Annotated in this window: 30 protein-coding genes (1 of these 30 running past the window's edge); 11 read left to right on the forward strand and 19 right to left on the reverse strand. The window is 59.4% G+C overall.

Translation table 11 applies throughout. The features are described from left to right. The first annotated feature begins 63 nt into the window (after nucleotides 1-63). Both ACFQY0_RS11085 and ACFQY0_RS11090 read left to right on the forward strand, forming a co-directional pair. Nucleotides 64-768 carry an RHS repeat-associated core domain-containing protein gene (locus ACFQY0_RS11085; protein ID WP_379712288.1) on the forward strand — a complete coding sequence of 235 codons (705 nt, stop codon included), beginning with the start codon at nucleotides 64-66 and terminating at the stop codon, nucleotides 766-768. Beyond that, the gene (locus ACFQY0_RS11090) at nucleotides 758-1093 is read left to right on the forward strand and encodes an ankyrin repeat domain-containing protein (protein WP_379712290.1); all 336 of its coding nucleotides are present in this window, start codon (nucleotides 758-760) and stop codon (nucleotides 1091-1093) included. Before ACFQY0_RS11085 ends, ACFQY0_RS11090 begins: the two co-directional genes overlap by 11 nt. Before the next feature lie 440 nt (nucleotides 1094-1533). On the opposite strand, the gene ACFQY0_RS11095 is transcribed toward ACFQY0_RS11090, so the two are convergent. From ACFQY0_RS11095 to ACFQY0_RS11130, 8 genes are all read right to left on the reverse strand, one after another. Beyond that, nucleotides 1534-2574: a transposase gene (locus ACFQY0_RS11095; protein ID WP_379712292.1), complete on the reverse strand. Its 1041-nt coding sequence runs from the start codon at nucleotides 2572-2574 to the stop codon at nucleotides 1534-1536. After that, nucleotides 2552-2914: a transposase gene (locus tag ACFQY0_RS11100; protein WP_379712294.1), complete on the reverse strand. Its 363-nt coding sequence runs from the start codon at nucleotides 2912-2914 to the stop codon at nucleotides 2552-2554. The genes ACFQY0_RS11095 and ACFQY0_RS11100 overlap by 23 nt, the downstream gene beginning before the upstream one ends. Before the next feature lie 42 nt (nucleotides 2915-2956). Further along, on the reverse strand, nucleotides 2957-3352 hold the full coding sequence (locus ACFQY0_RS11105) for a transposase (protein WP_379712296.1): 396 nt from the start codon (nucleotides 3350-3352) through the stop codon (nucleotides 2957-2959). Nucleotides 3353-3553: 201 nt separating this feature from the next. Then, on the reverse strand, nucleotides 3554-4435 hold the full coding sequence (locus ACFQY0_RS11110) for a hypothetical protein (RefSeq protein WP_379712298.1): 882 nt from the start codon (nucleotides 4433-4435) through the stop codon (nucleotides 3554-3556). Between the two features lie 902 nt (nucleotides 4436-5337). After that, nucleotides 5338-8517, reverse strand: coding sequence for an efflux RND transporter permease subunit (locus tag ACFQY0_RS11115; RefSeq protein ID WP_379712300.1), 3180 nt, complete (start codon nucleotides 8515-8517; stop codon nucleotides 5338-5340). Continuing rightward, complete coding sequence (locus tag ACFQY0_RS11120; protein WP_379712302.1) at nucleotides 8514-9701, reverse strand: efflux RND transporter periplasmic adaptor subunit; 1188 nt, start codon at nucleotides 9699-9701, stop codon at nucleotides 8514-8516. Before ACFQY0_RS11120 ends, ACFQY0_RS11115 begins: the two co-directional genes overlap by 4 nt. 12 nt (nucleotides 9702-9713) lie before the next feature. Further along, nucleotides 9714-11063: an efflux transporter outer membrane subunit gene (locus ACFQY0_RS11125; protein ID WP_379712304.1), complete on the reverse strand. Its 1350-nt coding sequence runs from the start codon at nucleotides 11061-11063 to the stop codon at nucleotides 9714-9716. After that, entirely contained in the window at nucleotides 11060-11683 is a 624-nt protein-coding gene (locus ACFQY0_RS11130) for a TetR/AcrR family transcriptional regulator (RefSeq protein ID WP_379712306.1), read from the reverse strand. Before ACFQY0_RS11130 ends, ACFQY0_RS11125 begins: the two co-directional genes overlap by 4 nt. Before the next feature lie 119 nt (nucleotides 11684-11802). Between ACFQY0_RS11130 and ACFQY0_RS11135 the strand changes: the two genes are divergently transcribed. From ACFQY0_RS11135 to ACFQY0_RS11145, 3 genes are all read left to right on the forward strand, one after another. Continuing rightward, nucleotides 11803-12357 (forward strand): hypothetical protein, encoded by a 555-nt coding sequence (locus tag ACFQY0_RS11135; RefSeq protein ID WP_379712308.1) that lies wholly within the window; start codon nucleotides 11803-11805, stop codon nucleotides 12355-12357. Between the two features lie 32 nt (nucleotides 12358-12389). Further along, the gene (locus ACFQY0_RS11140) at nucleotides 12390-13253 is read left to right on the forward strand and encodes a CvfB family protein (RefSeq protein WP_379712310.1); all 864 of its coding nucleotides are present in this window, start codon (nucleotides 12390-12392) and stop codon (nucleotides 13251-13253) included. 140 nt (nucleotides 13254-13393) lie between these two features. Next, nucleotides 13394-17872 (forward strand): Calx-beta domain-containing protein, encoded by a 4479-nt coding sequence (locus tag ACFQY0_RS11145; protein ID WP_379712312.1) that lies wholly within the window; start codon nucleotides 13394-13396, stop codon nucleotides 17870-17872. Between the two features lie 27 nt (nucleotides 17873-17899). Here ACFQY0_RS11145 and ACFQY0_RS11150 read toward each other — a convergent pair whose 3' ends face one another. From ACFQY0_RS11150 to ACFQY0_RS11170, 5 genes are all read right to left on the reverse strand, one after another. Further along, nucleotides 17900-22105 carry a Calx-beta domain-containing protein gene (locus ACFQY0_RS11150; protein WP_379712314.1) on the reverse strand — a complete coding sequence of 1402 codons (4206 nt, stop codon included), beginning with the start codon at nucleotides 22103-22105 and terminating at the stop codon, nucleotides 17900-17902. A gap of 428 nt (nucleotides 22106-22533) precedes the next feature. Next, complete coding sequence (gene lysS / locus ACFQY0_RS11155; RefSeq protein ID WP_379712316.1) at nucleotides 22534-24018, reverse strand: lysine--tRNA ligase; 1485 nt, start codon at nucleotides 24016-24018, stop codon at nucleotides 22534-22536. A gap of 54 nt (nucleotides 24019-24072) precedes the next feature. Further along, nucleotides 24073-26595 carry a protein kinase domain-containing protein gene (locus ACFQY0_RS11160; RefSeq protein ID WP_379712318.1) on the reverse strand — a complete coding sequence of 841 codons (2523 nt, stop codon included), beginning with the start codon at nucleotides 26593-26595 and terminating at the stop codon, nucleotides 24073-24075. 98 nt (nucleotides 26596-26693) lie between these two features. Next, nucleotides 26694-27305: an acyloxyacyl hydrolase gene (locus ACFQY0_RS11165; protein WP_379712320.1), complete on the reverse strand. Its 612-nt coding sequence runs from the start codon at nucleotides 27303-27305 to the stop codon at nucleotides 26694-26696. A 131-nt stretch (nucleotides 27306-27436) separates the two neighbouring features. Next, nucleotides 27437-28519: a LacI family DNA-binding transcriptional regulator gene (locus ACFQY0_RS11170; protein WP_379712322.1), complete on the reverse strand. Its 1083-nt coding sequence runs from the start codon at nucleotides 28517-28519 to the stop codon at nucleotides 27437-27439. A 158-nt stretch (nucleotides 28520-28677) separates the two neighbouring features. Here ACFQY0_RS11170 and ACFQY0_RS11175 point away from each other — a divergent pair, with 158 nt between their 5' ends. From ACFQY0_RS11175 to ACFQY0_RS11195, 5 genes are all read left to right on the forward strand, one after another. After that, complete coding sequence (locus ACFQY0_RS11175) at nucleotides 28678-29340, forward strand: SGNH/GDSL hydrolase family protein (RefSeq protein WP_379712324.1); 663 nt, start codon at nucleotides 28678-28680, stop codon at nucleotides 29338-29340. A 35-nt stretch (nucleotides 29341-29375) separates the two neighbouring features. Next, entirely contained in the window at nucleotides 29376-30776 is a 1401-nt protein-coding gene (locus ACFQY0_RS11180) for a sulfatase-like hydrolase/transferase (protein WP_379712326.1), read from the forward strand. A 220-nt stretch (nucleotides 30777-30996) separates the two neighbouring features. Then, nucleotides 30997-35643 (forward strand): lamin tail domain-containing protein, encoded by a 4647-nt coding sequence (locus ACFQY0_RS11185; RefSeq protein WP_379712328.1) that lies wholly within the window; start codon nucleotides 30997-30999, stop codon nucleotides 35641-35643. Between the two features lie 285 nt (nucleotides 35644-35928). After that, nucleotides 35929-40440, forward strand: coding sequence for a hypothetical protein (locus tag ACFQY0_RS11190; RefSeq protein WP_379712330.1), 4512 nt, complete (start codon nucleotides 35929-35931; stop codon nucleotides 40438-40440). A 143-nt stretch (nucleotides 40441-40583) separates the two neighbouring features. Continuing rightward, nucleotides 40584-41768 (forward strand): AraC family transcriptional regulator, encoded by a 1185-nt coding sequence (locus ACFQY0_RS11195; RefSeq protein ID WP_379712332.1) that lies wholly within the window; start codon nucleotides 40584-40586, stop codon nucleotides 41766-41768. 103 nt (nucleotides 41769-41871) lie between these two features. Here the strand turns inward: ACFQY0_RS11195 and ACFQY0_RS11200 are convergent, their stop codons facing one another. Beyond that, complete coding sequence (locus ACFQY0_RS11200) at nucleotides 41872-43686, reverse strand: L-fucose isomerase (protein WP_379712334.1); 1815 nt, start codon at nucleotides 43684-43686, stop codon at nucleotides 41872-41874. Nucleotides 43687-43977: 291 nt separating this feature from the next. On the opposite strand from ACFQY0_RS11200, the gene ACFQY0_RS11205 reads away from it, so the two are divergent. Then, complete coding sequence (locus tag ACFQY0_RS11205; RefSeq protein ID WP_379712336.1) at nucleotides 43978-50124, forward strand: lamin tail domain-containing protein; 6147 nt, start codon at nucleotides 43978-43980, stop codon at nucleotides 50122-50124. Nucleotides 50125-50177: 53 nt separating this feature from the next. Here the strand turns inward: ACFQY0_RS11205 and ACFQY0_RS11210 are convergent, their stop codons facing one another. The 5 genes from ACFQY0_RS11210 to ACFQY0_RS11230 form a co-directional block, all read right to left on the reverse strand. Continuing rightward, nucleotides 50178-50849: a response regulator gene (locus ACFQY0_RS11210; protein WP_379712338.1), complete on the reverse strand. Its 672-nt coding sequence runs from the start codon at nucleotides 50847-50849 to the stop codon at nucleotides 50178-50180. Nucleotides 50850-50975: 126 nt separating this feature from the next. Next, on the reverse strand, nucleotides 50976-52937 hold the full coding sequence (locus tag ACFQY0_RS11215; protein WP_379712340.1) for a sensor histidine kinase: 1962 nt from the start codon (nucleotides 52935-52937) through the stop codon (nucleotides 50976-50978). A 128-nt stretch (nucleotides 52938-53065) separates the two neighbouring features. Continuing rightward, nucleotides 53066-54913: a sulfatase gene (locus ACFQY0_RS11220; protein ID WP_379712342.1), complete on the reverse strand. Its 1848-nt coding sequence runs from the start codon at nucleotides 54911-54913 to the stop codon at nucleotides 53066-53068. A 14-nt stretch (nucleotides 54914-54927) separates the two neighbouring features. Then, nucleotides 54928-56127 (reverse strand): acetylxylan esterase, encoded by a 1200-nt coding sequence (locus ACFQY0_RS11225; protein WP_379712344.1) that lies wholly within the window; start codon nucleotides 56125-56127, stop codon nucleotides 54928-54930. Between the two features lie 13 nt (nucleotides 56128-56140). After that, nucleotides 56141-57671 carry the 3' portion of an alpha-L-fucosidase gene (locus ACFQY0_RS11230; protein WP_379712346.1) on the reverse strand. Its footprint extends 245 nt past the window's final position, so the window shows 1531 of its 1776 coding nt (coding positions 246-1776); its start codon lies beyond the right edge, outside the window; its stop codon occupies nucleotides 56141-56143.

A 57671-nucleotide genomic window follows, 5' to 3' on the forward strand; every position in this document is an offset into this window, starting at 1 on the left:
CAGAAACGCCCAGATTAAGAGAACCTAGTCGGGAATCCCTAGCTTCGGTGTAACCATCTGCTTATGTATTACTTACGGAATATTTCGGAAACTTCCAGGATAACCAAATACGGCTTTCGGTACTACGATCCGGTGACGGGGAGGTGGCCAAGTAGGGATCCGATCGGGGAGAGGGGCGGGGTGAACCTGTATGGGTTTGTTGGAAATGATGGGCTGAATGACTGGGATAATCTTGGTCTCTTTTCACCCGGGCCAAGCGGTGTCCTTGAAAAGGCGCTTTCTGAGGCGGCGAAGAGCGCGGCAAAAGCCGCACCAGCTGCAGCGGCAGATGGTCCGCTTCCTGTTGGTGATGCCGTTGTTGCGGCTGCCGCCGCATTTGCCGCTAGTTGGCAAGTTGGTGAAGCTATTGCAGATGTTGTGGATGGAGGATATGAAGAATATCCTCCGAGCCCTGAAGCTGAGAAAGCACTCAAGAAAGCAAGACGAGCACAGGAGAAGGCAGTTCGTGAATTAACAAGAAAAATCAGAACACGCCAATATGAGCCTGATCCCTATAAAAACGACGAAGACCCATGTAAGTCAATTTGCTGGAGACTTAAAAGAGCTGAAGACGTAAAATCTATGCGGGATGATAGGATGAAAAGGTATCCTATGGATAATGACCCGCAAGATCATGGAGGTCAGATTGATCAATGGAATTCTACCGTTGATAAATTAAAAGAAGACGTTAAAAATAATAAATGTTGTTGCGACAAATATGACTTTTAAATTATTAGATTTTTTAAATGATTGTCAGGACGCGTTTTCGCTTAAAAATTCAAACTTTAAAGATATTGACTTAAAAGTAGTTAGATCTGCTTCTGGAGATTCTCTTTTGCACGCAGCTGTTACGCGTGGTGACATTGAATTGGTCAAGGAATTATGCGAAAATGGACTTAATGTAAATGCTCAAGGAGACCTTGGATACACTCCTCTTCATTGTGCTGCTGATTATAAATTTACTTTAATATATAAATACCTCGTGTCTCAAGGGGGTAGTCAGGATGTACTGGATAATTTTGGTAAAACTCCTGCTGATCTATTTTATGGATGAACTATCTGAACTACATGTCAAAAGGCATGTCAAAAGGTGTCAGGTGAGAATGGCGCTGTTTTAAGCCGGACCTCGGGATAAAGAGTGGCCGAGAATCCGCTGGTCCTGTTAGATCCTGTGTGACCAAAAACCAACCGTTACTCAGCGGATTCCCGACGCAGCTTTGTGGCTCCGCCAAGCGCCGCCTGCAAGATATTATCGCCGCCACACGCCGTGCCCTGGCCGACTCCTCCATCGCGACTTACGCGATGCAGTTCTCCCATGTCCTGCCGGCCGACTTCCTTCACGGCCTGTCGGTTTCCCGGCGGATCAGGCAGTATTGCAACGTCACGGTCTTCTGGGCCTGGCTCGCCCAGATCCTCGAAGCCAACGCCTCGCTTTCCAAGGGAGTGAGCCTGATCCAGGCGTGGTGTGAGGACGCCGGACTACCAAAAAAGGTGTCAGGTGATAACTCTTGCAATCTCATCCTTGAGTTTCGCGGTCTTCTTGTCGCCTTTCTCCAGCTTTTCCCGAACTTCCCTCGCCATCCGACTGACGTACGGCGCGGTTCCCATCGTCAATTCCTCGGCGATCCACTTCAGCCTGACGCTGGTGCGTTCCATCAGAAGGTGGGCAAGAAGGGCTTTCCTCGGATCATTCTTCGGCAGTTCCGGCAATGCCTCCCTATCTACCTTCAGGATTCTGAGACCCTCTTTCACAATTCTCCCCGCGACCTTTAGATCGAGATCCTTCAGCTCCGCACTTGTATAGCGCTTCCGATCCTTCTTCACGGGCTTCTCTCCATCCATTCCCGCCATCTTGAGTAGTTTCTCCCGAAACGCCTGGCCTCCGAAATACCACCCTCGTCGCAAGGTCGACTGGAGGCTCTGGCCTTCCCACAGCACCCGTCCTGCCTGATTCGCTTCGCTCCAATCCACCAGCCGCTCAAGACGCTCGATGAACTTCCGCCGCCCCGCCGCCGTATCCTTCAGTTCGCTACATTCGAAGCCTTTTGCCGTCTCCATCCATTCGAAGCGCTTGCTTGGGGGCTTGCGATACTCCCGCAGACTCGTCCACTCCGCCCCGTCAAAGCCATCGCCCTTCTGGATCATGCCGGCCCGCACCGGATTCAAATGCACGTAGTCCAGCAACTGCTTGAAATAGTTGCCCCTCCCACCCTGCACCACGATCGACTTGTAGCGTCCGCCGAAAAGGTGGCCCCACTTGGCATTCTTCACGTTGAATCGTCGGGTATACGTCGTCTGGAACCATTGCATTCCCGCCACCAGATTCGCCTTCGGCGTTTCGAGAACGAGATGGTAGTGATTGTCCATCAAGGCATAGGCATGAATCCGAATCCCCGTCCTCTTCGCCATCTCTCCCAGCGTTCTTAGAAACATCCAGCGATCATCGTCGCCAAGGACAATGGCTTCCCTGCGATTCCCGCGTGCCAAGACGTGGTAGATCGCCCCGGGAAACTCAATTCGCGGCCCTCTCCCCATACTGAAAGCCGTAACCAGGGGCAAGGTGGAATGCAAGATTTATCACCTGACACCTTTTCTGCTTGGCATTCTTCACGTTGAATCGTCGGGTATACGTCGTCTGGAACCATTGCATTCCCGCCACCAGATTCGCCTTCGGCGTTTCGAGAACGAGATGGTAGTGATTGTCCATCAAGGCATAGGCATGAATCCGAATCCCCGTCCTCTTCGCCATCTCTCCCAGCGTTCTTAGAAACATCCAGCGATCATCGTCGCCAAGGACAATGGCTTCCCTGCGATTCCCGCGTGCCAAGACGTGGTAGATCGCCCCGGGAAACTCAATTCGCGGCCCTCTCCCCATACTGAAAGCCGTAACCAGGGGCAAGGTGGAATGCAAGATTTATCACCTGACACCTTTTCTGCGTGACACCTTTTCTGCGATTCCATCCTTCTTCTTCACGAGCCCGGCTCGCACCGGATTGAGGTGGATGTAGTGAACCAGTCGGCTGAAGTAGCCATCGCCAGCCGCCGGAATCGCCTTGTAGCGGCCTCCGAAAAGGTGTCCCCAGAGTCGGTGACGGGCATTGAATCGGCGCGTCCAGGTGTTCTGAAACCAGCGCATGCCATCCACGAGATTCGCCTCCGGAGTGCGGACTAGTAGGTGGTAGTGGTTGTCCATCAGCACCCACGCGTAGAGCCGCCAGCCGCTCCGGTCGACAAGCTCGGCGAGGGTTTTCACGAACCTCCTCCGATCTTCATCGTCCAACACGATGTCCTCTCGCCGATTGCCGCGAGCCATCACGTGATAGAGCGCACCGGGATACTCGATTCTCTTCTGTCGTGGCTCTCTTCAACGGAACACAGTGGGGGAGTGAATGTCAAAAAGTTTTGACTGACCCCATTTCCGTGTTGGTGGCGTGTTGGAACCGCCGTGCTACGGATCCGTATGGCCGGTGGTGTGGGGGGCGGGGGTTAGAATCCCCTGCCTACCCGATTGGGCTTATTCATTGTCGTATTCAAGGTCTGGTGCGAAGTTCTCAGGATCCACCAAACCAAAATAGTCCTCGGGTGTATATCGGCTAGTTCGAGTATGTCTGCCACCCATGCCTGTTACTTCTAGTTTCGCGTAGCCGCTCAGTTTCAGGCCACACGCGGAGCATTCAAACTCACGCGGACTGACGGGCTGCCTAACTACGACTTCTCCGTCATCATGAGAGACTTGCTCCTGACCGTACAATACGCCCGAAACACTAGCAGGGGAACCGCACGCTGGGCAAACCACTCTGTGGTGCCCCTGCCACGAGAGCTGCTTGGCCTGTTGATCCGCCGCAGCTCTGGCTGCAGCTTGATCTTCTGGAGTCTTCTCATCGAAAACCTTCTTGTGCGCAGCGATAGACGACTTGACCTGACCTTCGACTCCAGAACGCTCTTGTGTCAACAACTCTTCAGCGTTCGTGGCTTCTTCATCACCAAAGAGCTCAGCTAGATCTTTTCCCTGGCACTCACATAACGCCTTGCACGAATGGCAAAACCCACTGAGCCATTGCGAACTAGGATACTCGTCGAAAGCTGAACTGCCCGAATGCAACTCTTCATTTCTTCGGTTGATGATGGCCGTCGAAACTTTCTGATGTTCGTCGGTGAATTGGTCGAAAAGGTTTGAACACAATTGAAGCACTTGCGCCGAACCCAAGGATCTCTTTGGAACGCGCTCCGAACCTCTTCCAAGAGCGTGGAGCAGATGTTTGTGTTCGCGGTCAGGCTCAGCTAGGAGCGTTGGACTCACATGAGAGACTGCAGAACGAGCCAACAATTCTAGACCCAACGCCGCCCAGAGTCCAAACAATGGATCATCCTTGGACTCATTAAATGCTCTCTCCATGTATACTGAAGCTTTTGCCCAGAGTGAATCACGATCCCATGCCATAGTCAGTAAATGTAAATTCGTTGAATTAGTCGATCGAAGTCGTCGCAGTCAGAATCCCCGCGGGCGTGTAAATATCGCCAATTAGGGATGATCGCAACACGATTGGGCAGCCAATCTATCAATTCGCCCTTGATGTCGCAGCATCGTGCTCGAAGAAGCGCATCGACCTCTCTCGCGGCCCTATTCGCCGGAGCCATGCAATTCGGATCGTAACGTAACCCACGCTGCCCACCCTGCTCAAAATACATAGTCGTATACACCTTGCGTCGCCCGGTATCGCAAAGCCAAGCTCCCTGTCGCAGTCGTCCTGAAGAGAACTCGCCTACCATCGAGGCGAATGGGGCTAGCACTGTTGGCCGACTTAGATTACCGCTGACTGCTCTCAGTAATACTAGACGAGCGGGCCGGGGCCAGAATGCTGTGTCGGTATGAAAGGGGAAAGTGCCCGTTCCAAACCTTTCACTTAACGAGTTTGGTCTCGCCCTATCTGAAGAAGAGACACGAAGCTGCTTGATTGTGGAACCGTCAGGCAGCGGGATTGGTCTGCCAAGACTGTTCGCTAGGTCCAGAAACTCCGCCTCTGAGCATATGGAGTCGTGTAATTGAGGCTCTATTTCGTCAACGACTGCGCTCATGTGTTTCTTGCCCAACAATGTTTATTCGTATCACCTCGATCTTGATATTCGGGGTGTTGCCGTTGAAAGACTAGGGTGGCGATTCCTTGTGTTTCAAGGGATTATTCTGTTTTGTGTGGCGATGTCGGCGGTTTTTGAGAGAGGTGATTTGGCCGAGCTTTGTCTGGCTGCTATCAACGCTCTTCAGCTGATTCGTGGGGCATCACTTTCTCCGCGGCCAATCTACGAACTCCGCGATGGAAGGGCTTTCCAGGTGGCGATGGAGCGGCCGAAGCGGCTGCGGAAGTCGTGGGAGATGAGGATCAGCATGGGGAGCAGGATCAGGGTGATGACGGTGGCGAAGAGCACGCCGAAGGCGACGGAGACGGCCATCGGTTTGAGGAACTGAGCCTGCACGGCGGGTTCGGCGAGGAGCGGGACGAGGCCGACGAAGGTTGTTAGAGTGGTGAGCAGGATCGCGCGGAAGCGCTGGCCGGCGGCGTCGTGGAGAGCGTCGGGCAGGGCGAGGCCTTCGGCGCGGAGTTCATCGACGCGGTGGACGAAGACGAGCGAGTCGTTGACAACGATGCCGCTGAGCGCGAGCACACCGAAGACGGAGAGGATGCTGACGGGCAGGCCGAAGAGGAAGTGGCCGAGCAGGGCGCCGATGATGCCGAAGGGAATGACTGACATGATCGCGAGCGGCTTGGAGTAGGACTTCAGCGGAATCGCCAGCAGGATGTAGATCGAGAGCAGTGAGACGAGGAAGCCGACTTCGAGCGAGACGACGGATTTCTGCCGCTGCTCGGCGTCGCCCATGAGGGCGATGTCGACCTCGGGGTGCTGGGCGCGGAAGTCGGGGAAGTAGTCCTCGCTGAGGCGGGCGAGGATTTCTTCGCCGGAGGTGATGCTTTTATCGACGTTGGCCTGGACGTTGACGTTGCGGCTCGAGTCGGTGCGTTGGATGGAGGCGAGGCCGGAGCCGTATTCGGTGTCGGCGACGACGGAGAAGGGCACGGCGCTGCCGTCCTGGGCGCGGATGCGCATGTCGCGAAGGGTGGCGAGGGAGCTGCGCTCTTCGATGGGGTATCTCACCATGACTTTGACTTCGTCGCGGCCACGCTGCACGCGCTGGGCTTCGCGTCCGTAGAAGGCGTCGCGGACGTTGCTGGCGAGGTCGCGTCGGGTGAAGCCGGCGGCTTCGCCTTCGGGAGTGATGGCGATTTTGATTTCGGGTTTGCCAGAATCGAAGGTGTCCTTGACGTCGTTGACTCCGGGGAAGGTGGCGACTTTTTCCTTGAGCACGTCGGCGGCGGCCTTGAGGGCGTCGAGGTCGGTGCTTTCGAGCTGGATATCGAGGTCCGCGCGATTGCGTCCGCCGGTGGTGCCCGAGAAGGAAAGGGCGCGGGCACCGGCGACGGGGCCGACTTTTTCGCGCCAGCGTTTGACGACATCGCCGGTGGCGACGCTGCGTTCTTCGGAGGGGGTGAGTTGGGCGGCGACCGAGGCGGCGGTGTTGGTGTTGGCGGAGATCTGGTAGTGCTTGAGGATTTTTTCGCCGGACTCGGCTTCGAGTTCGCGGACGGCTTCCTCGAGTCCATCGCCGATGCGCACGGCGACTTCGTGGAGGTAATCGACGGGCAGGCCTTGTTCGAGTTCGACGTTCGAGGAGATGTCGTCGCGGAAGATGTCGGGGAAGAAAACGATGCGGAGTTTTCCCGCCGGGATGAGCCCGATGACGACGATCAGCAGGGCGAGGAAGGCGCCGGCGACGAGGTAGCGGTAGTCCATCATGCGGCGCAGCGCGGGCTGGAAGAAGCGCACGACGAACCATTGCAGGGCGTCGGCGACGCGGTCCTGGATGGCGTAGAGTCCGCGCGAGAGGAAGTTGCGTCCGCGGCGGTGGACGTCGATGTGGGCGAGGTGGGACGGCAGGATCAGCTTCGATTCGATGAGCGAGAAGATCAGGGTGAAGATGACGACGATGGCGGTCTGGCCGAGCACATTGCCGAGGCGTCCGGAGATCTGGCTGAGGGGGAGGAAGGCGGCGATGGTGGTGACGACGCCGAAGAAGGCGGGCACGATGACCCGCGAAACGCCGCGGACCGTGGCGCGCAGTTCGGCATCGGGTGCGTCGGGATTCTTCTGCTCCTCCTTGGCGGAGAAGACACTTTCGCCGATGACGATGGCGTCATCGACGAGGATGCCGAGGACGATGATGAAGGCGAAGGAGGTGAGCTGGTTGATGGAGAGATCGATGCCGGGCAGCGGGAAGAGCAGGATGGCGCCGGCGACGGAAAAGGGGATGCCGACGGCGACCCAGAAGGCGAGCCGCAGGTTGAGGAAGAGGGCGAGGGTGACGATGACCAGCAGGGTGCCGGTGACTCCGTTCGAGATGAGCAGCTTCAGGCGGCCGCGGATGGGAGTGGAGCCGTCGTTCCAGGTGCTGACGGACACGCCTTCGGGCAGGGGGTGAAAGGTCGCGTAGCTTTCGACATAGGATTGGGCGGCGCTGCTGGCGTTGATGACGTCGTCATTGCCCTCGGTGGTGACCTGGAGCGAAACCGAGTTCTCGCCATCGAAGCGGCCGAGGATTTCCTGATCGACGAAGGCGTCGCGGATGTCGGCGACGTCGCGCACGAAGATCCGGGTGCCGTCGTCGGAGGTCCGCAGCGGGATGGCTCCGAACTCGCTGGCGTCGTAGGCCTGGTCGCGCGAGCGCAGGGTGATCTCGCCGCCTTTTCCACGCACGACCCCGCCGGAAAGGTCGATGGAGTTGTTGGAAACGGCGTCGGCGACCTCGCTGAAGGTCAGGCCATAGGCGCGGAGCTTGTCCTCGGAGACCTCGATGGAGATTTCGTAGTCCCGCGCGCTGAAGGTGTCGACGAGGCTGATCTCCGGGAGTTTTAGTAGTTCGTCGCGGAGGTGGCGGGCGGTTTCCTTGAGGGTGGCCTCGGAGGCCGAGCCGTGGACTTCGACCCACAGCACCTGGTTGCTGCGTTTGTTTTCACTGATGATCGGGTTTTCGACCTGCTCGGGAAAGCTCGGGATGGCGTCGACCTTGATTTTGACGTCATCGAGCAGTTTCTGGATCGGGTAGTCCTCGATCGATTCGACAGTGATCGTCGCGCCGCTGTCGGTGGAGGTGCTGCGGATGTGGTCGATGCCCTGGATGCCCTGAAGGGCTTCCTCGACCTTGATGGCGACGCCGCGCTCGACGTCTTCGGGCGTGCCGCCGAGAAAGGGCACGACGATCGAGACGCTCTGGGAGTCGAAGGAGGGGAAGGCCTCCTTGCGCACGGTGAAGGCGGTGTAGATGCCGGCGCAGAGGACGGTCAGCAGGATCACGTTGGCGACCACCGGGTTCGAGGCGAACCAGGCGATGAACGGATGCTTGGCGATGGGATCGTCGCGGTCGCTCATGGCTGGTCGTTGTTAGAGCTCGGGTTCTCGATGACGACGGCGGCGCCATCGCGGAAGCTGGCGAGTGGTCGGGTGACGACTTTGAGGGGCATTTCGGCAACGGGCTCGGCGATGCGTGCGAGGAACTTGCCGTCCTCGTTGAAAAGACGCTCAAGCGCTTGGCGGCGGAGTTTGTTTTCGGGATCGACGACCCAGACGTAGCTGTCTTCGACGAGCGAGGCATCCGGGAGTTCGTGGACGGCGGGGAGGGTGGCTCCGTTGATCTTCGCGGTGACGAAGGTCCCGACGGGGAGGACGGCGTCGCCGTTTTCGAAGGGGTCGGAGACTTCGGCGATCACATAGATCGTCTGGTTCTGGGGGTCGATGGCAGCCTCGGTGCGGGTGATCCGAGCCTGCCATTCGGAGCCGGGCAGGGAGGGGCTGTGGAGGGTGGCCTCAAGCGCGGGATTCGAGCCGGGGACGAAAGCGAGTGGGAGGTCGAGTCGAACGACTTGGGCCGGGGTGAGCGGGAGGCGCACCTCGACCTTGTCGCGTGAGATCAGCGAGCCGAGCGAGGTGCCGGCGGCGACGACGTTGCCGGGGCTGGCCTCGCGGCTCTGGACGATGGCATCGAATGGCGCGCGGATTTCGGTGCGCTGGAGGTTGAGCTGGGCTTGGTCGGTGGCGGCTTCGGCGGCTTCCAGAGCAGCTTCGGCGGCGGCGAGCTGGGGTTTGCGCAAGGTGTAGTCCGGGGCGTCGGCAAGCTTGCGGCCGGAGGCGAGCCAGTCTTCGCCGGCGATCTGCGAGCGGGTTTTTTCCTCGGCGAGGGTCTGGCGGGCGGCGGCGACGGCGGACTCGCGTTCAGCCAGGGCGCTGCGGTAGTCGGCGTCCTCGATCTTGGCGAGCAGGTCGCCGGTCCTGACGGCGCGGCCGGCGTCGAATTCCGCGGCGATGCTTTCGATCCGTCCTCCGACCTGACCCGCGACCTGGGTGGCGTAGTAAGTACGGACATTGCCGTAGGTCGATATCGTCGGCCTGGCGTCGGCCGGGTTCGACTCGATCACGCTGACGCGCGAGATGGCGACCTGTGGTTTGCGTGGCGGCGGTTCCTTGCGGGAAGAGACCAGTTTGTAGATGCCGAAGGCGGCCACTGCGATGATGAGGGGCGCGAAGAGCAGGTTGATGATCTTGTTTCCTGTGGTCATGGAGGTGATGGGTCAGACGCCTTTTCCGAGGGCGAGCGCGAGGGCCACGCGGTTCTGGAGGCGGGCGGCGTGAAGGTTGATGGTGTCGTCCTCGGTGGAGAAGACGCGGCGTTGGGCTTCGAAGAGCGAGAGCAGGTCGGAGATGCCGGCCTCGTAGTCGCGGCGGGTGCGGGTTTCGGCGCTGCGGGCGGCGTCGAGGGCCTGCAGTCGCGATTTTTCCTGCTGGAGGAGGAGTCGTTCGCTGCCGAGGGCGTCTTCGACTTCCTTGAAGGCGGAAAGGACGGTCGACTGCCAGGCGGCGAGGGCTTGTTCGGCGCGTTTGCCGGCGGCACCGAGCTCGGCCTGGCGCAGGCCGGCGTCGAAGATCGGCGCGGAGAGGCCGGCAACGACGGACCAGGTGTCGAAGCTTGAGTTGGCGAGGTTGGAAAGCAACGAACTGCTGTTGCCGACAGAACCTGTTAGAGGAAAAGAAGGGAAGAGGTCGGCGTGAGCGACCTTGACCCGCGAGTCGGCGGCGCGGAGCCGTTGGTAGGCGGCATCGACGTCCGGGCGCTTCAGCAACAGGTCGGAGGGGACGCCGGATGGTACGGAGCGATTCAGCGAAGGCCATGAGGAAGCGGAGATGCCGGCGTCGGGGTATGCCCCTGTTAGAAGATTGAGCGTGCGGGCGGCGCGGTCGCGGTTGTCCTTGAGCTGTTCGATGTCGGCGCGGGCGTTTTCAAGGTCGGTGCGGGTGAGTTCGAGGTCGGCGAGGCTGGCGGTGCCGAGTTCGAAGCGTCGGGCGACGAGTCGGTTGGTGTCCTCGAAGCTGGTGACGCGACGGTTTCCGAGGGCGAGTCGTTTTTCCGCGGCGACGAGGTCGAACCAGGATTGCATGCTTTGGGCGGCGAGCGATTGACGGGCGCTTGCGTAGTCGGCGGCTGCGGCAGCCTGATCGGCGGTGCTGGCGGTGACGCCGGCTCGGATGCGGCCCCAGACATCGAGCTCCCAGCGGGCGTCGAGAGAGAGCCGGAAGTCGGAGGATTCACCAACACTGGGAAGCCTTGATCGACCGGCACTGGCATTGCCATCCAGCGCGGGATAGAGTTCGGAGGCGGTTTTTCGGGTGTTGAATCCGGCTTCCTCCATTCGCGCCAGACTGCCCTTCAGGTCGGGGTTGTTAGATAGCGCCTGATTGACCGCGCGACGCATGCGCGAGTCATTGAACAATCCGAGCAGCGAATCGGCGACCTGAGGGACGGGAGCGGGTGTGGCATCGAAGCGCGCCGGGATTTCCAGCGATGAGGCGGCACCGGGCGCGAGGGGACCGGGTGCGGCACAGGAGGCGAGGATCGCAGCACAAAGGAGGAGGGAAGCTCTCATGGGTTGGCGGAGGCAAAGGTGGCGATGCCGGCGAGCGCGAAGGCGTGCTGGCGGTCGATGAACTCGCTGAGCTTTTCAGGCGACATTTCGGTGGGGAAGATGTGGGCGCGGACCCGATGGGCGAGGCTGGGAAAAACGCAGAGGGCGACGATGTTGAGCTTGGCCTGGGCGAGGATGGCCTTGGGGATTTTCCCGAGAAGCTGGTGAAGGATGGAACCAAGGATCACGCCTTGGAGTTCACCGACTTCGGCCACCACAAGTTCGTCCGGTGCGAATTCGCGGGTGCCTTGATGGATCATGATGCGGTTGAAGTCGCCGGCCGGTCCGGGGTCGAAGTTCCTGCGGATCATGCCGGACATGAAGGCGTGGAGGCGGCGCTCGCCCGGGGCATCCGAGCTCAGGCCGCCATCGAGCGGAAATTCTTCTTCGGAGCGCTTGAAGGCCTTGCGCAGGACATGGCGAAAGAGGTTTTCCTTGGAGCCGAAGTGGTAGTTGACGGAGGCAATGTTGGCTCCGGCGGCTTCGCAGACCTCGGCGACCGTGGCATCCCGATAGCCCTTTTCGGCAAAGATTCCGACTGCTGCCGTGAGCAGGCGGGATTTGGTGGAGGGAGCGGGCATGCCGAGAGTAACGCCGCCCGGTGGGAAATGTTTCGAATAAATATTTAAAATGTGCATTTGAATGATCTGAGTCGGAATGAGGCTCGCCATGGCCGGTGGGGATGCTGTAATTCTGGACGATGGGCCTGGAGCTGGATCCCGAGGAAATTTTTGGTGTCGCGGTGGTCGACGTGGGTCGGCGGGTGCTGAGCTTTTCTGGATGCCTTGTGGTTGCGTCGCTTCTGGCCTCGGTGGCGCTGGGGATGGGTGAGGCAATCGTCGATCTGGATCTCGGCGATGTCTTTGAGTGGCTCCCTTACTTCTGGTTTCTTTTTCTTGCACCCTTCGTCAGCGGATGGGGTGTGCTGTATATTCCTCTGGTTTTAGCCCTCGCCTTCCGGGTGTTCACGAATCAGGGCGGGATGTTTCGAGAGCTTCTAGTGTTTCTTGGAACCGGGGCCCTTTTGATTGTGTTGGCAGTCAGTGAATTCGATTGGGCTCTGCTGGCCTCGATCGTCATGTTGTCGGGCTGTGTTGGCGGAGTGGTGTGGCTCGGCCTGATCCTTGAGCAGCGTTTTAGAAGAGACACCGAGGCTCACTTCATGGGTCTATCCATCGAGAATGAGATGCGGCGGAGGAGCCTGAAGAAGACCTTTGGAACGGAGGCCTACAACGAGGTCAACGATGGTTCTTGAATGGGAGGTGCCGAGCGCAGCACAGTGCGGCCATGGCGAAGATCGGTGAACGGGTGGCTCTGACGGTGCTGCGGGAGGCTCCTCCGGGAGTGTTTCTCGATGGGGGCGAGGAGCTTGGCGAAGTGTTGCTTCCGAGACGCGAGTTTCCGCCGGTATGGGAAATCGGCGGACAGGTGCGGGTGTTTCTTTACACCGACTCCGAGGACCGGCCGATCGCGACCTGCAAGCGGCCGAAGGCGATGCCGGGAGACTTTGCCTATTTGGAATGTGTGGCGACTTCGGGTGTCGGCGCGTTTGTGAACTGGGGATTGCAGAAAGATCTGCTGGTGCCCTTTCGTGAGCAGAAGGAGCGGATGGAAGTGGGGAAATCGTATGTGGTGCACGTCTACGTCGATCCGGAGAGTGATCGGGTGGTGGCGAGTCGTCGACTGAACCGCTACCTGAGCCAGGAGCCACCGAACTATGCGGAAGGCGAAGAAGTGGATTTGATTTTGTTCGGGAAAACCGATCTCGGTTACAAGGCGATCATCAACGCAAAGCACTCCGGCGTGTTGTTTGAAAACGAAGTGCATCGTCGACTGCGTGCGGGTGAGGAGACGAAGGGCTACATCGTGCAGGTGAGAAAAGACGGGAAGATCGACCTCTCGCTCTATCCTCCGGGACGCGCGAGGATCGATGATCTCGAGGCGCAGATTGAAGATGAGTTGATCAAGCGCGGGGGTTTCTGGGACTTGTGTGATTCGAGTTCGCCGGAGGAAATCAACAAGGCGCTCGGGGTGAGCAAGAAGGCTTTCAAGCAGGCGACCGGCGCACTTTACCGACGAAAGCGGATCACGATCGGCAAGGATGGAATCAAGCTGATCGGCAGCGAGCCGGAAGAGTGGCGGCCGGAGTGATCGGGTCGTCTGCCGGGGCGCGGCGTCCGTGACGAGGATGCTCGACTGGAGGGGAGTGCGGCCTGCCTATCTCTCGAAGTTCTTATTCAGCAAGCGTGCTAATTCCTACAATTATGGGTTCTCGATGTTTTTCCGTGTGGATGATCGTCCTTTGCGGGTTGTTTCTCGGTCGAGTTTTGCGGGCGTCAGATGAAGAGCCGCGGAATCGAGCCATCCACCAGTATGAGCAGACGACTCGTGAACTGCTTCATTTTTCAGGAAGCGGTGCCGTGCTGAGAGGCACGTATAGCGATGCCCCGGTCGAGCTGCTCGAGTTCAGCGAGGAGGCGTTTAGGCCTTCGCTTACCACCAGGCAGTTTCGCGAGGGGCTTCAGGTCCTGGCCGGCGATGATCAGGTAACCGGTGCACTCGAATCCGAGGCGAGTTATCCTAACAATCGGGCCGACTACATCTTTTTCGATACCAAGTCACAAGAGGAAGTCAGCCGCTTTCCGAGCTTGAGTTTCGGAGAACAGTACGGGCGCAGCCTTGTGGTGGAGGACGGGCTGGCGGTCTTGTGGTCGGAGTATGCCAATCAGGAACATTTGTGGTTGCTCCTGGATACCGGTGAGAGCGGATCGATTTCGATTGCCCCCCTGGGAAGCGGGTATTCGATCAGCACTTTCTGCGGCTTCTGGAGGAAGGATTTCGTTTTCATTCAGTGGGATAGTCAATCCAACCAACGCTGGGTCGTGGTGACCGACCGGGAAGGCACCCTTGTCAGGCCGGCGGTTCAGATTTCAAATGGAGGATCGAGCTCCATCGCCGATGAGGACGGCGGAAGGGTGTGGATTAGCTCCGGGAATCGGGTGGAAATGGTCGATCTCGAGAGTGGCGAGCTTCGCTCCTATCCACTCATAGAGGTTTCAGCACTAGGGGCCGACGGCGATGGATGCTGGGGTGCCTTCGGTGGATCCGACAGGCTGGAACGCTGGGAAATCGATGATGAGGGTGGTCTGCGGGTGGGTTTCCGAGGGCAGTTGGGCAATAGCTGGTATTCCGGCCAGATCCTCGCGGCGGAAGGCCGGGCGTGTGTTTATTACTCAGGGCGACTGGAGATTTTCGATCCGGCTTATGCCCGCCCGGTTCTGGAACGTCCGTCCCGAGTGGTGGTCACCGAAATGGATCGTGAGGCCATGGTTCGACTGCGACTGGATCGTGTGGCTGAGCAGAAGGTCGGACTGCGGGTGAGGACGCGGGATGGCTCGGCTGAAGATGGGAAAGATTATCTCGGTTTCGACAAGCACGTCGTGATTCCGGCAGGTTCCCAGGAGATCGAACTGAGTATTCCGATTCTTGAGGATCAGCTGCTTGAGTCCAATGAGTCGGTGATCGTGGAGTTCTCGGAAGGGGTGAACCTAACGGTTCCCGCCCATGTCACGGGATCGGTTGTGATCGAGGGCAGCGGGCTGCAGGCGAATCCCATTGTCTTCTTTGATGAGTCGGGGCTCAGGCTTAGCCCGTGGGAACCTTGGGTATTTGACGATCGAATGGTCGGTTTTTTCTACGAAGGAAACAACTGGAGTAATACGAAGATCGTGGGGCTCTTCGATCGGGAAACCGGCCAGTTGATCAAGCGACTGGATATCGACTCAATGCCGACGAAGGAAGGCTTCCACCTGGAGTGGAAATGGAGGCGGGATGGCGGGGTCATTACGACGGCGGTCCGCGATCCCATGTCGGGATTGCGAATTGTCGAGTTCGATGCCGCCACCGGTGCCAAGCTTCGTTTTCGGCAGGTTGATCCGGAATTCCGATATTCCGGTTCCGAGATCATTGGTCCTGGAAGCGTTCTGACCTACCGATTCAGTGGGACTCCCTATCTCGGCGCCGAGGTGGTGTCGGTTGATCCGACGGAGGATCGTGATATCGACTTGATGTCGGGACTTGAGGGGAGCTTGCGTCACCTGCTTGTCGAGGCGGCCGAGGATCGCTACGTCGTCGAGCTTGATATCGATCGCGGATTCTATTCTTCCGACGAGGCGGTCCTCCGGTGTTTTTCCAATGAGGATCACTCGCTGTTGTGGGAGCGGCGAGAAGGGAGATCAGCTCCCTACTACGGAATCGGGTCGGGTGGTGGCATGCTGGTCTGTTGGGGGCGTAGTAGCGAGCAGGTCGCGGGGATCGACTTGCAGACGGGCGAATTGGCGTGGGAGTCCGCACTGCCCCCCATCAACAGTGGCGTCGCGACCGTTGTGACGGCCGTCGGGAACAGGCACTTCGTCACGAGCAGGAGCTTCAGCGGAACGGGTGCGGCTTCCTTGGTTTGGGAAGTGGAAACCGGGGTTCCGGTCGAGGAATTCAAAAAGGATTCTGGCCACCCTTCCTTCCCGGTGGAAACCGATTTGATCGGATTGACGGAGTCGCATGGCACCGGCGCGCTTCTGGGGAGCCGTTATCTTCCCTTGGAGGCTGGAAGTTCCTCGACCAGTTCAGAGAGTCAGCTCTTCGAGTTGGTTGCGGAGCGCAGCAGACCGTCGCTTGAGTGGCTGGGGGGATCGTTGCTGGCCAATCGTAGAGGATCAAAGATGGTTTTCCGTTCGAAGGAGAGCTTTTTGGGAGACTTCGAATTCCAGGTGGATTTGGATCTGAGAGGGGCTTCCAGTGCGCCACTTGAACTGGATGGGACGAAACACCGGATCCCGGGCGATCGTTCGTTCGTGGAGGTGCCCTACAAACTTAGCCCCGAGTTTGACTACCATCCGTGGAATTCCAGCGGGTTCAGACTGATTCTGGAGATTTCGGGCGATAGCGGGTCAGAGTTGTCGGTATGCAGGCTGGCCGGCATGGATGGGCTGGCTCGATTCGTGCCGCATCGCTTCCAGGAGTTGGTGGCCGATTCCGCCGATCTCGCTCTGTATGGTGAGTGCGCCATTCAGGAAGACCGATTTGTTGTTAGAAATGCGCTGGATGACCCCGCTCCGGATTTTGAGCTGCTGGTGATCAGCCGGCCGGATGGCGAAATCATCCGTAGGTTCCGGAATCCGCTTTCCAGCAGTCAGGGCAGGTTTGCGGATAACTTTGTGGTTCATGGGAACCATCTCGCGGCAACCTTTTTCAACTATTCGACGGGTGAGTCGGAAGTGCTGGTTTTCGATCTCGAGAGCGGCGCCTACCGGGGATCGATTGCGGATACGACCGGGACCTATCATTTCGCCGAAGCGATGGCGGCTTCGGATGACTATCTGGTTCTTGGAACGCCCGGCGTGAGTTTTGGATCTCCTGCGACATCCTATGTCGAGCTGTATCGCTGGACGGATTTGAGCCGGGCCTACCGGAAATTCAAAGGTCAGAACAGTGAATTGGGCAAGTCCCTGGCGTGGAACGGGAGTGACCTTTATGCGGTCGCCAACTCTGCCGATGTGACCATTGGAGGAAAGAGATATGACGGGCATGGGCAGATCATCGGGTATCGGTTTCCCACCGGGAATTCGCCACAGCCCGTTTACCCCGATCCGGCGAACGGGGGCAGGCAGAGTGGCCGGCTCGCAGAGGGAGGGGACTACATCTTTTCCGCTCAGAGTTATGGCTCGCTGACGGCCTACCGGCGTTCGGACATGAGCATTGCCTGGACGATGAAACCACCGATCGCTCTTTATGAAGAAGGCCTGACAGCGGGAGGAGGCATGGTCAATTGGGACGATGGGCGCGAGTTGATGCTCTGGCGTGAGTCGAGCCCCGAGATTCTTTCCACCACGCTCTTTGCGACGAACCCGCAGAACTATGCGGAAGCCTTCTGGGGGCAGGTTGAGGACGATCAGCTGATTTTCACCCATCAGGGGAAGCTTCGCTCGATGCACTTGAGTGATCTCGGTGACTTCCGTGGCTATCGCTCGCTGTTGGAGCCGGGAGCTGCCAGCTTGCCGGTCGGGGGTGATGTGGATGGGAGCGGCACCGACGACTTCGAGGAGTATGTTTTCCTGCGGATCGATCCTCTGAACCCTCCGGTCAAGGTGCAGAGGATTGAGGGCTTCGGGTGGATGTTTCGAGAAGGGGCGCCGCCACCGCCGGATGTAGTCGTCGTGGTGGAGCTGAGACAAGCCGATGGAACGTGGGGGGCGGTGAGCTATCGGGAAGGGCTGGGACCGTGGCTCTGGGCAGACCGGTATGAGGAGTGGGCAGGGCTGGTTTCGCTCGCCACTTCGGCATCCGAGGCCAGGATCCGCTATCTTCCACATTCCGCTCTCGGCATTTCCGAGACGATTGAGGGGTGGCCGTTCAAGGCCTATGACAAAGCAAAGTCATCCGATCCATGGATGGAAGGCACGGCGGTCGATGAACAGGGTTTCACCATGTGGCAACGCATGGAAATGCCACTCTGGGAGGAAGGGGGAAGCCTCGGGAATCTCAAGGCGACAGGTGAGGGTGGCTCGAAGGCTCTCTGTTTCAAGCGCCTGCGCGGGGTCCGGACGGTCGAGGCCGAGGTCAGTCGCGATCTTGTGGATTGGATGCCGCTCACGGATACCGCCGGGCTCGAACTTGAAGTACGGCCACTGAATGATCAATGGGAAGAGGTGCACGTACGAAGGAAGGAAGCCGATGCCGATCCAGTCTTCATCAGGTTCCGTGGAGAAGACTGAAGCCCATGTTGCTCGGGGAGTATCCGGCTATGGTGCTTCGGGCGGTGCGAAGAGCGGGTTGAGCCCGATGTTCAAACGGTAGAACTCGCAGTCCGAGCCGTTGGCATGACCGGAGACGGGAGTCCACTCGCCCGTCACCCCGCGACGGAAGGCTGGCGACCATGATCGAAGGTCGTTGCTTTTTTCAATGACCGCTTCCGCATCCACGGGAAGCTGCAAGTCGGGAAGAAGATCGGTGAGAGTGGGATCGGATTGATCGGGATCGATCCGCAGCGAGTAGGAGGCACCGACTTTTTCAAGATACTCATCGAAGTCCGCGACGGTTTTGCCATCGGCTTCGGACCAGGAGACGAAGCCCTCGATAAGCGAGATTTCCATGCCGTAGGCGGTGCCCCGCTCAGTCCAGTAGACCCATCCATCCTCGCTCAATGTGACATGGGAAAATGATTCTCCGGGTCCGCCGATATGAATCCGACCCGTATCGAGATTGAGAACTTCGAGTTTGCCGGAGGCGACCGAAGCCAGATGATTTCCACTCAAGGTGGGTTGGCCACCGAAAAGGGGAACCCGATCGCTTTCGCTTTCGAATTGGTACCAAGTCTGATCTGAAAATTGATAGAGGTAGCGCGGCTCGACGGCAAGATAGCCATCGGATACCTGGAGGTTTTCTCCGAAACCTGACAATGGTGCGGGAACCGGCGAGAAGAAGGTTTCGACCCGCCTCTTCGTGGGGATGTCGAACTGGTGGACCGCACCGATGAAGTGGAGCTTCTGTCCTTCATAGACCGGGGATGCATAGGGCGCGCCGGAGAAGATTTGGTCGCCCCGCAGGACGAGTGAGGCACCCAGTTGCTCGCCATCGGTTTTCTGTTTCCAAACGGACTGGAAGGTCGTGGCATGAAATACTTCGAAGCCGCCCCGTTCAAGCGGGTTGGTTCGGCTGATGTCCGGGTCTTCTCCCATGGCCCCGATGGCGATGTACTGGTCGTTGATCGCCAGCGCATAACCGAAGCCGATGAGGGAAAGGCTGCTCGGGAAAGTGTGGAGGAGCTGACCTGAGGGGATGTCAAAAAGGAAGACTTCGCCGGAGTTGGGCTCGGGGCTGCCGGAGTCTCCCCAGCTCGGCGATCCGACCAGAATGCGGTCGCCATGGATCCGCGCGATCTCCCCGAAGGTATTCCATTTCGAGGAGGCGGGACGCGAAAGGGCGCGGACGAAGCGGCCGCTTTGACGATCGAAAATATCGACGCGTCCCGACTTCTGGCCGTCGGTGGATGCCGATGGGAGCAGGCAGGCGAGCCACCGATCGCCTATTTCGATGGCGTCGATTGCCAGATGAGCGGGGTCCACCAGAGGATCCTCATAGGTGATCTGAGGCGGACCTCCGCCGGCTTCCACCAGGGGACTTGTTAGGGTGTCGGGGCGACTTCGCTGGATTTCAGAACGTAGGCCCGCCTGGATCTCGATGGCGAAATCATCCGGCCAATTCCAGCTGCTTGGCTGCATGACCAGATCGACCGTGCCTGAGTATCCGGAGATGGGTGACGAACCTTGGGGAATCGTAAAAAAGTCAGGAACCTGAGGAAGGCTGGTGCTGTAGGTTCCGTTGAAGTCACGATGCTCGCTTTCCAGGACCTTCCAAGTCAGCTCGATTGGGTCGTCATAGGCTTCGGTCACGCTCCACTCGAGAGTGAGACCATACGGGGTGATCGTCGGTGTTGCTTTGACATCGACGGCAGGGATCCGGCGGTCAATGGAGAGCTGATAGATCTCCGTCCATGACCGCTCCCCGGGATCGGGCTGGACGCTGACGCTGTAGGTGAGTTCGGTTTCGGACGACGAGGGACCGGGGAAGTTTCCCCACGACGCTTCGGAAACATCAAGCCGCGGATCAAGGTCCTCGAGAAGCGTCAGCGTGGCGGGATCGATGAGTTGGGCTGGCAGCCGGGGATTCGGATGGGAGGTTGATCCTTTGGCGATGATGAAATTCCCCAAGGCTCGGAACGTGAGGAATCCGACATTGTGTCCTGCCTTGCGTGACATTTTCTCACGCAGATCGGAGGTCGTCCAGACGGCTTCGAAAGTGGTGGTATCGTAGCAGACGTCTCCGACGATCACGTGGGTGCCGCATCCGTAGACCGAAATGGACGAGCGATTGGAGCCATAAACGAAGGTCTGCAAAGTCTGTTTCCCGAGAAGCTGGAGTGTCGACCGGTCGTAGCTGCGAAGCTGCAACTCGGACTGAGCCACGCCGACGTTTGCATCCGGATTCATCCAGCCCAGGAGCCAGTAGGTTTCTTCGGTATAACCGATAAACGACGGCTTGCTGTTGGAGGGGAGCCACTGGCCGGAGAAGTCCGCAAACTCATCGCTGGAGGCGATCACTCGGCGAGCGCCATGGACGGCATTCCATTCGAAAATGCCCTCGTTGGAGTTACCCAGTAGAAAGAGGCCGGGCAAACCTGCGGGCGCGAGGGTGTTGGGAACATCTGAATCTCCTGTAGGTAGACCCGGCCACGGAATATCCTCGAGAAGTTCCCCCGAGCTGCGGCTCCACGAATGGTATCGTCCCTCGGTTGAGACTCCCGAAATTTGTCGGTCGTCCGACCACCAGAGGCTGGCTTCGAATCCATTTGCAGGAGCTTCGAGGAAAAATAGGAAAAGATTGTCGCCGGCGTCAAAGACGGCCAATTCGGTCTGGCCGATCGAAGCGTTGCCAGTGTCCATGATGTGGAAGTCGACCCCGGCATAAACCGGCGGAGGGAGATCCTTGTAGCGATCCAAGGTTCCTTGATAGACGGGCAATTGCTGCTGTTCGACCCTTGGTTTGTAGAGCACTCCGCTGGCGCGAATGATGGCCGCCGCTGGCGGCCCGTCCCAACTCGCGCCCTCGCAGTCGAGAAGACGCAGCTGGATGGTTTCATGCAGCTCGGAGGCCGTGTCGTCGAGGATGCTGATTCGCGCTGTTTGTTCGGTCGTGCCTGGTGGAAAACTCAGGACTTCGTCCACAGGTAGGAAGTCCACGCCTTCTTCGGCAGTTCCGGAGTTCGAAACGAGACGGCAGCTGGCCGGAAAGTTGAGGGGTTCCGGGAGTTGAACCACCACATCCATGAAGCCTGAAGACTCTTGAGCTTCGGAAGGATTGATGAAGAATTGCGCTGTCGCATGACGGTCGAAAATGCCGATCGATCCGCTGAAGTTTTCCCGGATGGCGAGATAGCGGTCGGATACGCCGGAGATCACCCTGTTTCCGACGGAGCTCTCACCGTAGAAGTCGATTTCGCATAACTGCTCACCGCCAAGTGTGACGTGTCTCGCCTCCAGCCCGGAATCCTTTGAGCGCACGAACCAGAAGCCATCGTTCGTGGGAACAAAGGTCACCCGCGCTTCAGCTTCCCAGGGGTCGAGGAAGGGGATCGTGGTGCTGCTTTCGCCATCAACCTGATAGATCAGAAGCTCGGCGGATTCCTGAGGGTTGTAGACATCGAGAAGATTTGGAAGAATGGCGACGACCCCGTTTCTAACCAGGGCCTGGTAGGAACCGTAGCCCTCGCTGAAGCTTATCCGTTTGACCTGCTCTCTGGTTTCGAGATCGGCGACGGCGAGAATCTGCTGAGTGCCGAATTCGACTGACGACTCACTGAATGTCGTGGCCAGATGCTTTTCCTCGAGATCCACCGAGGCGTTTCCGTAGGCGATGTTGAAAGGCAGTTCCCAGCTTTCGGTCTGCTTGGTCGCCCGATCTAAGCGATAGAGAACACTTGTGGTGGCGAGTCCAGGAGCTTCGTCGCCTTCGTTTCTTCGTGCCCAGAGTGAGCGGGGAGTCGTGAGGTAGGCGTAGGAGAATTCAAAAGGAAAAAACGCGGAGATGTCGGAAAGTTCGGTGGTGATCCCGGTCGAAGGAGAAAATATGCGACGGGGTTTAAGCGGGAGATCGCGCTCTTCATGCAGTAGCTCCGAGGTCTGGGTGGTAATAGAGACGAAATTGACCGAACTCTCTTTTTGAAAGACAAGCGGAGTGCCATCGAAGCCGGAGGCGATGTCCCAGAACTTGAGCGCGTTTCCGTCGCTGTGTCCGCTGGGCTGATACTGGAAATGATCACCGATGATCTGGATGGTGCCGCCGGACGGAACGCCTGAAATCCAACGAGGTGCGAGCGCGTCTTCATTGGCCAGGACGGCACTGGCAAAAGCCGTGGCAAGCAGGATATTGAGGGAAACCAGCGAATGCATTTGAGTGACGAGAAAAGTCACTATCAGGCTTCCCGCCGGCTACTCCAGTAGGAAAATGTCACGGATATCGCCTTGATGATCTAACATCAGAGCTTCCAATTATATTACTAACACTTCATCCGCGCCCGCTGCGACCCGCTACCAGGGTCGAATTGATTCCTCTACGCGGGTCCCCGGGTGGTCGTCGCCAAGGCTCCTCGACCCGGGGCTACAAGCGATGATCCCTGCCGGGATCGAGATGCAAGATCCGAACATCGAATCCTTGAGTGAGGGGGTCAGAGGCAAAAGGGAGCAGGGATGTTTTCACCCTGCCGAAGGAAGGGAAGGGCGGTGAAAGTTTGGACGATGAGGCGCGGCTCATCCCGGCCTATCGATGTGATAGAGAAGCAGCTGCTCTCGGGTGACTCGACAGGGCGAAAGCGCCCTCTCTACTCCTTCTTCTTCAGAAGCGGGAACAAGACGACGTCGCGGATGGTCGGGGCGCCGGTGAGCATCATGATCAGGCGGTCGATGCCGATGCCGATGCCGCCTGCCGGAGGCATGCCGTGTTCGAGGGTCTCGATGAAGTCGTAGTCGACGAGCTGTTCCTCTTCGCCGCCCGCCTGATGCTCAAGACGGGCTTTCTGGACGTCGGGGTCGTTGAGCTCGGAGTAGCCCGGGGAGATCTCCTGGCCGTTGATGATGAGTTCGTAGACTTCGACCGTTTTGCCGCCGGGCGTGACCTTGGCGAGAGGGATGAGCTCGCTGGGGACGCGGGTGACGAAGCAGGGGTCGAAGGTGTGCTCCTCGACCTTCTTTTCAAAGACCTGCTGGATGACTTCGTAGTCCTCCATGTTGTCGGAAAGCTGCACGCCCAGTTCGTCGCACTTGGCGCGGCGTTGCTCGGGGGTGATGTCGAAGAAGTCGTCACCGGCGACGCCCTTGACGAGGTCGTGGTAGTTGGCGCGCTTCCATGGGCGTTCGAGATTGATGGTGCGGTAGACTTCGCCGTTCTCGTCCTTGTGCTCGATCTTCAGGCCGCCGCAGAATTTCTCGGCGAGGAAGCAGGTCATTTCCTCGACCAGCTCGGCCATGATCTCGAAGTCGGCGAAGGCCTGATAGGCTTCGAGCATGGTGAACTCCGGATTGTGGCGGCGCGAGATGCCTTCGTTGCGGAAGTTGCGGTTGAGTTCGAAGAGCTTGGTGAAACCACCGACGAGCAGGCGCTTGAGGAAGAGTTCTGGGGCAATGCGCATGGTCAGCGGCATGCCGAGCGCATTGTGGTGCGTTTCGAAAGGACGCGCGGCGGCACCACCGGCGACGCTTTGAAGCATCGGTGTTTCGACCTCGAGGTAGCCGCGCTCGTGGAAGAAGTCGCGGATGGAGGCGACCATTTGCGAACGTGTGACGAAGATCGCGGCGCTTTCCTCGTTCGACATCAGGTCGAGGTGGCGCTTGCGGTATTTCAGTTCGCGGTCAGCGACGCCGTGCCACTTGTCGGGCATCGGGCGGAGGGCTTTGGAAAGGATGGTGAATTTCTCGACCTTGACGGTGGGCTCGCCGGTGCGGGTCATGAAGGTTTCGCCTTCGATGCCGAGCCAGTCGCCGCGGTCGAGGCATTCGAAGATCGCGAGTTGTTCTTCGGGGAGTTTTTTGACGCCGATGAAGCCCTGAATGTTGCCGAGCACGTCGGCGATGTGGAAGAAGCAGGACTTGCCCATGTTGCGCAGACCGGTGATGCGGCCGGCGACTTTCACCTGCAGGCCTTCCTCGAAATTGGCGCGCAGATCGGCGGGGGTGTGGGTTGTTTCGAAGGCCTGACCGAAGGGGTCAACACCGAGCTCGCGGAGTTTCGCGAGTTTGCCGCGGCGAACGGCGATGAGTTCGGCTTCGGTGGATTGGGGTGCTTGCGGTGTCGCTTCGGCGTCGGACATGCGCGGAAGAGACCAGAGACTGGAGGTCAGATGCCAGAGAAAAGAGTGGTGGAATCAGTGGTTGATGAAGCCGAAGGACTCGATCCAGGTCTTGATGTCGGCGGCTTCGGTGGCTTTCTCGGTGATCAGGAGCGCATTTTCGCGCTGACCGAGTTGCTCGGCTTCGCGGGCTTCCTCGCTGAGACGGGCGACGTAGGCGTCGCGAATGCCGGTGGCTTTGGTGGTGAATTCGTGGTCGATTGCCTGCTGTTTGATAAAGTAGTGCCGGGCGATTTCGAGGAGTGGGGCGGCGTAGATGCCGCCTGGGGTGCGAGGGATATCGGCGGGCAGGCGCCCCCCCTTGACGGTCGCCTTGACGGTCTTGACGTGGGGGGTCCAGGTTTGGATTTCGTGGTTGTTGCCGCGCCGGCGAAGCCAGATGTCGAGCTTCCAAAGATATTCGTCGGAGTTCTCGTTGAGGGCGTCCTGTCGACGGGTATCGAGCCCAGCCAGGACATTTTTCGCTTTGGCATCCATATCGGCGAGGAGCTTCGGCCGCGTCGGTGGGGTTTCGGCATTCTGATGGTCATGGCTCCACTCGATGATGAAGCCGGAGGCTTCCTGCCCGGGATCCGCTTCGGCCCAACCAGCCCGCGGTTGGAAAATGAGGGCCTCCCCGGTTTTGGGCTGCGAACTGGGAGCCCAGCGGGCAAAAGTCCATGGCTCACGGCTGTCCCACGTCCAGAAGCCGTCCCGAAGGGTGGCGCCGAGCCAGAGGCCGTTTGCTGCGTTGGTGTTGCCGGCTAGCTTGTCGAGAAAGTCCGCCTCTTCCTGGGTGGCGACGGTCATGAGATGGCCCCCGCCGATCTCCGCCAATCTACTAGCTTCGTCGTAGTTGAATGCTTCGCGAACGACCAGAAAGCTCCGCTCGCCAAGCTTTTCGATGCCGGGCGGAAAGAAGGGCTGGTCGCTTTCCTGGGATTGCTTGCAGCGGGTGAGAATTTGTTCGATGGAGGTCGGTTTGGATCCATCGCGATGCCACTGGATGAAAAAGGGATGGGTTGCGGATTCCGATTCCGCCATGACGAGGGCGTCGCGCTGCAGGGCGGCGAAGTCTCCATCGCCTGCGGGCACGGTGTCGAGCGGCCATGGCACGGCGTTGACCAATTGCCAAAGTTCGGGGGATGTGCGGGTGGCGCCAATCCAGATCGCCTGTTTGGCGGGATCATGGGTCCTATCTTCCGGGATGGCACTCGCGAGCCAGGTGCGAAGGACTTCGTCGCTCAGGATGGCAAGGTGGCCACCGAAGCTGCGCGCCATGAGGCTGGCCTGACGCCAGCTGGCGGCGCGTGGGACGAAGAAGTAGTGGGAACTCCCATGGGTCAGCGTGCCAATCGGCAGCTCGCTGAATTCACCGGCAGTCAGAGCCGCGCGGAGGCGGATGAGCGATTGAGCGGGCGTTTCCGTGGCGGCTTCGGGGGGCTCCCCGGTGGAAACGCGGTCCTCTGCGGCGGGCAATGGCTCCGGGACGTCGGAGACCGCGGGACGAATCGGCTCCGGCCAGACCGTTGCCGCGGGTTCTTGTTGAACGGGTTGTGGAGGGCGGGGTTTTGCTGGGGCCGATTTTTCGACCATCGCTGCAGTCACGGCCTTTTTCTTCTGCAAAAGGGTCCAGGTGCCGTAAATGGCGGCGAGCAGGACGATGATGAGCGCGATGTTTCGACCCAGTGCGCTGCTTGCGGAGCGATCGACGATGGGCGTGCGCTTGGCAGGCGCAGCTTCGGCGGGTGGGGCGAGCGGCTCGTCGGGCTGGTGAAGCCAGCTCTTGAGGTCCGCGATCATCGCCTCCGCCTTCTGATAGCGCTGGGAGGGATCTTTCGCCGTCGCTTTCCGACATATCTCTAACAACTTTCTGTCCCGGATTCCGCGTTCCGGCTGGGGGTCATTTTCAGGCGGGCGGCCGGTGAGCAGCTCGCGGAGCATCACGCCGACGGCAAAAATGTCCGAGCGATGATCGGCCAATTCCGGGTGCCGGGCGACCTCGGGAGCGGAGTAGCCGGGGGTTCCCATGGCGAGGCCTTCGATGTCGTGACCAGCAGGACGGGCGAGTCCGAAGTCACCGATCTTGGGTTGGCGCTTCTGGGTTAAGAGGATGTTGCCCGGTTTGATGTCGCGGTGGACGATGCCGTGATGGTGGGCCTCGGCGAGTCCCCGACAGATACCCAGAATGATTTCGACCGATTGCTGGGGATCGACGGCTTTCTGGTGGGCGGAGCGGTGCAGGGATTTTCCCGAAACATACTCCATGATGATGTAAAGCAGGCCATCGACATCGCCGGAGTCATGGACGGTGATGAGATTCGGGTGAACGACGGTGGCCATCGCTTTGGCCTCGGCAACGAAGGACTTTCTGAAAAGCGGATCCTGGCCGAGTTCGCGCGGGAGGATCTTGATGGCGACGTCCCGGTCCAGCGAGCGCTGGCGTGCGAGATAGACGGCACCCATGCCGCCTTGGGCGATCAGGTGGTCGAACTCGAACGCCGGGAAGAGAGCTGCAATCGATTCAATCGATGGGGCTTCAAAAGGCGCGTCCGACATGGCGGAAAGAGATACGTCTGATGCGCGGCTAGGCCAGCAAAACCTTCCCGCCGGGCCGTGATGCCGAACGTATCACCGCCCGCGTTCAGGAACTCGAATCAGAACTGCCAGCCAAGCCCGAGGGTGAAGCCAAGGGCGTCGATTCCGGGGTTGGGCTTGGTTTGTCCGCCGTTGGAGTGGTGGACAAAGTAGGCTCCGGCGAGCAGCGAGAGGTCTTTGGCGATCTCGCGTCGGACGCCGAGTTGGGTGAACCAGTTGAAGGTGAAGTCCTGACCTTGTCCGCCGAGAATGCGGGTGGAATCTGTGAGGCCAACGCCGCCGCCGATCGAGAAGAAGAGTGAGGTCCTGGCATCGGCGAACCAGTATTCGATGGATGGCGCGCCGGAGATGCCAAGGTAGTAGGACTCGGGTCCTACCATGATGGTTTCCATCATCAGCGAGTAGCGCCCTCGGACAATGAGCCGTGCGCCGCTTTCATCCTCCCACCAAGTCAGGTGAGTCGGTGTTCTGAGGGTGAGCTGGGTCGGAACGATCTCGTAATCGATTGGGGTGTTAGATCCGATGTTCCAGGTGTAGCCGGATTCAAGCGTGAGCTCCCAGGCGTCGGCGGGATGAATGATCGGGGCACCGCCATCCGCGCTGATGGACGGGCTGAGATCGCCGGCGAGGACGGGGAGGCTGAGAAGCATGAGGGAGGGGATGGTCTTCACGAACAGTTGGGTGATTAAGTGGTCTTAAGTTTCAGCTTGAGTGCTGACCTTGAGTGTGATACACGTGACGTTTCTCAATTTTCGAGGGGGTAATTGCGGCCTCGCTGGGATCCTGGTTCCTGGCGAGGTCGTTACCTTTTCGAGGTCTTTTTGGCGGTTTTCGCGGCACCCTTGACCGGCAGGCTTGAGCCGTCGACCCAGCTACCTTCGACAAGGATTTGTCGGAAGATGTCCGGGATGCCGCGTGCTCCGTCGTTAATCAGGGAGTTGAGCATCAGGAAGCCCACCCGACCGATCTCTTCCGGATGTTGGTCGATGCCGGCATTGACATTGGTATCGAGGATGGTGGTGGCGGCGAGGGCGATGTCCTGGGGCACCTGGAGCTTCTCCTTTTTCAGCATGGCTGGGAGGTCGCTGAGGGTGGTGAAGATGGCGTCGGGATTGTACTGTTTCAGCCACTTTTGGAAGCTGGCGCGAACTTCGCTGGGCTTGTCCCGTCGGCGGAGGAGGAGCGGCGGGATTGCCTCCGCGTCTTCCACGAGTCGCTGGCCGCCGATGAATCCGAGCTCAAAGAGGACGCCATTGTCGCGGAGTTCGAAGTTTGGAGCCACGAAGCCGATCCGGCGGTAGCCGCGCTTGTAGATCTCCTTGTGCGCGAGGATGGTGTTGGCGACCTGATCGGCGGTGACGATGTGGCATTCGGGCTTATGAAGGCTCCGGCCGAACCGCACGACGGAGTAGTGATCCCATGGGAAGTCCTCCCAGTCGGGTTGGTTGTGGTGGGGCGGCAGAAGAATGCCACGAATGCCACGGGTATTGAGGATCTGATGAAGACGCGCAGGGGTGAAGTTGGCATCAAGACGAAATTCCTCGAGTCGGTAACCGAATTTGGCAGCGGCTTTGGTGGCTCCGATCCAGTAGTGGTCGAATTCCCGATGCTTCCTGAGATCGGTCGGATCAGGCCAGGCATTGATCCAAGCGATGGAGGCATTGATGGGTTGATCGACTCGGCCGCGCCGATAGGTGGCGAGCGCCGCCAGCATCGGATCGGGTCGATAGCCCATTTCTTCAGCCGCTTTCTGGACCTTCTCCCGCATCGCCGTTGAAATGCGCGGGTGATTGCGGAGGGCGAGTGAGACGGTCGAGTGGCTTACGCCGAGTGCTTTTCCAATATCGCGGAGCGTGACGGGTGGGCCTGAGGAATCCGGTGGCATTATGATGGGTGTAGGGCGTCGTGAACGGGGAGTCAACAGGGTGACTCAGAAGTTTGCCAGTGTAGAGTCAGATTTTTCAAAATTGCGACGTATTTCAGGAAGGATGGCGGCGACAATGAGGCCTCGAATGAGCTGAAATGAGAAGATGCAGAAGTAAAATGAAGGACCGTATACGGGGGATGTTTGCGGCTTTTATCAGTGGGTTTCTCTTCTCTGGGATCGAGGCGAAGGAGGCCGACGTCGAGGCGGCGACGGTGGTCTGCTTCGGTGACAGCATCACCAAGCGAGGGTATCCCGAGATCATGGGAAAAGCACTGGGCGTGAAGGTGGTCAATGCGGGCGTGGCGGGACACACCTCAGCCGAGGGACTGCGACGGATAAGGAAGGATGTCCTCGATTTGCATCCCGATGTGGTGGTGATCTTTTTTGGAACGAACGATGCTCGGGTCGATGCGCCTCACAAGTTCGTCCCTGCCGGGAAGTATGAGGCAGTTCTCACGGAGATGGTGAAGGAGATTGAGAAGATCGATGCCAAGGTGGTGATCTGCACCTTGCCACCGATCGACGAGGCGGCCTATTTCGAGCGTCACGAAACGGCGCTCTACGATGAGGCGGGAGGGACGACGAAGCTGTGGAGCGGTTACCGGGCGGCGGCAATGAAGGTGGCGAAGGAACAAAATCTTCCGGTGGTGGATCTTTACACTGAGCTGGAGAAGGAAGCAGATTGGCTGAGCCCGGACGGAGTACATCCCTCGAAGGAAGGATGCCGGATCATCGCCCGTATGGTGGGCGAGAAAGTTGAACCTTTATTGAATGAGTAATTATGAACGGAGTTTCGAATAAGATGTTGGGGTGGATGAGTTCCGCCGTGCTGCTTGGATTGTCGATGGCATCGCTTGGTGCTGCAGACGAGAAGCGGGATGCTCCGAACGTGATCCTGATCATGAGCGATGACCAGGGCTGGGGCGATGTTGGTTTCAATGGCAATGACCGGATCAAGACACCGAACCTCGATCAGATGGCGGCGGGTGGTGTGCGCTTCGAGCGCTTTTACGCCGCCTCTCCCCTGTGTTCCCCCACGCGTGGAAGCTGTCTAACAGGGCGCTACCCGTTTCGCTATGGGATCCTCGCGGCGCATACGGGCGGCATGCGGGCCGGTGAGGTCACAATTGCGGAGATCGCAAAGAAAAAGGGCTACGCCACGGGGTTCTTCGGCAAGTGGCACATCGGTTGGGTGAAGCTGGAGGACGGGGGCTCGAGGGGCTATTACTCACCGCCGTGGGATCATGGATTCGATGAGGTGTTCGCCACCACGAGTGCGGTGCCGACCTGGGATCCGGGCGTGACGCCGAAGGGTTGGAAGAGTTGGGGCGCAGAAGGAGGAGAGCCATGGAAAGGTGGCTTCCCTTACGTTCACAATGGCAAGGAAGTGAAGGAGAACATCTCCGGAGACGATAGCCGCGTGATCATGGATCGGGTGATTCCCTTCGTGCGGGAAAACAAGGATAAGAAGTTCTTCGCGGCCGTCTGGTTCCACACACCGCATGAACCCGTGGTTGCCGGTGAGGAATACAAGAAGATGTACCCGGATGCCGGAGAGATGCGAAAGAATTACTATGGCTGCATTACCGCGATGGATGATCAGATCGGTCGCCTGCGGAAGGAGTTGAGGGATTTGGGAATCGAAAAGAACACCGTGCTGTTCTTTTGCAGCGACAATGGTCCATCGGATGGGATGGCGAAGAAGGGCATCGCTTCGGCGGGTCCTTTCAAAGGACACAAGCATACGATGTATGAAGGCGGCGTGCTGGTGCCGGCCTGTGCGGAGTGGCCGGGAACGATCAAGCCAGGAACCTCGACGGAAATCCGGTGTGCCACCGTCGATTACCTGCCGACCTTCGCGAAACTCGCCGACTTTAGTTTCCCGAAGAATGACAAGCGTCCGATCGACGGAGTGGATCTGATGCCGATCATTCAGGGGGACGCGGACGAGCGGGGGAAGGATCTGTTCTTCGGGTATCGACGTCTTTTCCAGGGGACCAACGGCATGGCGATCATTAGCGGGAATTTCAAACTTCTCCATGAAGCGACCAAGGGGGGAGGGAAAACGAAACTCTATGACCTGGCCAGCGATCCCGGAGAGAAGAATGATCTCATGAGCAAGATGCCCGAGAAGGCGGCCGAGCTTGAGAGAAAGCTTCAGGAAATCGACTCGAGCTGTCAGCTCAGCCGCGATGGAGCGGATTATAAGTTCTGAGGGATTACGTCGCTCGCCTGGCCCGAAGGGCTTCGCGAAGCATTGATCGGACAAAGGCTCGAGGACTTGGCTCCTCGGGCCTTTCTCATGTTGAGAGATTAGAGATAACTGGGCCCGGCTTATCGCTGGTTGACCTGCCACAGGGAAAGGACTACATGGCGGGATAGTATTGCCCATGTACTCAAAACCCAATCTACTGACTCAAGGTTTCACTTGGTTCATGCTGCCTATTCTTCTCCTCGGAGGAGCCGCTGCTGTGCCGATTGATCTAAGCGATGGAAGCGCTGCCCAAAGCACCACACTTTCCACCTACGATGCTTCGCTTGCCATCGACGGCATCCCGAACTTCACCCACACGGTTCCCGAAGACCCTGATCCCACCTGGCAGATCGCCTTGCCAGTCTACGAGACCTTCACGGAAATCACGATCGTCAATCGCGGAGGAACCGGAAGCTGGTTGCCCCGATTCCGTGACCTCACGGTGCAAGTCGTCGATTTTAGCGGAGATGTGGATTCGGACTTCAACGGGGGAACCGTCGTCTATCAATCCGATGTGCTCAATCCCGGGAACATTCTCGGGAGCCCGGCGAGCATCACAGTAAATGTGGGAGAGGCGACCGGAAACATGATCCGCGTCATTCGCAAACCCGATGGTCAGGATCAGGGAGTGCTGTCACTGGATGAAGTCACGGCGGTCGGCTTGGAGCGCATCCTATCGTTTGCCTCCACCACTCCGCTCATTGCACCGGGGGATCCGATCGTGCTGGATTGGGCAGTCGCTCCGACGGTCACCGGAATCTCGATCAATCATGGCATCGGCGACGTGATGTCCATTACGAGCGACGGTGTAGGAAGTTACTCGAATGGCACGGGGCCGAGTGAGACAACGACCTATGAGCTCACGGCCACGAGCTCCGGGGGAAGCACGAAGGTTTCGACGACGATCGCAGTTACCGATCAGCCACTCATCTACTCCTTTGCGGCGGATCAGCTATTCGTGAGCTCCGGCTCCACCGTCAATCTGAATTGGAATGCCGCGGGCAATGTCGAAAGCCTCGCCCTCAATGGTGATCGTGTGGTGGGGACGACCGGAACTTCAGTCCAAGTGACCAGCGATACCGTCTTCGAGTTGGTGGCCGGCAACGGCGAGGGCACGGTTTCGAGGAAAGTTGGAGTGAAGGTCATCGAGCCCGGCGTTCCTGTGATCAGTGAATTCCTTGCATCGAACAGTGATGGGTTGACCGATGCCGATGGCAACAGTTCCGACTGGATTGAACTCTACAATCCCGGATCGGTTCCTGCGCCCCTTCTCGGATACTATCTCACCGACGATGAATCCGAACCCACCAAGTGGGCCTTTCCTGATGTGACCATGGCTCCAGGAAGTCATCTGATCATCTTCGCCTCAGGGGATAACCGAGTGGATCCATCTGGCGAATTGCATGCCAACTTTTCCCTAAGTGTGGACGGGGAGTATCTGGCACTCGTCAAACCGGACGCCATCACGATCGCCTCCGAGTATCATCCGGGATTTCCCGCCCAGAGAACCGACGTGTCCTACGGCATCGACGGTGTGACGAATGTCGATGGCTACTTTTTAAGCCCGACGCCTGGCGCGCCGAATGGAAGCTCGGTGTTGGGATTTGTGCGGGATACCGCGTTCTCTTTGGATCGAGGGTTCTACACCGATCCGATCGAGGTTGAGATCAGCTCCCCGACACCGGGAGCCGAGATTCGCTACACACTCGATGGGTCCAAGCCGACGGCAACCAGCGGCCACATCTATACGCCCGGTTCCCCCGTGACCATCAGCCAGACCAGCGTGCTTCGGGCTGCGGCTTTCCTCGATCAGTATGAGCCGACGAATGTCGATACCCACACCTATATCTTCAAGGCAGATGTCATCTCGGGAGCGAACATGGATACGGACATTACGCAGGACCCCGACTATGGCCCGAAAATGGACCAGGCACTGAGCGCCATCCCGAGTATTTCTCTGAACTTCTCCGGTGATTTGGATTATGATGAAAAGGAGGTTTCAATTGAACTGATCAATTTCGAATCCGGGGATAAGCAGGCCGATGCCGGGATGGAGCGCTTCGGAGGTTACGTGACCAATTTCGACAAACGCAGCGCCCGCATCACTTTCAGGAAGGAATACGGACCGGGAAAGCTGGATTTCGATCTGTTTGAAAACTACGACTGGGCAAGTTACCAGCCGGCCAAGGAATACGACGCCATCGAGCTCCGTGCGGGGAATCACGATATGTGGCAGCGCGGTGCCTACCTTTCCAATCGATACGCGGACGATGCCCTGTTAGATATGGGTCAGATTGCTCCTCACGGACGTTTTGTTCACCTCTACATGAATGGGGAATACTGGGGTCAGTATCACCTGCGCGAGCGCTGGAATGCGTCGATGCTCTCCGAGTATTTCGGAGGGGAGAAGGAAGACTACGAGGCTGTCAACGCCAACAATGCCGGCAGGCAATTTCAGACCGGAGTTGTTTATGACGGGACAGGCGAGCAGTGGATGGAAACCCAATCGCTGGTCAACGGCGAGACGCCATTCGCCTCGGCACGAAGCCACCTGGACATCAACAATCTGATTGATTTCATGCTGCTCTGGACGAGCGGTGATTCCGAGAGCGAATTCCGCGCTGCGGGATCTGTCCCGCTCGGGGTTCCATTCAAGTTTTTCCTGAAGGATGCCGACGGCTTCCTTCGTACGCCCAGCAATAGTCATCACAACGTCGATCATAACGGCCCCTTGAGTGCCATGACGGCTCTTGCGAACGAAGGGCATCCGGATTATCGCATGCTGCTGGCCGACAGGATCCACATGCATTATTTCAATGATGGAGCGCTCACTTCCGAGAAGAACATCGAACGACTCCAAAAGCGGGTGGAGGAAACGCAGCTTTCAATCATCCCTGAAAGTGCCCGCTGGGGTTACATGGACCCCTCCCTTACACCCGGGCGATGGGCTTCGTATCAACAGAATCTGATCAACAACCACTTTCCCTCCCTGGAGGCGACGATGATCTCGAGGTTCGAGGAAGCAGGGATGTATCCTTCGACCGATGCCCCCATTTACAGTTCGCACGGAGGTTCGGTGCAAGCTGGCGGAGGGCCTACCATTTCGGTAACGGATCCGAGCTACAAGGTATACTATCTGTTCGGAGCGGGGGACTCGGATCCGGACCCCTACCGTCACTCGCTCGATCCCCGGCTCCCGGGAGGTGGAGTCAACCCGGCGGCATCGATGATCGAATTTTCAGGGAGCAGCGGTTCAAGCGTTCCCATCGTGCAGAGTGGTGACAACTGGTCCTATCTCGATAATGGCACGAACCAGGGAGTTGCCTGGCGTGCCGCATCCTTTGTCGAGGACGGCTCATGGAAGAATGGTCCGTCCGAGCTCGGTTATGGGGACGACGATGAGGCTGAAGTTGTTGGCTATGTCGATGCCGACGCGGTCACTCCGGGAATGCAGAAAAACGCCACCACGTACTTTCGCAAGTCTGACATTTATATTTCGAACCCCTCGCAGTTCGCGAACTTCAGCCTTAATTACGTCTTCGACGATGGTATTGCCATCTATGTGAATGGGGTAGAGGTGGAGCGCAGGAATTTGGCAGCGAATGCCGATTTCGACCAATACACCGGCAGCGGAAGCGCCGACGACGAGGAAGGCTCCAAAATGCTTGATTCTTCCCTGTTCGTAGAGGGCAACAATACCATCGCGGTGGAAATCCATAACAAGGATGGAAATAGTAGCGACATCAGCTTTAATCTTGAATTGTCCGGGAACTTGCCCGGCAGCGGCTTGAATTCTTCTCCGATCGCTGTGACGGAGTCGGGTTGGCTTCTTTCGCGAAGTTATAACACGGCGAACGGTGAGTGGAGTGCGCTCAACATCGCCTTCTTCACACCTGAGCCGGTCCTTGCCGATTCCGGGAATCTGGTGATCTCCGAGTTCAATTATCACCCGGAGGATCCGCTTACGAGCGCGGAACTTGCTGCGGCGACCGATGCAGACGAATTTGAGTTTGTTGAGTTCAAGAACGTGGCGTCGGTGCCCGTCGATCTCTCCGGGGTTTCGTTTACCACGGGAATCGAGTTCACCTTTGCCGCGAACAACATCCTCCCGGCAGGAGGACGAATGGTGATCGTCAAAAACATGGCGGCTTTTGAAGCGCGCTATGCGGGGCAACTAGGATCGATCCTTTTTGGGACGGATGCGCTGGGGGGAAGCGAGTATGGCGGGAAGCTCAGCAACAGTGGCGAACAGCTGGTCCTGGAGGATGCCGAGGGCGGGATCATCCATGATTTTTCCTTCAGCGACGAGGCACCCTGGCCGACTGCCTCTGATGGTCCTGGCTTCTCGCTGGTTCTCATCAACCCTGAAATGCCAATCCCCGATCACAACCTGGCCAGAAGCTGGGCTGCCAGTGCACGGATCGGAGGATATCCGGGCGCGCCAGGTGCCGTCGGGTTCGTAGGGGATCCTCTCGTTGATCAGGATGGGGATGGGCTCAAGGCCATCGTCGAGTATGCTTTGGGATCCAGTGACTCGGTTGCCGGTGATTCGACGGTCAGCAGCGGCCGTGAATTTCACGAGGTGAATGGGGTGACCAGCGAGTACCTTACGATCCGATTCCTGCGTAATCAGCACGCGGCGAATGCCGTTAGAATCGATCCGCAGATCGGTGAGGATCTCACATCCTGGAGCGGTGAGCCCGAGCTCGTTCTGGTGTCGGAAACCGACATGCTCGACGGCACCACCCGCGTTGTATATCGCAGTGCTGTCCCGATCGGTGAGCGTTCGTCAGGACGGGAATTCATCCAGATCAAAGTCGAGCAGTGACGGGGGAGGCGGCCGCTACCAGGTCGGGATTCCACGCGTCGCTTGGGCAGGACAATGGATCAGCGGAGAAGATGGAGTCCGTTTGAGCTTTCATGACATTCCCGTGACACATCTTCCTGCGGGTTCGGCTCAACTCCGCTTCCGTCGTTGATCCGTGCTCCTTGAGATATCTGCGGGGGCGGAGGCTTTCCGATTCCGTGATTTTTCTGAAACTTGATGGTGCTTTTCAACGGATCACTTGTGTCAGCATGTGGTGCTCCAACTCCCTGTGTCCCTACTCCTACCATGAACCGCTTCCGGCCATTTGTGCTTCTGCTTTCCCTGACCCTGATGTCTCAGGCCATCGCTCAGAATCCGGCAGGAGGTTTGGACTCCGATTTGGCGTGGGACCTTGACGGTTCGCCGGCATGGAAGACGGCACCATCATCTTCCGCGCTTCACGGGGGTGATGTGGCACGGGTGCTGCAGGCGGGAGAATCGTCGATGGAGGCCAATGTTGCCGGCCCGGCGGTGATCTCGTTCTCGTGGCGACTGTCAGGTTCCGATGGCAAGGGCTGGGTTTCTCTCGAGATCGACGGTCGTGAAATGGCAATGCTGCGGCGCACCACGGCCTGGCAATCGGTGGCGATCAATTTGCCGTCGGGAAACCATCGCCTGCGGATCGCCGCAGGCGGAATGGCACGGATCCCGGGTGCGGAGGCGATGGTGGATCAGTTTGAGGTGAAATCCGGCGACCACTTTCCCTGGCTGACAGCAATCGGCGATGAGCCTGACTCGCTGTGGGTGGTCACCGGATCGGGGCGCGTGACGGCTGAGGCCATGCCGGGTTTGTGGTTCGATGACGGCCACGTTGCCGCGCTGCGGGGCACGGACCGAGGCGGTCGGACCTCACTGGTCCGCTTGGTCGAAGGCCCCGCGCGGTTGGAAGCCTGGACGAATGCGAAAGGCGGTTCGTTTGTGGCACGGAATCTTGATAGCATCGGATCGATCCGTCGGGTCACGGCTTCGACCGGCAACACTTGGGATGATTCCCCACTGATTCTCGGCCCGGGACTGCATCGGGTGGAGTGGGTTCACTTCTACTGGTCGGCGATGGAGAACGAGGCGGATCCCTACCCATTATCTCCCCCTGCGAACCTCCAGACCACCCCGTCTGATGTGAGCACCCTCGCGTCGCTGTCGATCACACCACTGACCTTGGACAGCGCTCTTGCAGGCGACCTCACCTGGGCTTCGTCAGGCAGCAATCGATTTGTCCCCACATTGGCGGATGCCGAAGCCAGTTCACTCAATCGCGAGCAACTCGCGGCGTTGGCTATCGAGCGCCCTGGTCCCGGCCAAGACGCCCGACTTTCCACGGTGATCAACGGCCCTGCAGAAGTCAGCATGCGCGCCGTGAGCGAGGGGCCGGATGGCGATGTCTTCCGCATCCTGGCGGGGGGTGAGGTAAAGTATGAGTCAGGGAGTGGTGGGAGCACGGGCTCTCAGATATTCGAAATTCCCGCCGGTCAGGTAAGCCTGGAGTTGGAGTGGATCAGCGGATTGGACGAAGCAAGTTGGCCACCTCGCAAAGCGGCCCTCACCCGGGTGGAAATCCGGCGCCCCTTGCCGGAGTCGGCGGCGACAGCGCTCGATGCGCCGGCGGGCATCACCTTTTTCACCAGCCACCCCGAGGCGTGGGACATTGCCGATGCCACACCTCGCTCGGGCCTGTCGGCCAGCAATCGTCCACGGGTGATTCATTCAAGCGTGGCATTCCCGGAGCTCAGCGCCTGGGTGGACGGCCCGGCGGTTCTCAGCTACTGGCGTCGGGCCGACCTTCCGGCGGGTTCCAGCCTGCGATTTCCGGGCATTCTGAGCGCCTATGATCCCGGGCCATTTTCCTGGCAGGTCGTGAGCGTGCCGGTCCCGAGCGGTCGTCATCGCCTGGTCTGGTATTCGCCCTCACCCGCCCAGGGGTTTTTCTCCGAGGCATCCCGCTATTTCCTCGATGCCTTTCACTTGCAACCCGGCACCGGCGTCAATGCGCTCTCACTCGAGGAGGCGCTGGATACTCCGGGGCGAAGCTGGGCTTCCTCGGGCGATCAGGTAACACCAGGCGATTACGGTCAGCTGGCGTTCGATGGGATGGATGCGGTCTCGCTGGCGCCGGCCGACCAAACCACCTCCGCATGGGTGGAAACCACGGTGCATGGTCCGGCTCTTGGCTCCGTTTATTCCGCTCGATCCCACCTCGGGATCACCTTGAACGGCGAACACCCTGCGCTCGGGACCATCGAAACTACGGTCCCGGATACGCTTTGGACGCGCACGGAATTCTCGATCCCACCCGGTCAGCACGTCCTGCGCCTGGCCGGCTCGGATCCCAATCATCCCTTGATGTTAGATCAGGTGGAGATCACCGGACAGGCCGTCATCTCGATGGCGGATGCCATCGACGCGCCTTCCCAGTCGTTCCATGCCGGCGGCGGACTCTGGGAGCCCCTGCATTCACCCCTTGCCAGCGACGGCGACGCCGTTTTCGCCGGCGGCCAAGGCAGTGCATGGATCGAAACTGAGATTTCCGGCCCGGCGCTTGTCCAGTTCGATTGGCAGGCCGGGCCCGACTACACCCGGCTCACGTTGGAACTTGATGGCGAGGAGATCGCCGTCGCCCCGGTTTACGAACCATGGAGAACCGTGGGTATTGAGCTTCCCGCAGGCAGCCACACCTTTCGCTGGATCTTCACCAGTCCGGAAAACCGCCGTGGCGCACCCGCGGGTCTGAACCAATTCCGGATCACGCCACTTGCCGGGCTCACCCTCGGCGAGGCACTGGATGCTCCCGCCCAGATTTGGTTCACCAGTGGCCCGCCGCCCCACTGGATCGGCCAAACCGACCATTCCCACGATGGTGAGGACGCCACCTGCGTTCCAAGCTCTGACGACGATAGCACGCACGGCGGCAGCGATCTGCAAACCTCTGTCACCGGCCCCGCGCTGGTCCGTTTCTGGTGGCAAAAGGACGGCGATGGCCTCGCCTATTTCCAGATGGACGGCCGCAATCTGGCGTCGCTCACTGAGGAGAACTCCTGGCAGGAAGTGACGGTCGCTGTCCCGCCCGGTAGCCACCACTTCCGTTGGACCCGATTCAAGAACCATTACTTCGAGCGTCGCGCCGCCCTTTACGTCGATGATTTCCGCATCGAATCCCTCCCGGTCGGACTTACCCTTGGCGATGCACTGAACGCACCCGATCTGCCGTGGCGGACCAGCGCCGATGCCTCGTGGGAACTCGCATGGCGCAGTTTGCCGGGCGGCGGGCAGGAACCCGCCGCCATCAGCCCCGCCACGCCTGGTGGGACGAGTTGGATCGAGACGGATATTATTGGGCCCGCTGTGATATCATTTCTCTATCTCGAGGATTCCTTTGGTCTCAGTCAAGGCAGCCTCCATCTGGATGGTCTCCAGGTGGCGACGCTGCGTGGCGCGAGCTGGCCGGATGATGCGGTTTCGCTACGCTGGCCGATTCCTGCCGGAAAACATACGGTCCGTTGGCAATGGCAGGTTGCCAGCAGTAGTGCCTTTGGAAACTCTGCCCTCGAGCGTCTGATGATCGACCGTGTGGAAGTCGCCACCAACACGCCTGAGCTGGAAAGTCTGTTTCCGCAAGCGCTCGGTGTCGGACTCATCGGCAGCCACCCGTGGACGGTGCAAGCCGCTCCGGGGGGCGGCTTTCGCGCCGAAAGCAATCCCGTCCTTCCGGGTTCGCAGTCCGGCATTGAGTTGACTGTCCCCGGCAACCGCGAAGTCGCATTCCGGACCGGGTGGGCGAAGCTGCGATCCAATCGTATTGGCGGAACTTTCCTCAATGCCAATGGCTCCTGGTATGCCGTTCACGGTCAGGGTGGCTACCTCGCCGATGAAATGGATTCCGTCTGGCACCTGCCACCCGGAGCCGATCACACGCTGGCATGGACCAGTGCCAGCGCCAACGGAGCGATCGATGCGATGTTTCTCGATCAACTGTCGATCGACACTCCGGCATTTCCGATCGGCGAATCTCTGGGACTTCCGCAGAAGACTTTCCTCAGCACCGGTGGCGGTCGCTGGTATGGTCAAGATGGCATTACCCACGGTGAAGGTTCCGCGGTTTCCTCCCCAGGCAGTGGCAGTCTCATCACCATGTTCACCGGTCCAGGCACGGTCAGTTGGTGGTGGAAAAGCGAAGACACTCCTACGAACGCCAACGCCCGGCTCATCGTCTGGCCCCATGGCCAACCCGGAATTTACGCCACCGCTACCGGCAGTTTCGACTGGAGGCGTGAGGAGGTGATTCTGCCATGGGGGCAGTCCTTCCGACTTGAGTGGCGCGCGACCGATACCGGTACGGGTCGACTCCTCATCGACGATGTCAGCTTTCGGGAATCCGCGAGCGATGCGTACACCGTCTGGGCCATCGAGGAACTGTTAGGCGGCAAGCAGGCCACCATGGATGCTGATCCCGATGGTGACGGGCAATCCAACCTCATGGAATTCGCCTTTGGCTCCGACCCGCGAAGTCGGCGCTCCGCCTACGTCCAGGACCTCCACATCATCGATGGCCAGATCCACCTGTGTCTCACTCACCCGGACCACGACACCACCGGCCTGAACTACGATCTGGAATTCTCTTCCGACCTCGAGACCTGGACCCGAGTGCGAAGAATTCCCGGCGGCCCGAGCCTGCCCGATCAGGTGATCACATGCCACATTCCGGAAGAAGCCGAGGGAGACCGCGGATTCGTGAGACTCCGAGTCGGGTTTGCCAACGAGTAGATCGGGACTGCTTGTGCTTGAGAAATTGAGGGAGCGTTTTTTGAGGATCCACGCCAATTGATGATGGCGTTCGGTGGGGCCTTGGTGCTTTTCTCGTGGGTGTCCCTGAAGAACTGCGTCATGGAAAACCGCGCCTTTGCATCATGAAACACGTTGCCTTACTGATCGAGTCCTCCCGTTCGTATGGGCGCGGGTTGCTGGAGGGCATTGCAGCCTATGTGCGTTTCGGAGGAGGGTGGTCACTGCGGCACCAGGAAATGTCGTTTGATGCGGTGACGCCGGCTTGGCTGCGTCATTGGAAGGGCGACGGCATTCTGGCGCGCATTGAATCGGCCGAGATGGCGACGACGATTCAGGCGCTGAGGATTCCGACGGTGGACCTGCGCTGCTGGAAGGGCATTCCGGGCGTTCCTCAAATCAATACGGATGATGAAGCGGTGGTGCGAATGGCGATTGACCATCTCCGCCATCAGGGGCTCAGACGCTTCGCATTCTGTGGCTTTGCTGGAGCGGATTATTCGGTGCGCCGCCTGGGGTGGTTGCGAGAGTTGTTAGATGCCGATGAAGCCAGGCCGGCGGTCTACGAGTCCCGGGGGTCACGGCGGCCGACGACGATTGGTCAGGAGTCGAAAGGAATGCTCGATACCGAGGGGGTGACGTCATGGTTGAAGTCTTTGGAGAAACCGGTTGGCCTGATCGCCTGCAATGACATCCGCGCCCAGCAGGTGCTTCAATGCTGTGAAGACGCGGGCATCGCGGTGCCGGATGACATCGCGGTGATCGGTGTCGACAACGACGAGGTGATCTGCGGGCTATGTCATCCGAACCTGAGCAGCGTGGATCCGAATACCCGGCAGATCGGCTATGATGCGGCGGCGTTGCTGGATCGGATGATGCGGGGAGAAACAGTGACGAGCGAAGAGATCCTTGTTCCTCCGAATCGGGTGATTGTCCGGGGATCGACCGATGTGGTGGCGATCGAGGACCGGGTGATCGCTGCGGCTTATCGATTTCTCCGCGAGCATGCCTGCGAAGGGATCGGCGTCGAAGACGTGGTGAAGTCGGTGTCGATTTCCCGAAGGTCCTTGGAACGACGGATGCGGGAGTGCTTTGGCAGGTCTCCCTCGGAATTGATCGCGGAGGTGCGGGTGGCGCGGATCAAGCAGTTGTTAGAGGAGACGGATTTTCCGCTGAAGCGCATCGCCGGGCTCGCGGGATTCGTGCATGACGAGCACATGGCGGTGTTTTTCCGCAAGCAGGTCGGTGAGCCGCCGGGGAAGTACCGGAAGGCCTGGCGCGCGATTCACGCGGCAAGTGAGCTTTCCTGAGGTCTCTTGGACGCCATTCTGCAGGGCCAAAAGAATCAGCCCGGGGTCGCCTGCGGCAACCCCGGGCTGAGATTCGCAACCCCGCGTGGGGTTGGTTGAAGGATTACTTCCGGCCGTAGAGCGGGCCGAAGTTCTCGCAGGCGCGGAAATCGGCGGACTCGCGGTTGTCGGTACCGAAGGCGTTCCAGGTGCTGGGGCGGAAGATGCGCTCGTCGGCGACGTTGTGCATGTAAACCGGAATCCGCAGGATCGAGGCGAGCGTGATGAAGAGGTGACCGACGTGACCGGCGGTGAGCACGCAGTGGTTGGCACCCCAGTTGTTCATCACTTCGTAGGTCGAGGTGAAGGCACCGCGTCCGGTAATGATCGGCGCGAACCAGGTGGTCGGCCAGGTCGCGTTGGTGCGGAGGTCGAGGGTGTCGTGGACCTTGTCGGGAAGATCGACGGTGTAACCTTCGGCAATCTGGAGGCAGGGGCCGAGGCCGGCGACGAGATTGATGCGGGTCATGGTCGAAGGCATGCCGCCCTTGGTCTTGTAGCGGGTGCTCATGCCGCCGCCAGGGAAGTACTCGGTGATCGATGGGTGCCAGGTGGTGGCATCGAGACACTTCTGAACTTCTTCGTCGGTGATTTCCCAGAAGGGTTTCATCGTCGGCTCGCCGTCGGCGCTTTGCTCACCGGTGCCGTCGAGGGCGGCAGGTCCGGAGTTGATCAGGTGAAGCAGGCCGTCGGAGGCCTGACCTTCGAGCTGGTAGCCATCGCAGGCGTTCGCCACGGCGTCGGGGCTCCAGTAGGTGCGCAGGTCGGCGAAGATCTGGGCAGTGTTGGTCAGAAGGTGACCGAAGAGCATGGTCGCGCCGTTGAGGGCGTCGTTCTCGGTGGCGAGAATGTAGGGCGGGCGCTTGCCGTTCCAGTCGAAGGACGTGTTGAGGATCGCTTCCATGAAATCGCCGTTCGGGAAGTGATCGGTCCACTGACGCTGGCCCTGGAAGCCTGCGGCGATGGCCTGGTGGCCATGCGCCTGTTCGCCATAACCCATCTCGGCGAGCTTCGGATTGCCGACCATCAGGTCGCGACCGATGAGTGCCATCTTGATGCTGTCCGACCATTCGGAATCGAGCTGCTCGCGGCTGCGGACCTGGTCCGGGGCGTTGAAATCCTTTCCTTCAAGGCAGTTCTTTTTCACCCACTCGGAGGCGATCTTGAATTCTTCGGCGTCGTACAGGTCCTTGTTCATGCGACCGACCACTTCAGTCATGTCGATGTCCTCGACGCGCATGCCGAGATACTTTTCCCAGAAGGCGTGGTCGACGACCGAGCCGGCGATGCCCATCGAGGTGCCACCCATCGAGAGGTAGGCCTTTCCGCGCATCAGGGCGACGGCGAGTCCGCACTGGGCAAAGCTGAGGAGCTTGTGTTGGACGTCGTCGGGGATGGTCGGGTCACCGGCTTCCTGGACATCTTTGCCATAGATGCCGAAGGCGGGAACTCCCTTCTGCGAGTGACCTGCTAGAACGGCGGCGAGGTAGACCGCGCCGGGGCGCTCGGTGCCATTGAAGCCCCAGACGGCTTTCGGGCGGAGCGGATCCATGTCCATGGTTTCCGAGCCGTAGCACCAGCAGGGGGTGACGGTCAGGGAGACGCCGACGTTTTCGCGGCGGAAGAGATCTTCGGTGGCGGCGGCTTCGGCGACTCCACCGATGCAGGGTTTGGCGACGACGCATTGGACGGGTTCGCCGTTCGGGTATCTGAGGTTTTCCGTCAGGAGTTTCTCAACCGACTTGGCGAGTGCCTGGGTTTGGTCCTCCAGGGATTCGCGAACGCCTCCGAGGCGGCCATCGATGGTCGGGCGGATGCCAATCTTCGGCAAATCAGTGCCCCATGCGGTATTCTTGTTGGTCTGTGGGTTTGTCGACATTCCAATACCAAAGCGAAATTGAGCGGCTTTGGTAAATCAATTTTTATGAGAATCTACGTCTGGCGATAGAAGAATTGCGCCACGATTTCGGTGGTCCTGAATGACGGCGAAGCGGGAATTGGCGGGCGCTCGCTCCTGATCGGTTTTTCCCGCTCCGCGACCCTCATGGCTCTCTTCCCATGGTCCCCGGCGGAGCCTATCGTAAATAATAGCGACTAGACGGATGACGCCATGGGAGGATAAAGGTGAGGTTCCATGTTTATACATCCGTCATTCTCGAGCCATTTGTCTTTGAGCAGCAAGACCCTGGGGATGTTGGCACTGGTGGCCCTGGGTGTCTTTCCTGCGAGTGCGGTGGAGGTCTTGTTCGTGGGTGGCGGGGCATCGCCAAGTCTGGCGGCTGATGCGGCGGCTTTGGCCTATCTTGAAGGGCGCTATGGGGCGTCGGAAGTCGATTATGCGTCCGGCAGCTCGCTGGCATCGGGCGATGAGTCCGCTTATGATGTCGTGGTGATTTCCTCGACCATCGCCAGTGCGGATGTCCGGGGGAAATTCAATGGAAGTCCGGTGCCGGTGGTTTGCTGGGAGCGGGTGGTGGTCGCCAATGGCTCGGGGGATTTCGCGGTGACGAGCGCCGAAAACCAGACGGCGACCAATCACCGCGTGCGAATCAGCACGAATCATCCGATCACAGAGGGATTTTCGGTGGGCCAGCTGGTGCCGATTTGCTCGGGAAGTGCCGAAGTGTTCTGGGCGGTTGCTCCCGATGCTTCGGGGAAAGTCCGGGTGCTTGAGGATGATGACGACAGCACCCGCGGGTTCATCACGGTGGTGGATCAGGGCGGGATTCTGATGAACGGAGGAGCGGCGCCGGCACGACGGGTGGTCGTCGGACTCAAGAACGACACCTTCAGTTCGCTGACGGCGGACGGGCGCCGGCTATTTGGTCAGGCGGTGGACTGGGCTGCGGCGGGATCGCTCAGTGTGGCTGCGCCGGTGGTTGGAAACGCCCCGGCTTCCTCGGTGGCGGCAAGTTCCGCAACCATCGGTGGCACGGTGACGGATGACGGTGGGCTCGATCCGCAGGTGACGCTCTACTGGGGAAACAACGATGGCGGAAGCTCGGCTGAGTCATGGGATCATGCCATCAACTTGGGGACCCAAGGTGGTTCGTTTTCGGCGGAGCTTTCGGGCCTTTCACCATCGACGACCTACTACTTCCGTAGTTTTGCACGCAATGCCGGGGGGGATGGCTGGGCGGGTGCCACGAGCAGCTTCACCACCGCGCCGCCGCCGAACCCACCGGTCGTCGCGAATCAGGCGGCAAGCGAACTCACTTTTTCTTCGGCGGAGCTCAACGGGGCGGTGAGTGCAACGGGCGGCGAGGAGCCGCTGGTGACGATCTTTTACGGACTGAGCGACGGAGGAACGCTCTCGGGGAGCTGGGACGAGTCGGTGGCACTCGGCGGGCAGAGCGGGACGTTCAGCACCTCGCTCTTCGATCTGACTCATGGGACCACCTACTACTTCCGGGCATTCGCGCAAAATTCGGGGGGCTCAGCCTGGGCCGCGACGAGTGGCCGCTTTTCCACCCTGGCAGCCCAGCTTCCAGCGGTGACAAGCTCCGCGGCGGAGTCGGTCGGCGGGAGTTCCGCGCGGATATCCGGGGTGGTGACGGGGACCGGAGGGGATGTGCCGACGGTGACGCTCTACTGGGGCGATGAGGACGGGGGGACGACGGTTGGGAGCTGGGACCAGCGTCTCGTTCTCGGGGCCTTCGCGTCGGATTTTTCGCAGGTCTTGTCCGGGCTGAATCCGGAGACGCGCTACTTTTTCCGTATGGCTGCCGAGAACATCGCTGGGGTGGCCTGGTCGACTCCGACCCGGAGCTTCACCACTCTCGAGGTGAGTCCGCTGGTGCTGAACGAGTTCATGGCGAGCAATGACGGTGGGGCCTCTAACAATCCGAACGGCTGGTGGCCGATTGCCAATCAGGTGCCGGGGGCGAAGGAGGACTGGGTCGAGATTGCCAACAAGGGGACCGGGACGATGAACCTTGCGGGTTGGCATCTGAGCGATGACGCCGGAAACCTGACAAAGTGGACATTTCCTTCGCCGACATGGCTGGGCCCCGGCGAGTTCCTGGTGGTCTACGCCTCCGACGAGGCGGAGCCGGACATCCGTGGAAATCTGCACACCAATTTCAAGTTGTCAGCAGACGGCGAGTTCCTGGCACTGACCCGTCCGAATCTGAGCATCGCGAGCTCCTTCGGCCCCGCAGGTGCGGATTTCCCGGCCCAGAGTGATGATGTGTCTTATGGAGTGCATCCGCTAAGCGGAGCAGCGGTGTATTTCAATGCGCCTACCCCCGGCGCGGCGAATGATGCCAACGGGCTCGCGCAAGTGGCGGACACCAAGTTTTTCCCGGACCGTGGGTTCTATTCGAGTGCGGTGTCGGTGACCATCAGTACGGCGACGCCGGGAGCGACGATTTACTATACCACCGACGGAAGCGCTCCGATCGATGGGGATGGTGATCCGACGGGATCCGCAATGGTCTACGGCGGTCCCGTGATGATCGCTGAAACGACGGCCGTGCGGGCGGCGGCGGTGCTCTCGGGCTTTGCGCCGACGGATATCGACACGCAGAGTTATATCCTGCTCGATATTCGGGGGGCGGCTGTGGATGGGAGTGATCCGGGAGGATTGAACGGCGCTCTGCTCGATCAGGTGAAGCCAGGGGGCTGGGATGATCTTTCCTCGGGGGACTACGAAATGGACCCGACGGTTTCGAGGTCGACGGCGAGCTCGACCGGACATGGCGGATTGAGTGGTTCGCAGGCCTTGCTGCAGGGCATGAGGGATCTTCCGACGATCTCGATTGCGATGGATCGCGACGACTTTTCCGGTTCGGATGACGGGATCTACACCCATCCGCAGTCGAGAAACTCAGGAAGTTTTCCCTTTGCCTGGGAGCGGGCTTGTTCAACGGAATTCATCCCTGCCGAGGGGGATCCTCGCGGCGACTGGGGGGTGAATTGCGGCCTTCGGATTCAGGGCGGGGCGAGTCGCAATCCGGCTAGCAGTCCCAAGCACTCGATGAGTCTTCGTTTCCGCGGTGAGTATGGTGTCGGGCGACTGAACGAGAAACTTTTCCCCGATGGGCCGGTCAATTCCTTCAATGTCCTCTCGCTGCGGGCGGGCTATAACAATAGTTGGATTCATTCGGCGGAGAACCAGCGGGGATACGCTTCCATGATACGCGACCAATGGGCTCGCGACACTATGTTAGAAATGGGTAACGCGGACGGAGGGCGCGGGATGATGGTGCACCTTTATGTGAACGGGCTTTACTGGGGCGTCCACAATCTCTGCGAGCGGGCCGATGCTTCGCACTATGCGGAATACAATGGAGGCGATCGCGATCAGCTGGATGCCTTGAATGGCGGTGCTCCAACCGATGGCGACACAAGCGCATGGGAGACGATGAAGAGCGTAGTGACCACCGGGAGCTGGTCGGAGATTCAGGAGGTTCTCGATGTCGACAACTACATCGACTATCAGATCTTCAACCGCTTCGCGGGAAATGGTGATCTGAAGACCAATGGCAACTGGCGGGCAGCGGGAGGAGGTCCGTTTCCGGCCGGGCAGCCCGGACAGATGGCGCCATGGAGGTTGTTTTCGTGGGATGCCGAACAGATTCTAACATCACCCTCCAGTGCCGTGGTGCCGCGTGATCCGTTAGGAGAGGCCTCGAGCGGGGCGGTGGTGCGGGATGTATTGGAAAGCATTCCCGAGTACCGACTCCGCTTTGCCGATCGTCTTCAGAAGCATCTGTTCCATGGTGGTGCCTTGACGCAGGAGGCCTGCTCGGCGCGCTGGATGGCCAGGGCTGCCGAGTTGGATCGGGCGATTCTCGCGGAATCCGCCCGCTGGGGCGATCATCGCAGGACGCCTGCCTACACCCGGAACGTGGAGTGGCTGGCGGAGCAGTCGCGGTTGATTGGCAGCTACTTTCCGGTGCGTGGTGCGAACGTGATGAACGGCTACCTCAGCGAGGGGCTCCTGCCATCGTTGGATGCGCCAGCTTTTCTGGTGAACGGAGTCGCACAACATGGCGGGGAAATCCCGACCGACGGCACTCTAACAGTCACGAGTCCGAGTGGGATGATTTACTATACTCTGGATGGGAGTGACCCGCGGTTTGAAGGGGGCGGCATCAATCCCGCGGCGACGGGTGTGGCTTCGGGGCAGAGCATCAGCCTGCCATCCAGTCTGCCGGTCCGCGCTCGCGTGCTGAGCGGCGGGGAGTGGTCGGCCTTGTCGGAGAGCGTCTTTTATGTCGAGTCGCTGGCTGCAGCGGATGATCTCGTGATCTCGGAGATTCACTACCACCCCTATGATGCGACGGCTTCGGAGTTGGCGGCCGGGTTGGCACTGGAGGGCCCTCGCGATCTCTCTGATTCGGGCCTCTTCGAATTTGTGGAGCTCCGGAACCAGTCGGCGAATGCGGTGAATCTCTCGGGCGTGCGATTCAGTGAGGGAGTGGCGTTCACCTTCGGAAATCGGGTGCTGAATGCCGGAGATTTCGTGGTCGTGGCGAAAGATGCGGAGGCCTTTGCGATCCGCTACCCCTTGGTTCCCCTTGCAGGCGTCTATGCAGGAAGTCTGGCCAACGAAGGCGAGACCGTGACCTTGCTGTTAGAGTCAGGTGAACGGGTGCAGAGCACGACATATGGCAGCAGCGGGCAGTGGCCGGGGAGGGCGGATGGCGAGGGTTCCTCCCTTGAGTTGGTCGGGTCGGCCGAGGATTCGTCGGGTTCAGAAAGCTGGCGTTCGAGCAGCGAGTTCAATGGCTCGCCAGGCGCGGATGGAGCCGGACCGGATCTCCGTGTGGTGATCAATGAGGTTCTCAGTCACAGCGAACTGCCGACTCTGGACGCCGTCGAACTTTTCAACACCACCGCCAGTCCGATCGATGTGGGCGGTTGGGTTTTAAGTGACCGCCCGTCGGTCTACCGGTCGTTCCGGATTCCGGACGGGACGATGATCGCGGGTGGTGGGTACCTTGTGTTCGACGAGGCGGATTTCAATGCAGCGGAGTCGAATCGGATTGAGAACTACGCAGGTACATTGGCGGCCTCGCCGACGGAGGTGTCCTCTCCTGACCACGGCTTGGGCACGGGCGACATCGTGACGATTTCGGGATACGGCGGGTACGGGGATTATGGAGAGACTTATGAGGTAACGGTGCTTGATGAGAACAGCTTCTCCATTGAGACGCCATTCCTTGACAACCATGGGAGCAAGGGCACATGGACGCCGGGGCGGCCCTTTGCTTTGAGCAGTGCGCACGGCGAGGAGCTGAGCTTGCTGGAATCAACGGAAGACGGGCAGCTGTTGCGCTTTGTTGACCAGGTCGACTTTGCCGCGGCCTTCCCTGGCGAATCGCTGGGTCGTTGGCCGAATGGCGCGGGCTATGGGACACTCGTGTCGATGACATCCGGAACCTTCGGTCGCGCCAACGAGGGGCCGCAGGTGGGACCGGTGGTCATTTCCGAGTTGATGTATCATCGGGAAGGCGCTGCAGGCGATCTGTTGGAGTTCGTGGAGATCCTCAATGCCGGGGTGTTGCTGGAGAACCTCGATCACTGGAGATTGAGAGGTGGGGCGGATTTTGATTTCACGGCTGCGCAACAACTCGCGCCAGGCGAAACCCTGGTGCTGGTAGCGTTTGATCCCGAGGCTGATCCCTCGGCTGCGGAATCCTTCAGATCGGAGTATGGAATCGGCACGGAAGTCCGCCTCGTGGGCCCGTTTACTGACGGGCCACTCGATGATGTGGCCGGCACGGTGCGATTGCAGCGGCCTGACCTGCCTCCGTCCGATGAGCCCGATCACCATCCACAGGTGACGGAGGACGAGGTGCGTTATTCCGCATTGGCACCGTGGCCGGTGCTGGCTGGAGGGGCGGGTGACTCGTTGCAGCGGATCGATCTCGATGGTTTCGGGAATTTTTCCACGAGCTGGACGGCCGCCACGCCGGAGCCGGGTCGCTGGGCCATCGATTTTCTCACCTGGCGTGAATCGTTCTTCGGCGCAAACCTGCCGACCGGCAGCGGACCTGAGGAGGACTTCGATAACGATGGGGTGGACAACCTGATCGAGTTTGCGCTTGGGATGAATCCGCTCGCGGACGATCGTGAGGACCTTCCAAGCTGGTCGCGCGATGGTTCGGAGTTCGTCTTTGCCTACACGAAATCGACGGCGACAAAGGGCCTGACTTCCACCGTGAAAACCTCAATCGATCTGATGGACTGGCAGCCGGTGACGGATAGCTATGTTTCAAGCGAGGGGTTTTTTGAGACCCGTGAGGTCCGAATTCCGATCGCGGGCCCGAAACGTTTCGTCGGGTTGGTCGTGGAGGAGGATTTCTGATGAACGAGGCTCCGGCCGATGGCTGCAACTTTGCGTGCTTCGAGTCGGCCGAATCACTCTTCGCCTTCCATCTTCAGAATCCCCAAGCGGAACGCCTTCGCGATTGCCGAGGGGGCATTCTGGGCGTTGAGCTTTTCGTAGATGTGCGTGACGTGAGTCACGACGGTGTTCGGACTGATGGAGAGTTGGTCGGCGATATTCTTCTTCGCCAAACCTTCCGACATGAGTTGAAGCACTTCCAGCTCGCGATCAGTGATGGGGGATTCGTCGCCCACGTCGGCCGGCAGTTTCGATTTCAGTGAGCTCAGCACGAAACTTGCGATGCGGGCATCGAGAGATGCACCTCCTTTCATGACGTTGCGGATGCCCTCCTTGATCTGACTGATGGTCGCGGATTTCAGGAGGTAGCCGGCTGCTCCGAGTGAGACGGCTTTCAGCACATCCTGTTCATGGTCCGACTGGGTGAGGATGATGATTCTAACATCCGGGATGATTCTGGTGATTTGAGGAATGGTATCCAGTCCGGAGATTCCGGGCAGGTTCAGGTCGAGCAAGATCACGTCGGGAACCCTGCCGGGGTTGTCCTGAAGATGGCGTAACGCTCGCTCGGCCGTGCCGAACTCTCCGATCAACTCCAGATCGGACTCCCGCTCCAAGGCGAGCTCGACCACTTCCCGGTACTCGGGGTGGTCTTCCACCAGCATCACACGGATTGATTGGCTCATATTGATAGGGGATCACGGCTGGAAAGGAAAATCCGCGCGTTCACCGTGGCCAGCCTACGGGGGTAAGCATCGAGGGCTAGCCCTTTTCGAGTCCTCATTTATTATGATCGGTGAGGCAGCGGAAATTCAGCCCTTTTTCAGCCGAAACTTCCGCGTAGGCAGCTCCAGAGTCACGCGAGTGCCTCCGGATTCAGGGCTGTCGACACGGACCTTTCCCTTGAGAATCCGGGCACGCCTTCGAAGTGATGAGGGCACGCCATTTTTGGTCGAATTCATGATGCCGTGGCCATCGTCGCTGATGACCAACCGGATCATTCTCTTTTCCGCCTTCAGATGGGTGGTGAATTTGCTGGCTCCGGCATGGCGGCTGATATTGACTAGGCATTCCTTGTAGAAGAGGAACAGATCGTAGCGGGTCCGACGATTCAGCGCATCGATGTGCTCGATCCCCTCCACTTTGATCTCGTTCTCGAGCCGGGACATGATGCGGCGCGAAGCCCGTCGCATATCCTCTTCGAAATCAGCGCTGACGCCGACGGCTTCGAGCATGTCGGTGCAATGGCGAACCGCCAGGCCTGATCGCTCGGTTTCCGATCGAATGCGCCGGTGAAAGGTTGCGAGCTGTTCCGGGGAATCCCCTGATTCTGCAGCCAGATCACTGAGCAAACCAATGGTGTGAAGATTGGCACCCAACTCGTCGTGGAGGTCGGCCGCCAGGCGCTCCCGGATTCGGCCGACATGGCGCAAGCGGATGATGCGATCGACCAACACGATGAGGATGATCCCTCCTGTTAGAAAGGCCACCAGCCAGGCCAGTCGATTGACCAGGGCTTTCTGTTCAGCATGTTCGCGATCGAGGGCGGCAACGACGAGCGGACGTTCCACTTCCAGTTCGTGACGACGGGCCAGCTCCCCCATCCATTGCCTGATCGGAATGATCTGGCCGTAGAGATTTCGTCCATCGGTGACTGCCGAGAGCGATCGCTCGGGGCTCACGACCTTAAGATCACTCTGAGGCATGATCCCGAGTGCCACATTCCGGCCACGGGAAAAAATTTCGATTTCCGCAAATCCCAGCTGGGCACCTGGGGCCATGCTGCGTTCGGGATTGTAGGGCTCAACCGCGACCAGCCGGACAAATTGACATTCCGTCTCCGGAAACCGCCGGATAATGATGGGGCCGGTATCGTAGATCGATTCCATGCGATACTCGGTAAGCATGACGGCATCGGAAAAATCGGACTTCAGACTGCCCTCGATGATCAGATGGCGTGGGATGCCGAAGTCGACCGCTGCTGTCTGGGGCACGGTGTCGCTCAGGTCGGTGGCATGCAGCTGAATCCGGTTGAGAAGCTGGGGGGAGCCGAGATCAAAGCTTAGAGTCGGCTTGTCGAACTCCTTGCTCTGGCTGACGAATGCGAGGCTCTGTTCGCCTTGCGCGGCGTCCATCAGATAGGGCACGAAGCCATCCACCAGGAAGCGCTTGTCGCGGGCAGGCCCATGATACTGGTCGGGTGAGGAGGAAGTGACCGTTTGCTGCAGGGCGACATTCTCTTCCCCGCTGAAGACAAGAATCTCGGACAGTTGAAGAATGTAGAGGCCGTCCCATGCTCGTGGGGAGAGTTTGGTGGCATGAATCTTCACCCACGAAGCGGTCGTGTCCGGACACGGGATGATCAAAGGAGCGGTTCTCGGGACGAGCTGGTCTGCGGAAGTGAAACGAGCAAGAACAGCCCCCTCGGGGTCGTGCTCCGTGCCCGCGAGAATGCGGAATTCCAGAGGAAAGGCGTCAGCGCGAAAGCCCGACTTCGTATCCCGCCAGAGGGTCGGGACAAGAATGATCTCATCAATGATTTCCTCCTGCGAGAAATCCACCCTGATCCACTCCTCCTCGTCGCTGGTATCGTGGGTCGCCGAGCGGAAACCGAGTGGGCCGACACCGCCTTGGAAGCTGGCACTCGCCAGCTGTTCGAGCTCGGCGTCGATGCCGGTAAGGCGCTGTTCGAGTTTTGTCAGCGACAGCTCTTCGAGCGGATCAGCGGCACCCAATGGAAGAGTGGCAAATAGTAGCGGCAAGATTACGCGCATTTCTGAAAGGATCATTGTCGCCATCGGAATTGAATCAAGATCCATCCATCTGAAAGCATGCCGAGGCCGGTAGTTGCTGGCCCGCTGCGGCGGGTCGGAATCGAGCCCATCCGAAAAGCGGGAGGGAATCACTTGCCGGGAAACGCCCGTTCCGAATATTTTTCAGATCGATCGCTTTCGAGTTTCATTTCGGGATGGCTCACGAGGAAGTGGTTCTCATCGATCAGGTTGAATACGTAGTGCGTGGTGCCGGGGGGAAGGGTGGCCTGCACGCGGCCGTCGCCGAGATCGGCGGGCTCGCGGTACCATTCCTCATAGCGATCACCGCCGTTGTCGGTGTAGATCAGATGCGCCTCCGTCACTTTCGCTCCGCGTTCGTCAAAGCTCATCCAGACCTGGTCTCCGTCGCGTCCGTTCTCACGGGGGAGCGGTGTCGTCTCCGATCCGGGAGGCTTCGCCGGCGAGCGCGGATTGAGATAGGGCGGGCTTGCCTTCATTTCATCAAGGCGCAGCTGCAGCGCTTCGTCCATCTGCTTTGCCCGTTCGGGCATGTTCGAGGCGAGGTTGTTAGATTCCTCGATGTCGATCCGTCCGCCTTTGTCATCATAGAGACGGTAGAGTTCCAGATCGGGTTTCCCGAGCAGGCGGGGCTGCCAGTTGCGGATGAGTTTGAAGCCGCCGATCCGGATGCTGGACTGCATCGCGGCGGAGTTCGGGAAATGCCAGGTCATGGTGTCGCGAGGCTTGCCGCTGGCGTCCACGATCAACTCCGGATGGCTCAGATCGGTCTCGAGAAAGCGGGCGAGATCGGAGCCGTCGAGGTGCTGCCCTTTAGGCTTTGCCGTGCCGGTCCAGCTCAGGATGGTCGGGTAGAAATCGAGGCCGTTGACCATGGCGTCGCTCTCGACTCCCGCCCTGATGCCGGGTCCGCGGATGATGAAGGGGACGCGGACGCCGCCTTCCTTGGCGTTGATCTTGCCCTTGTCGAGCGGCTTGTTGGTGGTGATGAACTCGCCGGGGTGCTTGACGAAGCCGCCGTTGTCCGAGGTGAAGATGACGTAGGTGTTCTCCGCCAGCTTGTGGCCCGGCCAGCGCGGGTCCTCGGTGGTGTCGAGGTAGTTCAAAATACGGCCGACGTAGTAGTCGAGCGATTCGACCATGGCGCCGTAGAAAGGGTTTTTCTGTCCCTCGATCTCCCATTTCTGCGGATCAACAGGAAATGGGACGTCCATCTTCTCGCAGTATTTCTTCAATATCTCTTCGCTGCGCGACTGGATCGGCGCGTGGACCAGCCAGGTGGCGTGGTAGAGGAAGAAGGGCTTGTCATGATTCTCCTTCAGGAAAGTCAGCGCGTCCTCGGTGTTCTGATCGCGGGGGAAGCCATTTTCGTCGAGACGGAAAGGATCGTCCTCCGCCTTGCTGGCATATCCGGTGAGTCGATGGGGCTTCATCGCCTTGCTCACCCCGGTGTCCATGCGTGAGAAGTCGAAGCCCTGGTCTTTAGGCTGAGGAAAGGCGCGGTGGTTGATGGCGACATGCCATTTCCCCACGCAGCCGGTGGTGTAGCCATTCGACTTGAGAGCTTCGGCGATGGTGATCTCGCTGGTCGGCATGCGCCCGCTGTACCACGGAGAGATGAGCGTGCTGCCTTTTCCATAGGGTGAAGGCGGAGCGCCACCGACGACGTGGGTTTTCTGCGCTCGGGCCGGGTGCTTGCCGGAAAGGATCGCCGCGCGGGAGGGAGCGCAGGTCGGGGCGGGCGAGTAGCCTTGCCGGAACATCACGCCCTGATTGGCGAACTTGTCGATGTTCGGCGTCTCGTAGGGGCAGGGTTCGTCGATGTCGTAGCAGGCGACGTCCTGCCAGCCGAGGTCGTCTGTTAGAATGAGAACGACGTTCGGCCTGGGGGGCTCGGGGACTTCTCCGAATGCGCAAGTTGGGGCCAGCAGACCGAGAAGGAGGACAAGGTGTTTCATGCTTGGGGAGAAGACTACTGCTCCTGAAAGTCCGAGCTTGCCGTCAGATCACCGCTTTTCAGATTCACGAACCAAGCGGTGGTCTTCTCCGGAAGGGTCGCTGTGACCACCCATGTATCTCCGTCTTTGCTGAGCTCGGCCGGCGACTCCTGCCACTCGCGCCCGCCGGTGATTCCGGAGTCGCTGGTGGTGACGAGCAGCGCTTTCTCAAAAGGCTTCTTTGATCGGAATTCCACGCGGGCGTTTCCGTCATCCAGCGAGATTCCCGTTTGCTCGCACCATGGCTTGCCGTCAGCGACGATGCTCTTGGCGAAAGCATAGCTATCGGGCTTTCTCCATCCGGCGCCGTGACCGTGACCCATGCCGGGAATCAAGCTCACCAGATGGGGGCCTTTCGCTGCCTGGTAGCAGCCTGCATGAAGGTCGAGGGGGAAATGCTGATCGCCCGGCCAGGAGAACCACAGGCTTGGCATCCTGGCGTCGGCGAGGCGGATCATCGGGTCCCACACTTTCTGATAGAGAGCGTTGTTCCCGAGGGCTCTGCCATACTGGTTTCCCGCAGTGGCGAGGTTGCCACATCCGTAGACCGGGATGGCGAAGGCGAAGCGATCGTCGATCCCCATCACGGTGCTGGTGATCACGCCGCCCCAGGAAATCCCCATCACACCGACCTTTTCGGCATCGACTTCCGGCAACGAGCGGAGCAGCGAATTGGCAAGGACGGTGTCGGCCACCGCATGGTACATCCACTGGTCTTTCAGCGCTTCATCCGAGTCGCCGTAGATCCCGTTTCTGGAAGGGCCCGCCCACGAGTGGCGGTTCCAGGATTTTCCCGTTTTGACATCGGTCTGGCCTTCGACGGCGATGCTGATGGCGGCGAAGCCTTGCTGGTTCCAGAGTTCGACCCAGTTCTTGAAAGCGGTGCCGCCACCGCCATGAACGAGCACGATGCCCGGGACCGGATCCGCGGTGTTTTTCGGCAGACCGAGCCAGGCGAAGACCTTGGTCGGTGAGCCTTTCCAATCGAGCGCCTCGAAATAGATCGGCTTCACCGTGCCGGTGGCTTCGAAGCCATCGGCGACGGTCACGACGGGCGGCTTCGTCAGCCCGGCGAGGGCTCGCACCTCATCCAGTTCCGCCGTGAAGTCCCCGGCGTGAGCGGTTAGGGCGAAGGGGATCCACGCCACAATCACTTTCCACGCTGAGAGCTTCATCGAGTGACTTGGATTAAGGGACCCGGAGGAATCCGATCGATTTGAGGCTCGCGGTTTCGGTGTTTCCTTCGATGCAGGAAACACTCACCTTGTAGCGACCGGGCTTTGGAAATTCGAGCCACCCGATCGGGAAGGACTGATAGTTGTGCGAGGAATTCTGCTGGTTCTGGATGGCCTCGCCGCCTTCCACGGCGACCTTCCAGACGAGGCGTCCTTCACCGGCATAAGTGAGGTCAACCTGATAGTTTCCGGGTTCAAGCACCTCCACTTCCCAGGTGGCGGCGCCGTCTTTCGTCCACTCGGTGACCCGATCGACGTGCTTCCACTCGCCGAACTTTTCCATCCAGCGGGTCGAGTTCTTGGCGGCACCCTCGACGCTTGAGAAGTCCGACCTGATTTCGGTTCTGATTTCGGGATCGAGTCCGAAAGTCGGATCCGCTTCCGGTGGGCCGTCGAGTTCGACTTCGATGACTGAAACCAGTTTTTCAGGAGCGGCGAGAGGCACGCTGAATCGGGTCCATCCATTCACCTTCTTGTGTTCGACGCTTTCCGATTTGTCGCCGTCGAGGAGGCGTGCGGACTTGATCTCGCTCTTCAGCCCGGGGAGGCAAAGCTCGCCGGAATCCGGCCATTCGAAGACGGAGAGAAACATCTTGTTGCCCTTCACGGTCACATCACCCCAAGGCAAGGCGTGTTCCCACGGCGAGGCGTCGGTGGCATACACGACCTGCGGGTACCGGCGGATCCATTCTCCGGATTCCCGCAGGGAATCAACTGCGTGCTGGGGCACGGAACCGTCACCACGTGGTCCGATGTTGAGCATGTAGGTCCCGCCGCGTGCGACTGTGGCGATCAGGCGGTCCAGAATCACCTTGGGAGTCTTCCAATTCTCGTCGTAATAGGCGTAGGCCCAGGAATCATTGGTGGTATCCACGGTTTCCCAGAGACCTTCCACGTTCTTCACCGGCACCTCCATGTCACCGAGCGACTGATAGTCGCCCAAGCCATGGCCCGCCCGTCCGCAGATCATCGCGTCCGGTTGATTCTGGCGGACGACCTCGACGAGTTCCTCGACATACTTCTTGGGGATCTTGCCGGGCGTGTCGAACCAGACGATCTCGATCGGGCCATACTCGCTGGTGATCTCTTTCACCTGCGGAAGGCACTTTTTAAGGTAGTAGTCGTCGAAGGTCGCGCGGTTTCCCTCTTCGTCTTTCCCGGGGCCATTTCCGCCACCGGGGAAGGTCCAGTCCTGATTGTGGGAATAGTAAAAGCCGAAGCCGATGCCGACTTCCTCGCAGGCCTTGGCCAGGTCCTTCATCGGGTCATGGCCGTAGGGAGTCGCATCCACCACGTTGAACTTGTTCGACTTCGAGTGGTACATCGCGAAGCCGTCGTGGTGCTTGCTGGTGATGATGATGTACTTCATGCCCGCGTCCTTGGCGAGCTGGGCGATCGCCTTGGCGTCGAACTTGACCGGGTTGAATTCCTTGGCGAGTTCCTTGTATTCAGCGATCGGAATGCCCGCCATGTTCTTGTTCATG

The organism is Haloferula chungangensis, from assembly GCF_042664875.1.
GTDB lineage: Bacteria > Verrucomicrobiota > Verrucomicrobiia > Verrucomicrobiales > Akkermansiaceae > Haloferula > Haloferula chungangensis.

Bases quoted from the DNA above. Each gene is read 5' to 3' on its own strand.
- ACFQY0_RS11085 (WP_379712288.1), top strand. From the start codon at position 64: ATGTATTACTTACGGAATATTTCGGAAACTTCCAGGATAACCAAATAC.
- ACFQY0_RS11090 (WP_379712290.1), top strand. From the start codon at position 758: ATGACTTTTAAATTATTAGATTTTTTAAATGATTGTCAGGACGCGTTT.
- ACFQY0_RS11095 (WP_379712292.1), bottom strand. From the start codon at position 2,574: ATGGGGAGAGGGCCGCGAATTGAGTTTCCCGGGGCGATCTACCACGTC.
- ACFQY0_RS11100 (WP_379712294.1), bottom strand. From the start codon at position 2,914: ATGGGGAGAGGGCCGCGAATTGAGTTTCCCGGGGCGATCTACCACGTC.
- ACFQY0_RS11105 (WP_379712296.1), bottom strand. From the start codon at position 3,352: ATGGCTCGCGGCAATCGGCGAGAGGACATCGTGTTGGACGATGAAGAT.
- ACFQY0_RS11110 (WP_379712298.1), bottom strand. From the start codon at position 4,435: ATGGAGAGAGCATTTAATGAGTCCAAGGATGATCCATTGTTTGGACTC.
- ACFQY0_RS11115 (WP_379712300.1), bottom strand. From the start codon at position 8,517: ATGAGCGACCGCGACGATCCCATCGCCAAGCATCCGTTCATCGCCTGG.
- ACFQY0_RS11120 (WP_379712302.1), bottom strand. From the start codon at position 9,701: ATGACCACAGGAAACAAGATCATCAACCTGCTCTTCGCGCCCCTCATC.
- ACFQY0_RS11125 (WP_379712304.1), bottom strand. From the start codon at position 11,063: ATGAGAGCTTCCCTCCTCCTTTGTGCTGCGATCCTCGCCTCCTGTGCC.
- ACFQY0_RS11130 (WP_379712306.1), bottom strand. From the start codon at position 11,683: ATGCCCGCTCCCTCCACCAAATCCCGCCTGCTCACGGCAGCAGTCGGA.
- ACFQY0_RS11135 (WP_379712308.1), top strand. From the start codon at position 11,803: ATGGGCCTGGAGCTGGATCCCGAGGAAATTTTTGGTGTCGCGGTGGTC.
- ACFQY0_RS11140 (WP_379712310.1), top strand. From the start codon at position 12,390: ATGGCGAAGATCGGTGAACGGGTGGCTCTGACGGTGCTGCGGGAGGCT.
- ACFQY0_RS11145 (WP_379712312.1), top strand. From the start codon at position 13,394: ATGATCGTCCTTTGCGGGTTGTTTCTCGGTCGAGTTTTGCGGGCGTCA.
- ACFQY0_RS11150 (WP_379712314.1), bottom strand. From the start codon at position 22,105: ATGCATTCGCTGGTTTCCCTCAATATCCTGCTTGCCACGGCTTTTGCC.
- lysS (WP_379712316.1), bottom strand. From the start codon at position 24,018: ATGTCCGACGCCGAAGCGACACCGCAAGCACCCCAATCCACCGAAGCC.
- ACFQY0_RS11160 (WP_379712318.1), bottom strand. From the start codon at position 26,595: ATGTCGGACGCGCCTTTTGAAGCCCCATCGATTGAATCGATTGCAGCT.
- ACFQY0_RS11170 (WP_379712322.1), bottom strand. From the start codon at position 28,519: ATGCCACCGGATTCCTCAGGCCCACCCGTCACGCTCCGCGATATTGGA.
- ACFQY0_RS11175 (WP_379712324.1), top strand. From the start codon at position 28,678: ATGAAGGACCGTATACGGGGGATGTTTGCGGCTTTTATCAGTGGGTTT.
- ACFQY0_RS11180 (WP_379712326.1), top strand. From the start codon at position 29,376: ATGAGTTCCGCCGTGCTGCTTGGATTGTCGATGGCATCGCTTGGTGCT.
- ACFQY0_RS11185 (WP_379712328.1), top strand. From the start codon at position 30,997: ATGCTGCCTATTCTTCTCCTCGGAGGAGCCGCTGCTGTGCCGATTGAT.
- ACFQY0_RS11190 (WP_379712330.1), top strand. From the start codon at position 35,929: ATGAACCGCTTCCGGCCATTTGTGCTTCTGCTTTCCCTGACCCTGATG.
- ACFQY0_RS11195 (WP_379712332.1), top strand. From the start codon at position 40,584: ATGAAACACGTTGCCTTACTGATCGAGTCCTCCCGTTCGTATGGGCGC.
- ACFQY0_RS11200 (WP_379712334.1), bottom strand. From the start codon at position 43,686: ATGTCGACAAACCCACAGACCAACAAGAATACCGCATGGGGCACTGAT.
- ACFQY0_RS11210 (WP_379712338.1), bottom strand. From the start codon at position 50,849: ATGAGCCAATCAATCCGTGTGATGCTGGTGGAAGACCACCCCGAGTAC.
- ACFQY0_RS11215 (WP_379712340.1), bottom strand. From the start codon at position 52,937: ATGCGCGTAATCTTGCCGCTACTATTTGCCACTCTTCCATTGGGTGCC.
- ACFQY0_RS11220 (WP_379712342.1), bottom strand. From the start codon at position 54,913: ATGAAACACCTTGTCCTCCTTCTCGGTCTGCTGGCCCCAACTTGCGCA.
- ACFQY0_RS11225 (WP_379712344.1), bottom strand. From the start codon at position 56,127: ATGAAGCTCTCAGCGTGGAAAGTGATTGTGGCGTGGATCCCCTTCGCC.